The following is a 57,671-nucleotide window of genomic DNA, read 5'->3' on the forward strand; positions in this document are numbered from 1 at the left end:
CCCCCCCCCCCCCCCCCCCCCCCCCCCCCCCCCCCCCCCCCCCCCCCCCCGCGCCCGAAGGGCGCTCCCGCCGCAGGCGGCAACGAAACCCGCACCCGGCAACGAAACCCGCACAAGGCAACGCACCCGCACAAGGCAACGCACCCGCACCCAGAAACACCGCCCCCTCAAAGCAGCGGCGGCGCCGCCTCCACCCCAGCCGACTGCGCCGCCCGCTGAAGCGCACTCGCCAGCAACGCCAGATCCGTAGGCCCATTGCCCAGCTCACGCAGCGGCCGCCGCGTCGGAGGGTCACCCATGCGCGCCCAGTCCAACGGCACGACCGTAGGCCGCAGCGTCGCCGTCCGCGGGATGCGTCCCGTGACCCGGCCCGCCTGGAACGGCGTCGTGGCGTCGTCGTCCGGCCGCATCAGCCGGCCGCGGCCCGGCGCCGGGTCGCCCGTGCCGCTGCCGTCGCCCGGTGCACCGTCGGCCGAGGGCGGCGCGATCTCCAGCGCGGCGCGCAGCCCGGCCCGCTCGACGGCGGCCGTGTCGGCCGTACGGTCGGGGCGGCCGGACGCGGCCACGAGGTGCACCCCGAGCCGCTCGCCGTCGCGGGCGACGGCCTCCAGGGCCCGGACGACCGAACCCGCCGCGGGGCGGCCCGTGCTGCCCAGCGCGGGGGCGACCAGGGCGTCGAAGTCGTCGACGAGGACGACGAGCCGGGGCAGCGCCGTCTCGGCCGTGCGCGACGGACCGCCCTTCTGCGTACGGAGCTTGAGCGTGCCGCTCGGGGCCGCCTCCAGATCGCCGGTGGAGTCCGCCGGACGCCGGGGCGCGACGACCTGCGGGACGGCCGGACCGCCCGGGGAAGCCGGGGCCGCCGGCGCGGCCGCCTGCGCGTGCCACGCGGCGAAGTCGAGCCGCCCCAGCAGCTCGGCACGCCGCTTGAGCTCCGAGCTGAGCGCCTGCGCGAACTCCCGCATCCGCATGGGGTCGGCGGCCGCGAGATACGTCGACACGTGCGGCAGGTCCGTACAGAGCCGCAGGCCCTCGCCGCGCTCGGCGCCCGCGCCGTCGACCAGCACGAGCGAGAGCCGGTCGGGGCGGTCGGCGGCCGCGAGCGAGGCGGCGAGCGAGCGCAGCAGCTCGGTCTTGCCGCTGCCGGGCCCGCCCTCCACGAGCAGATGCGGCCCGTCGGCCGCCAGGTCCACCGCGAGCGGGCCGTGCGGCCCGGCGCCCAGCACGGCGACGGCGCGGCCGCCCGGCCGGGTGCCGCGGTCCGTGGCGGCCGCCCAACGGGCCGTCAGGGAGGCGGGCGTGGCCCGCGCGAGCCCCAGCTCGTCCAGCAGCCGGGCCGTGCGCGGCAGCGCGGCCACGACCCGGGACGCCTGCCCGTCCGCACCGCCCGAGTCCGCCATCCGCAGCGGCGCGAGGGCCCGCGCGAACCGCTCGGCCCACGCCGCCGAGACGGCGTCGACGGCCGCCACCACGGCGGCGCCGACCGGCTGTTCGCCCTGGCCGCCGCACGCCGCGACGGCGCCCCCGGCCGCGGTGCCCGCGTGCGCGTCCTGGTGCAGGCCGTACGGATCCGGGCGGCCGGTGTGCAGCGGCTCCACCGCGGTGCCGGGGGCCGCCCCCGGCCCGAACGCGCCCTCGCCGTACGCCCCGTCGGCCGCCGGGGCCGGTGCGCGGTGGATGACCTGCACGACCGTGGCCACGTCGCCGCTCAGCAGCGCCACCACACCGCAGTGCGGGAACGCCGGTGCCGCGGCCCGCGCCGTCGCCAGCGTGGCGGAGACGGGGGAGGCGGGCGTGGTGGCCGGGGTGTCGGCCAGACAGATGAGGTGGATGCCCGCGGCCCGGCCGCCCGTGGCCAGCCGCGAGACCGTCTCCCGGAGATCGGCCGAACCCGGGTCGCCGTCCACGATCAGCACCGTGTGCGCACCCGTGTGGCGCTCGGCGGCCGCGGCGACGGCCGCCGGGGGAGCGGCCGCCCAGTGCGGGCCCAGCGGGCCCTCGTCCAGCCGGCGCACGAGCTCGGCGACCCGGGCCACGGCCTGCTCGCGGTCGTACGCCACCAGCAGCCGGCAGTCCTGGCCGCGCACCGGCCGCAGCTGCGGCAGCCAGCTCAGCCAGGACCACTCCGCCAGCCGCTCCTCCGCCGACCGCGAGCGGTCCGCGCTGATGAGGACGAATTCCAGGGCCGCGGGCGAGTGCAGCGCCGCGAGCTGCGCGAGGACGGACCGGGCCAGCCCCGACAGCCGCCCCCGGGGCCCGGCCAGGCCGAGGGAACCGGCCTGGCGCAGCCCGACCGTCACCGGCACCGAGGTGAGCGGCGCGCTGCCGTCGGCGGTGTGCCGGTCGGCGGTGCCGAGCCGGACGGTCAGCAGGTCGGGGTGGTCCGGTCCGCGCTCCCACAGGCGCGGGCCCGGCCCGAGGACGGTCAGCAGCACGCTCGCCGGGTCGGGCCAGCGCTCGCGCAGGACGGCCGACTCCGCTCGGGCGCGCTCGGCCGCGTCCTCGGTGCCCCACTCGTCCGTGGTCAGGGGGCGGCTGACCGCGCCGCGCCCGCCGGTCAGCCGTCGGGCCCATGCGCCTATGCCGCGATTGCGGCCGCCCGCGCGCCTGCGCGCGTCGTCCGGGGCGTCCTCGTCGCTCTCCGCGTCCGCGGCCGTCACCGCCGCGCCCAGCGGGACGCCGCGGCCACCGTGGGTGACCGGGCTGCCGGGCGGGCTGTCGAAGGGGCGGGCCGCCGCGCTGTCCGTGCCGAGGACCGCCGTGCCGAGGGAGGTGGCACCCGACCTCGGGTCCGCCTGCGCCGGGCCGCCGGGCCCGCCCAGCCAGGCCCCGGCCACGGGCGCCCCCACGGGCCCGTGGGGCGGCTCGACGACGCCCACCCGCAGGTGGCCCTCGCCGTCGGGGGCGGCCGGGAGCACGCTCGGGGCGGCGTCCAGCGTGCCGTGCAGGCTCAGCACGGACTCCCCCGCGCGCAGCAGCGCGCCGGAGGGATACACGACCGGCTGTTCCCCCACGGCCTCGCCGTCCAGGGTGGTGCCGTTGGTCGACCCCAGGTCCCGCAGGGTCACGGTGCCGTCGTCGGCCAGGGTGACCGCGCAGTGCAGCCGGGAGACGTCCGGGTCGTCGAGGGGCACGTCCGCGGCGGTGGAGCGGCCGACGCTGACCTCGCCGCCGTGCAGCAGGTGGACGCCGCCCGCGTCCGGCCCGGAGACCACGTGCAGCCGGGCGGCGGCCTCCGGAGTGCCGGAGAGCGGCACGCCCGCGTGCCGCTCCGGATCGGCCGGGGCGCAGAGGGAGAGGACGGCGCCGTCGATCAGGGGTGGCTCGCCGAGCGCGCAGCGCTGGGCGTCGAGCCGCTCGGCCCCGGCGTAGACGACGACGGCGCCGCTGCCGAGATCGGAGCCGGCCGCGGCGACGGCCGCCGCGAGGCCGCTGGTCACACTGGCGAGGGCGGTGCCCGTGGGGGCGGTCACCAGGACGTCACAGGCGCGTGTGGCGTGCGTGGTGTGGCCGCTGAGCGGCCCGAGGACGGTCAGCCGGATCTGCATCGCCGTCAACGGTCCCTTCCTGCCCCTGCCGCGGCCGGGACAGCGGGCGCATCCGCCGCTTCCCCCACCGTGCACGGGCGCTTCGGCACGTACAGGTCACCACGTCGCGCGGGGCCCTGCGCTCCCTCCCCACCGCATCCGTGCTGCGAGCATCCTCGCACCTGCCACCGACAACGCGCCCGGCGAGAGCCAATTCGTGATCTTGAACGATGATCGGGCCGTGCGAAAAATGCGGATGATGACCAAGTAAGGGCCAGGCAGGCCGGGGAAGCGCTCACCGGTAGGTCATTTTTTGCCGCTTGATGACGCTCATTGGCAAGTTTTCCCACGGCCGTCGTCGTGCCGTTCGCCGCGCCTCTTTCGGGTCACCTCACACCGCCCCGCCGCCCCACGGCAACCAACTGTCCGGAACGCGCGTCTTTACCCCAAGCCCCCCGGATTTCGGCAGGCCGGTGGTCCGTACGACGGCACTACAGTGGGCGAAGGGCCGCCACGGCGCGCGACGACCACGAGGCGTCACGGGAGCGGGAGCGGCCGTCAGCAGCGTGGATCACGACAGCGGATCACGGCAATCACGACCAGGGAGCGCATGACGTGCGGCCGGTAGGCAGCAAGTACCTCCTCGAGGAGGTGCTCGGACGCGGGGCGACGGGCACCGTTTGGCGGGCCCGGCAGCGCGAGACGGCCGGTTCCGAGGCCGCCGTGGCCGGGCAGCCCGGCGAGACCGTCGCGATCAAGGTGCTGAAGGAGGAGCTGGCGAACGACGCGGACGTCGTCATGCGCTTCCTGCGCGAGCGCTCCGTCCTGCTGCGCCTGACGCACCCCAACATCGTCCGCACGCGTGACCTCGTCGTCGAGGGCGACCTCCTCGCCCTCGTGATGGACCTGGTCGACGGCCCGGACCTGCACCGCTATCTGCGCGAGAACGGTCCCTTCACCCCGGTCGCCGCCGCCCTGCTCACCGCCCAGATCGCGGACGCCCTCGCCGCCAGCCACGCCGACGGCGTCGTCCACCGCGACCTCAAGCCGGCGAACGTCCTGCTCTCCGGGGCGGACGGGCAGCTGATGCACCCGATGCTCACCGACTTCGGCATCGCGCGCCTCGCGGACTCCCCGGGCCTCACCCGCACCCACGAGTTCGTCGGCACGCCCGCCTATGTCGCGCCGGAGTCCGCCGAGGGCCGCCCGCAGACCTCCGCCGTCGACGTCTACGGCGCGGGCATCCTGCTGTACGAGCTGGTCACCGGGCGCCCCCCGTTCGCCGGGGCCACCGCGCTCGAAGTCCTCCACCAGCACCTGAGCGCCGAGCCGCGCCGCCCCACGACCGTGCCCGAGCCCCTGTGGACGGTCATCGAGCGCTGCCTGCGCAAGCGGCCCGAGGAGCGGCCCAGCGCCGAGAACCTCGCCCGCGCCCTGCGCGTCGTCGCCGCGGGCGTCGGCGTGCACGCCTCCCCGGCGCAGGCCGAGGCCGCCCTGGGCGTCGCCGCCCTGCTCGCCCCCGACCCCGAGCCCGCCCTGGTGCCCGGCAGCGGCGACGGCTCGCCGCTCGGCTCCCCGTCCGGCGATGCCGAGCCCACACAGGTGCTGCCGTCGAACGCGGGCTCCTACGACCCGAACGCGGCCACCAGCCTGCTGCCGCACACCCCCGGCGGCGCGCACGGCGCCGACCCCACCCAGGTCATGCCCGCCGGTTCCGGCCCGAACGGCGGCGCCGACCCCACCCGCGCCATGCCGCCCGTCCCGCCGCTGCCCGAGGGCGACGGCCCGCACCCCTGGCAGAGCCAGATGCGCGCCGCGCGGGACCGTAACGAGCAGACGCAGATGCGCTACCTCGACCCGAGCGAGGACCCGCTGCGCCGCCGCCCGCACCGGCAGGCGGCCCAGCCGCAGCAGCAGTACCAGCAGCCCCCGCAGCCTCCCCAGCAGCAATACGGGCAGCAGTACGCGCCCCCTCAGCAGCCGTACGCTCCCCAGCCGCAGCAGTACGCCCCTCAGCAGCCGTCCCGGCGGCAGCAGCGCCCGCAGGCGCAGCCCCAGCCACAGCCACAGCGCTATCAGGAGCCCCAGCCGCAGCGGTACGCCCCGGAGCCGCCGCCCGCGCGCCGCGAGCCCCGCCCGCCCCGGCAGCGCAGCGCGAATCCGATGCGCATCCCGGGCCTCGGCTGCCTCAAGGGCTGCCTGTTCATGATCGTGGTGCTGATCATCGGCTCCTGGCTGGTCTGGGAGTTCACACCGCTCAAGGACTGGGTCGCCGACGGCAAGAGCTTCTGGGACGCGGCCTACGGCTGGTTCCTCGACATCAAGGACTGGGTCTCCGGCCTGGGCTCCTCCTCGGGCGGCGGCAACTAGCGGCGGGCGCGGCACCACCGGTGCCGCGTCAACCGCGCGGCCGCGTCGACATGTCGACACCCAAGGGGTGTTTTAAGCCGCAGAAGTGACAGTTGGTGCGGGATCGGCGCCCCCAACCCCCTCGCGGCCGCGTAGCTTGGTCGCCAGCGCCCCCTTGTCGGACGTCGGAGGACCCGGAAAGGAACCCGAACAGCCTTGGCACGGAAGATCGGCAGCCGGTACACCGCCCACCAGGTCCTGGGGCGCGGCAGTGCGGGCACGGTGTGGCTTGGCGAGGGCCCCGAGGGCCCGGTCGCCATCAAGCTCCTGCGCGAGGACCTCGCCTCCGACCAGGAGCTCGTCGGCCGGTTCGTGCAGGAGCGCGCGGCCCTCCTCGGACTCGACCACCCGAACGTGGTGGGGGTCCGCGACCTCGTCGTCGACGGCGCCGACCTCGCGCTCGTCATGGACCTCATCCGCGGCACGGACCTGCGCACCCGCCTCGACCGCGAGCGCCGCCTCGCGCCCGAGGCGGCCGTCGCCATCGTCGCCGACGTCGCCGACGGCCTCGCGGCCGCGCACGCGGCGGGCATCGTGCACCGCGACGTGAAGCCCGAGAACGTCCTGCTGGACATGCAAGGGGCACTCGGCCCCGGCGGCGCCCACCCGGCGCTCCTCACCGACTTCGGCATCGCCCGGCTCGTGGACTCCCCGCGCCCGGCCGAGCCCACCATCCCGCGCCCCGCCGGGCCGGGCGGGCGCTCCCCGAGCCCCCGCAGCGTCATCGGCACCCCGGACTACCTCGCCCCCGAGATCATCGAGGGCCTGCCGCCGCGCGCCTCCGTCGACGTCTACGCCCTCGCCACAGTGCTCTACGAACTGCTCGCGGGCTTCACGCCCTTCGGCGGCGGCCACCCCGGCGCGGTGCTGCGGCGGCACGTGACCGAGACCGTGGCGCCGCTGCCCGGCATCCCCGACGAGCTGTGGCAGCTGATCGTCCAGTGCCTCGCCAAGGGGCCCGCGTCCCGGCTGCGCGCCTCCGAGCTCGGCGTCCGGTTGCGCGAGCTGCTGCCCGGCCTCGCCGGGATCCCGCCGCTCGACATCGACGAGCCCGAGGACGAGCCCGAGGCCGTCGCGGCCACGCTCACCGAGCGGGAGACGGCCTACGACGGCGGGTCCGCGTCCCTGGGCGTGGCCACCGCGCCCCGGCGGCGCGGCGCCGTCCCGCTGGTGCCGGGAGCCGTCGCCGACTCCAGCCGCGAGACCCACACGAGCATGCGGGTGCCCACGCCCGCGGAGCTCGCCGGCGGCGCGCACGGCACGGCGCGGGCCCCGAGGGCGGCCGGCCAGCGCCGCGCGGGCTCCGCGCGCCACCGCTCCCCGGAGGAGACCCGGCGCCGCCGCATCAAGCTGGGCGCGGCCGCGGTCGCGCTGGCCGCGGCGGCGGGCGTCGGCGGCTGGTTCGCGGTCTCCTCCCACGAGGCGAAGGACGCCCCGCCCGGAGTCCACCACCCGGACTCACCCCCGCCGGAGCCGCTGCCGTAGCGGGGCGCGCGGCTTGGGGCCGGGGGCTTGGGCTCCGGCCCTTCCCGGCTGTGTCTGTTGTGCGGCTCCGCCGCGCGGGGGGCTTCGCCCCGGACCCCGGAGCACGCTTCGCGCGTTGTCCTCAGGCGCCGGACGGGCTGAGTTTCACGGATCGTGGGTTCGTTGCCTGCGGGCCGAAGGAATGGGACTACGGTCCGCGATCCCAGCCCGTCCGGCGCTTGAGGACGCGGCCGCAGGCCGCCCCGCCGCAGGCGGCAACCGACCCGCGCCCGGGAACGGGCGTACCCGTCGGACACCCGCAGCCCGGCGCAGCCGTTAGGCTGGGTGCGTGGCAGTCGTTGATGTATCCGAAGAGCTGAAGTCCCTCTCCTCGACCATGGGGTCGATCGAGGCCGTCCTGGACCTCGACAGGATGAGGGCTGACATCGCCGTGCTCGAGGAGCAGGCGGCCGCCCCCTCCCTGTGGGACGACCCGGAGGCGGCGCAGAAGATCACCAGCAAGCTGTCGCACCTCCAGGCGGAGCTCCGCAAGACGGAGAACCTGCGCGGCCGCATCGACGACCTCGGGGTGCTCTTCGAGCTCGCCGAGGCCGAGGGCGACGCCGACGCTCTCGCCGAGGCGGAGACCGAGCTGGGCGACGTCCGCAAGGCGCTGGCCGAGATGGAGGTCCGCACGCTCCTCTCCGGTGAGTACGACTCCCGCGAGGCGCTGGTCAACATCCGCGCCGAGGCCGGCGGCGTCGACGCCTCCGACTTCGCCGAGCGCCTCCAGCGCATGTACCTCCGCTGGGCCGAGCGCCACGGCTACAAGACGGAGGTCTACGAGACGTCGTACGCGGAAGAGGCCGGCATCAAGTCGACCACCTTCGCCGTCCAGGTCCCGTACGCCTACGGCACGCTCTCCGTCGAGCAGGGCACGCACCGCCTCGTCCGCATCTCGCCCTTCGACAACCAGGGCCGCCGCCAGACGTCCTTCGCGGGTGTCGAGGTGCTGCCGGTCGTCGAGACCACCGACCACGTCGAGATCGACGAGTCCGAGCTGCGCGTCGACGTCTACCGCTCCTCCGGCCCCGGCGGCCAGGGCGTCAACACCACCGACTCCGCGGTGCGTCTGACCCACATCCCGACCGGCATCGTCGTCTCCTGCCAGAACGAGCGCTCGCAGATCCAGAACAAGGCGACCGCGATGAACGTCCTCCAGGCCAAGCTCCTCGAGCGCCGCCGCCAGGAGGAGCAGGCCAAGATGGACGCGCTCAAGGGCGACAGCGGCGGCTCCTGGGGCAACCAGATGCGGTCGTACGTCCTGCACCCGTACCAGATGGTCAAGGACCTCCGCACGGAGTTCGAGGTCGGCAACCCGACCGCCGTCCTCGACGGTGACATCGACGGCTTCCTGGAGGCCGGTATCCGCTGGCGCAAGCAGCGGGAGAAGTAGCAACAACCAGCTGCATAGGCGGACATACCCGCTTGTAACCTTCTTGACGCTGCCTCAAAAACTGGTCAGGCTGACGCGCGGCATGCGTATCACTGGGGTGCGTGTGGCGGGGGGACGAGCGGCCCGGCCGGTCCGGCCGGCTCAGCCGCTCTCGACCCCCGGATGCGCCACCGCCCCGTGCATAGCTGCTCCGATGACGATCAGCTACTGGGGGTAGCAGGTATATGACCAAGAAGACGCGGCTGCGCGTCGCGCGCATAGCCGCCGGCGCGGTTGTCGCCGCGGGTGCTTCGCTGACCGCGGCCGGCGCGGCTTCGGCCGCGGGCGTCCATGTCGCCGGAGTCGCCACGACGAGCGGTGTGCACACCGCCGTCGCCGTCGACGGCGACCCCAACGAGATCCCGCAGCCGCCGGTGGGCGGTGACACGAGCGGTACGACGACCGGCTCCACCACGGGCACGACCGGCACGACGACGGGCGGCCCGTCCTCGGGTGGTCAGACGGACGGTGGTCAGACGACGGGCACGACGACCGGTGGCCCCTCCTCGGGCGGCCAGACGGACGGTGGCCAGACGACCGGCACGACGACCGGTGGCCCCTCCTCGGGTGGTCAGACCGATGGTGGCCAGACGACCGGCACGACGACGGGCGGTCCGTCCTCGGGTGGTCAGACCGATGGTGGCCAGACGACCGGCACGACGACCGGCGGTCCCTCCACGGGCGGCCAGAGTGACGGCGGTACGACGGACGGCGGCAAGACCGCAGGCGGTCAGACCGACGGCGGCAAGACCACCGGTGGTCAGACGGACGGCGGCACCACCGACGGTGGCAAGACGACCGGTGGCCAGACCACCGGCGGTCAGACCGACGGCGGCAAGACCACCGGCGGGCAGACCACGGGCGGTCAGACGGACGGTGGCAAGACCACCGGCGGCCAGACCACCGGCGGTCAGACCGATGGCGGCAAGACCACCGGCGGTACGACCGACGGCGGCACCACCACCGGTGGTGACCACAGCGGGACCACCGGCGGCGACGGCTCCACCGGCGGTGACCACAACGCGGCGACCGGCGGTGCCACCGGTGGCGACCAGGGCGACAAGCCCGGCCGCACCTGCCCCGTGGACACCAACAGCAACTGCGGCACCAACACGGACACCGACAGCGCGGGCGCCAAGCCCGTGCAGCAGGCCAAGCCCAAGGAGCAGCTCGCCGAGACCGGCGCGGGCCAGACGACCTTCCTGGTCGTGGGCGCCGCGACGATGATCGCGGGCGGCATCGGCTTCCGGCTGCTGCCGCGCCTGATGACCCGCGCCACCGCGGCCTGACGGCCCTGGCGGAACGACCGAGGGCCCGGAGCGCGCGACAGCGCTCCGGGCCCTCGTACGTGTGCGGCGGGCGTCGCGGTGTGACCGGGTGGCTACCCGGCGAAGCTGCGTGCCACGACGGCCACCGCTATCAGCGCCACGAGCAGCGCGAGCAGCGTGGCCGGGGTCAGTCCGGCGAAGACGCCTTCCTGGTGCTGCAGCCGCTCCCTGCTGGCCCGGCACACCGGGCAGCGGCCCTCGCTGACGGGGGCCGCGCAGTTGGCGCACACCAGTCGGTCGCATGTCATGCGATCTCCTCCTCCGGTACGTCCAACGCGCGGGATGGCCGGGCGGTTCCCCCTACCACTGTGCCAGCTTCCACGCCGTTCGGCGCGGCCGGTCGGCCGTACCCGGGGGTGTGGACCCGATTGCCCCAGTTTTGTCCCCCGCGGAGCCGATGACAAACGCGCCAAGAGCGGACGCCGACTGCGCGTGCACCGATGGTTCGCGTATGGTCACGCACACCGACGGGAGCCGCGCGCGCGGTGTTCCGTGCCCCCTATCCAGGTCGACGCGTGGTGCACTCGTGATCCGATTCGACAACGTCTCCAAGTCCTACCCCAAGCAGAACCGGCCGGCGCTCCGCGATGTCTCGCTGGAGATCGAGAAGGGCGAGTTCGTCTTCCTCGTCGGCTCGTCCGGTTCCGGCAAATCCACCTTCCTGAGGCTGCTGCTGCGCGAGGAGCGCGCCACCACCGGCCAGGTCCATGTGCTGGGCAAGGACCTCGCCAGGCTCTCCAACTGGAAGGTGCCGCAGATGCGCCGCCAGCTGGGCACGGTCTTCCAGGACTTCCGCCTGCTCCCCAACAAGACGGTCAACGAGAACGTCGCCTTCGCCCTGGAGGTCATCGGCAAGCCGCGGGGCGAGATCCGCAAGGCCGTGCCCCAGGTCCTCGAGCTCGTGGGCCTCGGCGGCAAGGAGGACCGGATGCCCGGTGAGCTCTCCGGCGGTGAGCAGCAGCGCGTCGCGATCGCCCGCGCGTTCGTCAACCGCCCGCTGCTGCTGATCGCGGACGAGCCCACCGGCAACCTCGACCCGCAGACCTCGGTCGGCATCATGAAGCTGCTGGACCGGATCAACCGCACCGGCACCACGGTCATCATGGCCACCCATGACCAGCAGATCGTGGACCAGATGCGCAAGCGGGTCATCGAATTGGAACAGGGCCGTCTCGTGCGCGACCAGTCGCGCGGCGTCTACGGCTACCAGCACTGAAAGGACGCCATGCGCGCCCAGTTCGTCCTGTCGGAGATCGGCGTCGGTCTCCGCCGCAATCTCACGATGACCTTCGCGGTGATCGTCTCCGTCGCTCTGTCGCTCGCGCTCTTCGGCGGGTCTCTGCTCATGCGCGAGCAGGTCAGCACGATGAAGGGCTACTGGTACGACAAGGTCAACGTCTCGATCTTCCTCTGCAACAAGACCGACGCGGAATCCTTCCCTTCCTGTGCCAAGGGGGCGGCGACGGAGGACCAGAAGAAGGAGATCCGCACCGACCTGGGGAAGATGACGGACCTCGTCCAGAGCGTCCAGTTCGAGACGGCCGACGAGGCGTACAAGCACTACAAGGAGCAGTTCGGCAAGAGCTCCCCGATCGCGGGCTCGCTGACGCCGGACCAGATGCAGGAGTCCTTCCGCGTCAAGCTCAAGGACCCCTCGAAGTTCGAGGTCATCTCCAGCGCCTTCTCGCAACGGCCCGGCGTCCAGACCGTGCAGGACCAGAAGACGCTGCTGTCCAATCTCTTCAACCTCCTCAACGGCATGAACTTCGCGGCGCTCGGCGTGATGTTCCTGATGCTGATCGTGGCGCTGATGCTGATCGTGAACACCGTGCGGGTGTCCGCGTTCAGCCGCCGCCGGGAGACCGGCATCATGCGGCTGGTCGGCGCGTCCAGCTTCTACATCCAGATCCCGTTCATCATGGAGGCGGCCTTCGCGGGCCTGCTCGGCGCGGGTTTCGCCTGCGTCCTGCTGGTCTGCGGCCAGTACTTCCTGGTGAACAACTGGCTGGTGCACCACATCGACGTCATCCAGTTCATCGGCTGGGACGCGGTGCTGGCCAAGCTGCCGCTGGTGCTCGCCATCGGGCTGCTGATGCCCGCGCTGGCGGCCTTCGCGGCGCTGCGGAAGTACCTCAAGGTCTGAGGCGGCGGACCAGGGCGCCGTGTGGCTTCGCCAATACTTCGTTGACGGGACAACTCCCCGTACGGCGCCTTCCCGTGTCCTAGACTCACGCGCATGCCCGGCCCGTCGATGTTCTCGCCGCGGCGCCGCGGCAGACGCGGTGCCGCGCTGACGCTGGTCTTCGCGGGCGTGCTGGCGACGGGCGCCGCGGCCGGTTCCTGGGGCGCGGACGCGCAGGGCGGCCGGAAGTCGGCGGAGGCCCGCCTCGCGGCCCGTACGGCGGCGCGGCCCGCCGCGGGGCCCGTCGGCGCGGCGGCGCGGGGCGAGCGTCTCGTGGACCGGGGCGCCGTCGAGGCCGCCGCCGAACAGGCCGAGCAGGACGGCAAGTCCGGCGCCGAGGCCGCGGCCGAGGTGGTCGGCCGCAGCGGCGACCGCTGGAGCTCCGTCTACAGCGCCCGCGAGTACGAGGGTTTCGAACGCGCCCTGGACGGCGCGTATGTCGGTGTCGGCCTCTCGGCCCGGAGCACGGGCGACGGCCGGACCGAGGTCGACGGCGTCCGGCCCGGGGGGCCCGCGGACCGCGCGGGCATCCGCGCCGGTGACGAACTGCGCACGGTCGACGGTGTGCCGGCGGCGGGCCTTCCCGTCACCGAGGTGATCGCCCGGCTGCGCGGCGACAGCGCGGGTGGGCAGGGGATCGCGGGCACCGCCGTGACGATCGGTCTCCAGCGGGCCGGGTGGTCGTGGCAGCGGACCCTGCGCCGCGAGCGGCTGGTCACCGAGAGCGTCGCCGTGGACCGGCTGCCGGACGGACAGGCCGAGGGGCCCGCCGCCACCCGGATCAAGGTCGAGTCCTTCACCCGCGGAACGGGTGAGCGGATCCGCCGGGCGGCCCGCTCGGCCGCGCGCGGTGAGGGCATCCTGCTGGATCTGCGGGGCAACTCCGGCGGCCTGGTCGACGAGGCCGTGACCGCGGCCTCCGCCTTCCTCGACGGCGGCCTGGTGGCCACTTATGACGTACGGGGCGGGGAGCGCGCCCTGGAGGCCCGGCCCGGCGGCGACACCGGGGCGCCGCTCGTCGTGCTCGTCGACGGCGGCACCATGAGCGCCGGGGAGCTGCTGGCCGGGGCGCTCCAGGACCGCGGCCGGGCGGTCGTCGTGGGCACCCCGACCTTCGGCAAGGGCTCGGTGCAGCTGCCCAGCCGGCTCGCGGACGGCTCGGTCGCCGAGCTCACCGTCGGCCACTACCGCACCCCCTCCGGCCGCTCCGTCGACGGCCGCGGCATCGCGCCCGACCTGGTCGTACGGAGCGACGCCGAGCGGCGGGCCCGCACAGTATTGAGTGGCCTCAGGGGTGGGTCGTAGTGCGAGAATGGCCGCGCTATGGCTAAAGAGACGACGGGTCGCAAACTGGTCGCGCAGAACAAGAAGGCGCGGCACGACTACCACATTCTGGACACCTACGAGTGCGGCATGGTGCTGACCGGCACCGAGGTCAAGTCGCTCCGGCAGGGCCGGTCCTCGCTGGCGGACGGCTTCGTGCAGATCGACGGCGGCGAGGCGTGGCTGCACAACGTCCACATCCCCGAATACACCCAGGGCACGTGGACCAACCACAGCGCGCGCCGCAAGCGCAAGCTGCTGATGCACCGCGCCGAGATCGACAAGCTCTCCTCCAAGTCGCAGGAGACGGGCCACACGATCGTGCCGCTGGCGCTGTACTTCAAGGACGGCCGGGCCAAGGTCGAGATCGCCCTCGCCAAGGGCAAGAAGGAGTACGACAAGCGGCAGACGCTCCGCGAGAAGCAGGACACCCGCGAGTCGAACCGCGCGATCGCGGCGGCCCGCAGGCGCCAGCGGGCGTCGCAGGCGAAGCGGGTCTGACCCCAGGTCGCCCGTCAGCGGGAATACGCTGGCACCGTCGCGCGTCGGTCACGTACGATGGGCACTGCACACCCCACGGGGTGCGCACCTTGAAAAAACAACATGGGGATGATCGGTTTCGACAGCGGATGTCGAAGCAGGGGAAGCGAGCCGAGGAAGCGGCAATGATCTCGTAAACCATATGTCGCAACCAATAATCGCCAACACCAAGCGCGATTCCTTCGCCCTCGCTGCCTAAGTAGCGACTTTGCGAAGTGTCAGCCCGGGGCTGTTCCCGACCCGGATCCTGGCATCAGCTAGGGAACTAAACCTCTAGACCCGGTCACGGGGTCGAGAGGGAAATCAAACAGTGACTGAGCCCGTCGGAGACTTGTCCGTGTGATCTCCGGGGCCGAGAAAATCGCAGCGGACTGCGCTCGGAGAAGCCCTGATTCCGCACCGTTGGACGCGGGTTCGATTCCCGCCATCTCCACTCATCCCATGTGAGGCGAAGGCCCCACCGCTTCGGCGGTGGGGCCTTCGTCGTGTGTGCCGCGTGCCCCCGCAGGGCAACCAGGAAGCCGCCGCGCCCCTCTTCCTGGGTGGCGGACAAGGGGGTGCGCGGTGAAGTGGACGCATGCGGTGCTGGCCGTGGTGGGAGCCGCGGCGCTGTGGCCGGTCGCCGGCCCGGCCCAGGGCGCGGCGGCCGACGACGGCCGCGGCGGAGTACACCTGCTGCTCAACGGCGCCTTCGACAACCGCCCCGGGGGCCTCGTCGACATCGATGTCCAGGGCGTACGCGGCCGGGGCGACGTCACCGTCTCCTCGCCCGTCTTCCCGCACCGCGTCACGCTCGCCCCCTACGCGCACCGCGCCCCCGCCGCCGAGCACGGCCACCACGCGCGGCCCGCCATCGCCATGGGCGCGAAGCCCGGCAGCTATCCGCTCACCGTGCGCGCGGGCGGGCGGGTCGTCGCCCAGGACAAGGTGGAGGTCGGGCCCTCGCGCAGGCCGCGGTTCACGGTGACCGCGCCGGGCGAGGTCGTGCGGCCGGGGGAGCGGCTGTGGATGGCGTACGACGATCTGTTCCCCGGCGAGACCGGGACGGCTTTCGAGGCGCGCTCGCCCGCCTTCCCCGCGCCCGTGCGGCTCAGGCACGACCCTTCGGGCGCCGACTGGAACAACCCCCGGCTGTTCGCCGGCGGCCTCGGCCTGCCGGCCTCGGTGAAGGACGGCACCTACAAGGTGACGCTCACCGGCCCCGGCGGCCGCAAGATCGACGAGAAACCGCTGGTGATCCGCGCGGCCCGGCCCGGCGACCGCGACTACGTGGGCCGGGCGCGCGGCCCCGCGTTCTTCGGCACCACGCCCGCGTCGGGCCCCGAGCGGGCCCGTACGCACGGCCACACCGTCCCGCCCGGCGGGACCGTCAACGTGCTGTGGCGCGACGCCTCGCCCGACCCGGGCGAGGAGGAGCGGCTGACCGCCACGTCACCGGCCTTCGAGCGGCCGGTGCCGCTCAAGCGCGACGAGAGCAAGGCGGGGGACGGCGACTCCCCCCGCTACTACGGCCCCGCGCGGATCCGGCGCGGCCTGGGGGAGGGCAGCTATCCGGTGACCGTGGTCAGCCACCACGGGCGCGTACGGAAGATCGGGCAGCTGGTGGTGACGGCGGCGGCCGCGCCCTCCAAGGTGTCCGGGTCGGCCCTGGTGAGCACGGTGGTCCTCGCGGGTCTCGGCGCGCTGCTGGGGCTGACGGGTCTGGCGCTGGCCAAGTCGCGGATCAGCGGGCCCACAGCCTGAGGAGCACGGTTTCCCACGCCCGGCGCCTGCGGATAACCGACGGGACGGCGTCCGGGGTGCGGGGCGCGGCCACCACCAGCATGCTGCCGCTGACGGTGAACAGGGGGCTTCGGCAAGAGGAGTTCGGCATGCGCTCCACTCTCGCCGCCACCGCGCACCGCGGTCCAACACCTGATCAGTGGCCATTCACGCACTCCTGTTGTTAACTGCCGTGCGTGCCGCACGACATAGAGCCACGCCTCCTCCGCGCCTTCACCGCCGTCGCCGAAGAGCTGCACTTCACCCGCGCCGCCACCCGCCTCTACCTCGCCCAGCAGGCTCTGAGCCGTGACATCCGGCGGCTCGAACAACGGCTGGGCGCCGAGCTGTTCACCCGCACCACCCGGCAGGTCACGCTCACCGCCGAAGGCGCGCGCCTGCTGCCGTACGCCCGGCGGATCCTCGCCGCGCACGACGAACTCGCCGCCGCCTGGGACCGGGAGGAGCGCCCCCTGCTCGTCGACATCAGCGCCACCACCGGCACCGCGCACCGCGTGCTGGCGGCGGCCCGGGAAGCGGCGGCCGAGCACGAGCTCGTGGCCCGCTTCCACAGCGGGCTGACCGGCGCGGCCGCGGAGATCCTCGCGGGCAGGCTCGACGTCTCCTTCGGCCGGTTCGCCGGGCTGGACCCGGCGGTCCGGGCGCGCCTCGCCCACCGGCCCGTACGGTACGAGCCGATGGCCGTGCTGCTGCCGGACGGCCACCACCTCGCGGCCCGGCCCGCCGTGCGGCTCGCGGAGCTGGCCGGCGAGACCCTCTACGCGGCGGCCGGCAACCCCGCCACCGCGGAGTGGACCGACCTCGCGGAGCGGCTCTTCGCGGGCCGGGGCATCGGCATCGCCGCGCCCTTCCCGGAGATCGACGGCGACGAGGAGTTCATCCGCGTCGTCCGCAAGCGGGGCTGGTCGGTGCTGGCGAGCGCCGAGTTCCTCGACGTACCCGGCATGGTGCTGCGCCCGCTCGCCGACCCGGTGCCGCTCTCGCCCGTCTCGATGGTGTGGGCCCGCGGGCTGCGCCACCCCGGGCTGGACGCGCTGCGGACGGCGGCCGGTGCGCTGGCCGCGCGGCACGGCTGGCTCGAGCGCCCCGCCGGGAGCTGGCTGCCCGCCGCCGACGCGGCCCTGATGCGCGGCTGACCGCGCCGCCACCCGGACGATCCGGGGGTTACACCGCCACGCCCGACGGGGCACCCTGGAGGTGGCGGCACCGCGCACGGGCGGTCCCGGGACGCGGGAAGACGCGAACAGGGAAAAGGTGACAGGCGCATGGCGGCGACAGCCTCCTATGACCTGCGATTCGACGCCGGACGGCTCTGCCTGGATCTGGTGGCCACGATCGGCGGACGGTTCAGCGAGGAGCCCGTCGAGCGGCTCGGCACCCCCGAACGGCTGCGGGACTGGCTGCTCGCCGCCGGTGCCGTGCCCCCCGGTACCCCGCTCGGCGCGGTCGACGCCGGCTGGCTGGGCCGCTTCCACGCGGCCCGCGACCTGCTGCACCGCGTCGTCCACGCCGAGGTCGACGGCCGCGCCGCCGACCCCGACCTGGAGCGCGTCAACGCCCTCGCCGCCACCGCGCCGCCCGCCCTGCGGGCCGTGCGGGCCGCCGACGGCACCCTCGTCCGCACGGTCGCCGGCGCCCTCGACTGCGGGGCGCTCGTCGGGCAGATCTGCCGGGACGCCGTCGAGCTCCTCACCGACCCGGCCACCCGGGGGCAGCTGCGGCAGTGTGAGGGCGAGACCTGCTCGCTGGTCTATCTGGACACCTCGCGCGGCCGCCGCCGTCGCTGGTGCTCCAGCGAGGTCTGCGGCAACCGCGTACGGGTCGCCAGGCACCGCCGCCGTCTCCTGGGAGCCGGCCCGCAGACCTCCTGACCATTTCTTTCCGGCTTCTTCCCGGCTTCTTCCCGGCTTCTTCCCGACGAATACGGCCGCGCGCTGAACGCGGAGGCCGTTCCGTACGTACGCCGAATTCCTCCGTGAATTCCTCCCGGGCGGCTGAGTGCCACGGGCGTCCCGTACGTATTCAGGGTCGAAGGGGGCCCCACGCCCCGGAATCGTCCCGGCAGGGAGAATCCTCATGAGGAATATCGCACGCGGCGTCCGCCTCGGTGCTTTGGCGGTGTCCGGCGCGGCCGCTCTCGCGCTCACCGTGACCGCCTGCGACTCCGGCGGGTCCTCCTCCTACGGCGGGTCCGACAAGAGCGCGCCCTCGCCGAGCGGGCAGCAGCCGCAGCCCGCCCCGGCTGCGGCGACCGCGCTGGTACGGACGCAGGACGCCAGGCTCGGCGCCATCGTCACGGACGCCAAGGGCTTCACCCTCTACCGCTTCGACAAGGACAAGCCCAAGCCGTCCGTCTCCAACTGCTCCGGCAACTGCGCGACCACCTGGCCGCCCGCGGCGGCCGGCGACCAGGTCACCCTCAAGGGCATCGACAAGGCCCTCGTCTCCACCGTGACCCGCGCCGACGGCAGCAAGCAGCTGACCCTGGGCGGCTGGCCGCTCTACCGCTACGCGCCCGACACCAAGCCCGGCGACACCAAGGGCCAGGGCATCGCGGGCACCTGGTTCGCCAGTGACCCGCAGGGCAGAAAGGCGCAGGCGGGTACCGGTGGCGGCGGGGGCTACGGCTACTGATCCGCGAACCACCGTTCCGCCCTATCGACCGGGGGAAGGCCGTGCGCAAGGATGCCGTCGTGGCCGACAGGACCAGTCCGGACGAGGAATTGATGCGGGCGCTCTACGACGAGCACGCGGGCCCGCTCCTCGCCTTCGTGCTGCGTCTGGTGGGCGGCGACCGCCAGCGGGCGGAGGACGTCGTCCAGGAGACGCTGCTGCGCGCCTGGCGCAACGCCGACCGGCTGCGCGGCGCCCCCGGCTCCGTACGGCCCTGGCTGGTGACCGTCGCCCGCCGCATCGTCATCGACGGCCACCGCAGCCGCCAGGCCCGCCCCCGGGAGGTCGACCCGGCGCCGCTGGAGCAGATCCCCGCGGCCGACGAGATCGACCGGGCGCTGCGCCTGATGACCATCTCCGACGCGCTCGGCGATCTGACCGAGGCCCACCGAGAGGCGCTGATCGAGACCTATTTCAAGGGACGTACGGTGAGCGAGGCGGCCGAGGTGCTGGGCGTACCGGCCGGGACCGTGCGGTCCCGGGTCTTCTACGCCCTGCGTTCCATGAGGCTCTCGCTCGAGGAACGGGGAGTCACGGCATGAACGAGCCGGCACAGCACATGGACGTGGGCGCCTACGCCCTCGGCGTCCTGGACGAGGCGGAGGCCGCGCGCTTCGAGGAGCACCTCGCCGACTGCCCCCGGTGCGCCGCCGAGCTCGACGCCGTGCTCGGGCTGACCCCGCTTCTCGCCGATCTCAAGGAGTCCGCGCCGGACCCCGGCGCGCTCACCGCGCGCCCGCGCCCCGCGCTCCTCGACGGCCTCCTCACCAGGGTCACGGCCATCCGCCGCGCCCAGCGCACCCGCAGACTCTGCCTGGCGGCGGCCGCCGCCGTCCTGATCGGCGCGGGCCCGCTGGCCGGCTCCGCCCTCACCTCGCAGCACGCGCCGAGCCACAGCACGGTGAGCGCGGCCAAGGCGATGTACGAGGAGGGCGAGAAGATCGGCGCGGTCGACCCCGCGACCAAGGTCGACGCCTCCGTCTCGCTCCAGGAGAAACCGTGGGGCACACACGTCGCCCTGCGGCTCGCCAACGTTTCAGGCCCGCTGACCTGCGACCTCGTCGCGGTCGGCAGGAACGGCGAGCGGCAGACCGTCACCACCTGGGCCGTGCCCGCCGCAGGCTACGGCCTGCGGAGCGCCGGGGCGGACAAATGGAGCAAGGAGCCGCTCTACACCCACGGCGGCGCCGCGCTGAACCGCAAGGACATCGACCGCTTCGAGGTCCGCACGCTGGACGGGAAACTCCTGGACACCATCAAGGTCTGACCGGAAACCGTCCGAAGAGCGATGAAAACCACCATGTCATGACAGGTGCGCTCAGCACCTCTGTTCGCGTACGGTTGACGGCTGCCCTAGGCACAGCAGAAGGGGGCTTGGGTGGCCGCGCAGAACGCCACGCACGCGCAGGTGGCGACAGGACCGGCGACGGAACCCGACGGGGTCCGCGACCGCGAGATCGGTACCGAACAACAGCATCTGGACCGGGTGTACCGGCGCCTGGAGGAGAAGATCCACGAGGCCGAGTTCCTCATGGACGACGCCGCCAAGCGGGGCCAGGTCGGCACACCGGGGGCGCTCGCCGAGCGGGACGCCCAGGTGTTCCGCGCCGGAGTGCACCTCAACCGGCTCAACAGCGAGTTCGAGGACTTTCTCTTCGGCCGCATCGACCTCCTCCTCGGCAAGGACGGGAAAAAGGGGCCCGACGGCGCCTACACCTCCGTCGAGCCCGCGGACGACGCCGTGCGCGACGACCGGGCGGAGATCGCCGAGACGCTCCACATCGGCCGCATCGGCGTCCTCGACGCCGACTACTCCCCGCTCGTCATCGACTGGCGGGCGCCCGCCGCCGCGCCGTTCTACCGCGCGACGCCGGTCGCGCCCGGCCGTGTCGTACGCCGCCGGGTCATCCGCTCCAAGGGCCGCAAGGTCCTCGGCGTCGAGGACGACCTGCTGCGCCCCGAGCTGACGGCCACCCTGGACGGCGCCGCGCTGCCCGTCGTCGGCGACGGCGCCCTGATGGCCGCGCTCGGCCAGGCCCGCAGCCACACGATGCGCGACATCGTCGCCTCCATCCAGGCCGAGCAGGACATGGTCATCCGCGCGCCCGCCGCCTCGGTCACCGAGGTCGAGGGCGGGCCCGGCACCGGCAAGACCGCCGTCGCCCTGCACCGCGCCGCGTACCTCCTCTACCAGGACCGCAGGCGCTACGCGGGCGGCATCCTCGTCGTCTCGCCGACGCCGCTGCTCGTCGCCTACACCGAGGGCGTGCTGCCCTCGCTCGGCGAGGAGGGCCAGGTCGCGATCCGCGCCGTGGGCTCCCTGGTCGACGGCGCCGAGGCCGATACGTACGACGAGCCCGCCGTCGCCCGGATCAAGGGCTCCTCCCGCATGCTCAGGGTGCTGCGCAAGGCGGTGCGGGGCGCGCTGGAACCGGCATCCTCGCCACCCGCCGCGCGCCGCCGCGGCGCCCCGGCGGAGGAGGGCCAACTCTCCTTCGCCGAACCGGCGGAGAGCGCGGGCACCACCGGCGGCGCGACCTTGGCGGCCGCGCCCGACCGGCTGCGCGTCGTGGCCTTCGGCGCCCGGCTCGAGCTCGGACCCGACGAGCTCAAGCGCATCCGCAACACCGCGCTCGGCGGCACCGCGCCCATCAACCTGCTGCGCCCGCGCGCCCGCAGGCTCATCCTCGACCTCCTGTGGTCCAAGGCGGGCGGCCCCAAGCGCTACACCGACCCCGAACTCGCGGCGGAGGCCCGGCAGGCGTTCGACGAGGACGTCTCCACCGAGGACGACTTCCTCGGCTTCCTCGCCGCCTGGTGGCCCGAGCTCACCCCGCGCGGGGTGCTCGCCGCGATGGCGGACGAGCGGCGGCTGTCCCGCTGGGCGCGCCGTGAGCTCAACCCGCGCGAGGTCCGCCTGCTGGCCCGCTCGCTCAAGCGGCTCGACGACCGGGGGCGGGGCCCGCTCTCGGTCCACGACGTGGCCCTGCTGGACGAGTTGGAGACGCTGCTCGGCGTGCCCGCCCGCCCGAAGAAGCCGCGCGAGTTCGACCCGCTCGACCAGCTCACCGGGCTGGAGGAGCTCATGCCGACGCGCTCCGAGAGCCGCCGTGAGCGCGCCGAGCGGCTGGCGGAGGAGCGCCGCGACTACGCCCATGTGATCGTCGACGAGGCCCAGGACCTCACGCCCATGCAGTGGCGGATGGTGGGCCGCAGGGGCCGCACCGCGACCTGGACGGTCGTCGGCGACCCCGCGCAGTCCTCCTGGTCCGACCCGGACGAGGCCGCGGCCGCCAGGGACGAGGCGCTCGGTACCCGCCCGCGCCGCCGCTTCGAGCTCACCGTCAACTACCGCAACCCCGCCGAGATCGCCGAACTGGCCGCCAGGGTCCTGGCCCTGGCCATGCCCGGCATGCGCTCCCCGGCGGCCGTGCGGTCGACGGGCGTCGTGCCCCGCTTCGCCGTCGCGGACGGCGACCTGCCCGCGGCCGTACGCGCCGAGGTCCGCCACCTCCTCGACGACGTGGACGGCACGGTCGGCGTCGTCGTCCCGATGGCCCGCCGCGCGGAGGCCCGCGACTGGCTGGCCGGCCACGGCGACCGCGTCGTCGTCCTGGGCAGCCTGGAGGCGAAGGGCCTGGAGTACGACGCGACGGTCGTCGTCACCCCCGCCGAGATCGCGGACGAGTCCCCGGCGGGCCTGCGTGTGCTGTACGTGGCCCTGACCCGGGCGACGCAGCGCCTGACGGTCCTGTCGGGGGAGCGCGACGACCCGGACGCGGAGGGAGTGCCGGACCTGCTGCGGGATTGAGGGGCGGGGCGCGGCGGTCCGACGGTGTCCTCAAGGCGCCGGACGGGCCGCTCGTCCCCCCGGCCGCATCCGGTGTGCGGCTTCGCCGCGTGGCGGGGATGCGGGGCGCGGCCGCAGGCCGAAGGCGGAGCGCCGATGTCCGGTGGGGGCCCGGGGAGTTCGCGGCCGGAGGCCGGCCGTGGAGGCCGGGACGCGGGGGGTTCCGGGGGAGTCCGGGCGGAGGCGGCGGCAGAGCCCGGCGTTCGCCCGTGACTTCCGGGGAGCATTTGTTAGCCTGGAACACGGCACCGGCTCGATCCAAGCCCCCGGGCCCAACCTTAGTCGCTTCGAGCGACCACTTGCCGCGAGGCGAGCATGGCGGGTCGGTGCCGCCAGAGCGTTCACGACGGGCGCCCCTCAGCACGAGGGGCGCCCGTCCGCGTTCGGTGCGCCTCTCGTATGTTGGAAGCGCGATTCCGCGATCCGGGGCCGGTTACCGCGTACCGACCAGTAGGTGGGACGATCGATGCCCGCGCCCCGCGGCGCGTACCAAGCGAAAACAGGGAAAGCAGAGGAAAGCGGCCATGGCAACGGCGCCAAGCGTCTCGTACTCGATGACGGTCCGGCTGGAGGTCCCCGCGAGCGGGACCGCGGTCAGCCAGCTCACCACGGCCGTGGAGTCCTCCGGCGGCTCGGTGACCGGCCTGGACGTCACCGCCTCGGGCCACGAGAAGCTGCGGATCGACGTCACCGTCGCCGCGACCTCCACCGCCCACGCCGACGAGATCGTCGGAAAACTCCGCGGCATCGAGGGCGTCAGCGTCGGCAAGGTCTCCGACCGCACCTTCCTCATGCACCTCGGCGGCAAGATCGAGATGGCGTCCAAACACCCCATCCGCAACCGCGACGACCTCTCCATGATCTACACCCCCGGCGTCGCCCGCGTCTGCATGGCCATCGCCGAGAACCCCGACGACGCCCGCCGCCTGACCATCAAACGCAACTCCGTCGCCGTGGTCACCGACGGCTCCGCCGTCCTGGGCCTGGGCAACATCGGCCCCAAGGCCGCCCTGCCCGTCATGGAGGGCAAGGCCGCCCTCTTCAAGCGCTTCGCCGGCATCGACGCCTGGCCCCTGTGCCTGGACACCCAGGACACCGACGCCATCGTCGAGATCGTCAAGGCCATCGCCCCCGGCTTCGCCGGCATCAACCTCGAGGACATCTCCGCACCCCGCTGCTTCGAGATCGAAGCCCGCCTGCGCGAAGCCCTCGACATCCCCGTCTTCCACGACGACCAGCACGGCACCGCCATCGTCGTCCTCGCCGCCCTCACCAACGCCCTGCGCGTGGTGGAGAAGAACATCGGCGACGTCCGCGTCGTGATGTCCGGCGCCGGCGCGGCCGGCACCGCCATCCTCAAGCTGCTGACCGCCGCCGGCGTCAAGCACGCCGTGGTCGCCGACATCCACGGCGTCGTCCACGCCGGCCGCCACGACCTCGTCGCCGCCGGCCCGGAATCCGCCCTGCGCTGGATCGCCGACAACACCAACCCCGAAGGCATCACCGGCACCCTCAAGGAAGCCGTCGCCGGCGCCGACGTCTTCATCGGCGTCTCCGCCCCCAACGTCCTGACCGGCGAAGACGTCGCCGCCATGGCCGACGGCGCGATCGTCTTCGCCCTGGCCAACCCCGACCCCGAGGTCGACCCGGCCATCGCCCGCCAGAGCGCCGCCGTCGTCGCCACCGGCCGCTCCGACTTCCCCAACCAGATCAACAACGTCCTGGTCTTCCCCGGAGTCTTCCGCGGCCTCCTCGACGCCCAGTCCCGCACCGTCAACACCGAGATGATGCTCGCCGCCGCCGGCGCCCTCGCCGACGTCGTCGCCGAAGACGAACTCAACGCCAACTACATCATCCCCAGCGTCTTCAACGACAAGGTCGCCGGAGCCGTCGCCGGGGCCGTCCGGGAGGCCGCCAAGGCCGCCGGCGTGGCTGTGACGGGCACCACGACCGCCTGATGACGGCGCGTCGCGGGCCTTCGGGCCCGCGACCTGCCCATAAGGTGTCGGGCAGAAATCAGGCCGCAGAAATGCGGCTGTATCCGAGGCTGTGCCGCTTTCCGTGTGACTCTCCAGGGTGCCGGATTGGCTTTCCCGCCACTGGTGGGGGCAGGATGCGTAACCGGGCGCGAGGGTCTGGCAACAGACCCGGGTCCGGGGACTGTCCGAGGGCCCTGGCAGCATCGGCTTCGATCTCACGCCTCATTGGCAAGAAGAACACGGGAGTACAACATGAACCGCAGTGAGCTGGTGGCCGCGCTGGCCGACCGCGCCGAGGTGACCCGCAAGGACGCCGACGCCGTCCTGGCCGCGCTCGCCGAGACCGTCGGTGAGATCGTCGCCAAGGGCGACGAGAAGGTCACCATCCCCGGCTTCCTGACCTTCGAGCGCACCCACCGTGCCGCTCGCACGGCTCGCAACCCGCAGACGGGTGAGCCGATCCAGATCGCTGCCGGTTACAGCGTGAAGGTCTCCGCGGGCTCCAAGCTCAAGGAAGCCGCCAAGGGCAAGTAAGACCCCAGCGCGAAGGGCGGCCACCCCCTGGGGGGTGGCCGCCCTTTTGGCGTCTGGGCGCCCGTGCGGGCCGTACGGGCCGCCGGAGCACCCCGGACATGGAAAAGCGCCTGTACGGGCCTTGAATGGCCCATACAGACGCTTACGGCCCGTCAGGGCGGACCGCCTCCTTCACGCCTGTCGGCGCGTCAGGCTGCCGCGAGGCCGGGAGGCCGTCAGGCTTCCGCGCCGCCCGGGAGCTCGACGTTCGCGCCCAGCTCCTTCAGCTTCTCCATGAAGTTCTCGTAGCCGCGGTTGATCAGGTCGATGCCGTGGACGCGGGACGTGCCCTGGGCGGCCAGGGCCGCGATCAGGTACGAGAAGCCGCCGCGGAGGTCGGGGATGACCAGGTCGGCGCCCTGCAGCTTCGTGGGGCCGGAGACGACCGCCGAGTGCAGGAAGTTGCGCTGGCCGAAGCGGCACGCGGAGCCGCCGAGGCACTCGCGGTAGAGCTGGATGTGCGCGCCCATCTGGTTGAGCGCGGACGTGAAGCCCAGCCGGGACTCGTAGACCGTCTCGTGCACGATCGACAGCCCGGACGCCTGGGTCAGCGCCACGACCAGCGGCTGCTGCCAGTCCGTCTGGAAGCCGGGGTGCACGTCGGTCTCCAGCGCGATCGCGTTGAGCGAGCCGCCCGGGTGCCAGAAGCGGATGCCCTCGTCGTCGACCTCGAAGGCGCCACCGACCTTGCGGTAGGTGTTGAGGAAGGTCATCATCGACCGCTGCTGCGCGCCGCGGACGTAGATGTTGCCCTCGGTGGCCAGCGCCGCGGACGCCCAGGAGGCCGCCTCCAGGCGGTCCGGCAGGGCGCGGTGGTTGTAGCCGCCGAGCGAGTCCACACCGGTGATCCGGATGGTCCGGTCGGTGTCCATGGAGATGATCGCGCCCATCTTCTGCAGTACGCAGATGAGGTCCTCGATCTCCGGCTCCACGGCCGCGTTGGACAGCTCGGTGACGCCCTCCGCCAGGACGGCGGTCAGCAGCACCTGCTCGGTCGAGCCGACCGAGGGGTAGGGCAGGCGGATCTTGCAGCCGCGCAGCCGCTGCGGGGCCTCCAGGTACTGGCCGCCCTCGCGCTTCTCGATGGTCGCGCCGAACTGGCGGAGCACCTCGAAGTGGAAGTCGATCGGCCGGCCGCCGATGTCGCAGCCGCCCAGGCCCGGGATGAACGCGTGGCCCAGCCGGTGCAGCAGCGGGCCGCAGAAGAGGATCGGGATGCGCGAGGAGCCGGCGTGCGCGTCGATGTCGGCGACGTTGGCGCTCTCCACGTGGGAGGGGTCCATGATCAGTTCGCCGGGCTCGTCGCCGGGGCGGACCGTCACACCGTGCAGCTGGAGCAGGCCGCGGACCACGCGCACGTCGCGGATGTCGGGGACATTGCGCAGCCGGCTGGGTCCGCTGCCGAGCAGCGCGGCGACCATGGCCTTCGGCACGAGGTTCTTCGCGCCGCGGACACGGATCTCGCCCTCGAGAGGGGTGCCGCCGTGGACAAGCAGTACATCGTCAGGGCCGGTCATGGATCTCGCGTTCCTGGAGTTGGGCAGGGGGCAAGAAGAAAGGGTAATGCGACCGGGGGGCCCTCCTGTATGCGTAAGGGGGCTCAGGGCATGTCATGGATTGGCAACAACACGCTGCGTTAATGGAATGGTCGCTACCGGTTACGTCGCCGGGCGGCCGCGAAGCAGCCGCTTTCGCACCGGAGTCGGGCGTCCGGCCCCCGCCCCGGCCCGAAATGCGGGATCATGTGCCCATGTCCGAGGTGTCCTCGCTCACAGGACGACTGCTTGTCGCGACACCGGCGCTCGCTGACCCGAATTTCGACCGCGCGGTGGTGCTGCTGCTCGACCACGACGAGGAGGGGTCCCTCGGTGTGATCCTCAACCGCCCGACGCCCGTCGGCGTCGGCGACATCCTGGAGTCCTGGGCGGCGCTCGCCGGGGAGCCGGGCGTCGTCTTCCAGGGCGGGCCGGTCTCGCTGGACTCCGCGCTGGGCGTGGGCGTGGTGCCGGGGGAGGGCCACGGCGGCGCCCGCGGCGACGCGGCACCGGCCGGTGACGGCCCGCTCGGCTGGCGGCGGGTGCACGGCGCGATCGGCCTGGTCGACCTGGAGGCACCGCCGGAGCTCCTCGCGGCGGCCCTGGGCTCGCTGCGGATCTTCGCGGGGTACGCGGGCTGGGGCCCCGGCCAGCTGGAGGACGAGCTGGTCGAGGGCGCGTGGTACGTGGTGGAGTCCGAGCCCGGCGACGTCTCCTCGCCCGACCCCGCCCACCTCTGGCGGGCCGTCCTCCGCCGCCAGCGCAACGAACTGGCCATGGTCGCCACCTACCCCGACGACCCCAGCCTCAACTGACCGGCCGCACGAGCCCCACCAGCCGCTCCGCGAGCGGATGCGCGCCCCGCGCCGGCACCGCGAGGCGCACGGGCACGGGCGGCGCGTCCTTCAGCCGTACGAAGCGCACGCCCGGGTGTGTGTAGCGGTCGGCGGCGGAGCGCGGGGCCACCCCGACGCCGTGGTCGGCCGCCACGGACTCCACCCACTCGTCGAAGTTCCCCGCCGTGCACGCCACCTGCGGACGGTCGCTTTCCGGCCACAGCTCCGGGCGGGTGGTGCCGCTCACCGTGTTGACCACCAGCGGCAGCCCGGCCAGCTCCGCCCAGCCCAGGATGCGGCGGCGTGCCAGCGGGGACGTCCGGGCGACCGCCGCGACGCGCTCCTCGTGGAAGAGCACCCTGCTGCGTACGCCCTCCGGCTCCTCGCCCCGCAGCACCGCCACGTCCGTCTCCCCGGTGTCGAGCCCGGCCAGGGCCGCGTCCCGGCGCACGAGCCGTACGCCCGCGCCGGTGGCCGCGCGGAAGCGCTCCACCAGGCGGGCGCACTCCTCGGGGAGCAGCCAGGTGAAACCGAGCCGCAGCACGGTCCCCTCGGCGGGTGCCCGCAGCGCGTCGTCCAGGCGCGGCAGCAGCCCGGCCAGCTCCTCGTGCAGCCGCCGGCCCGCCTCCGTGGGCTCGACGCGGCGCGTGGTGCGGTCCAGCAGCCGCGCGCCGAGCGCCTCCTCCAGCGCCTGGACCGCGCGGGTCAGCGCGGGCTGCCCGATCCCCAGCCGCGCGGCCGCGTAGGTGAAGCTCCGCTCCTCGGCGACGGCGGCGAAAAAGCGCAGCTGACGGAGCTCGACACCCGTGAGATCGCTCATGCGTACGAAGCATAAATGGGCCCCTGGAAGCATTTCCGCGCGCTGTCGCCCGCTGCCTAGCCTCGCGCCATCGAGCCGCTGGAACTGGTGGAAGAGGAACGGGAGACAAGCGTGCGCAAGGTCCTGCTGCTGGCCCTGGGGTCGTTCACCCTGGGGCTGGACGCCTATGTCATGGCCGGGCTACTGCCCGCCATCGCCGACGACACGGGCACGACCATGGCCCTCGCCGGGCAGCTCGTGACCGTCTTCACCCTCGCCTACGCGGTCTCCGCGCCGCTCTTCGCGACCCTGCTCTCCGGCCGCTGGCCGCGCGCCGCGCTGATCGTCTCGCTCGCGGTCTTCACCGCCGCGAACGCCGCGACCGCGCTCGCCCCCACCTTCGCGCTGCTGCTGGCGGCCCGCGTCGTCGCCGGGGCGGGCGCGGGTCTCTACTCCGCGCTGTCCACGGCCGCCGCCTCCACGCTCGTGCCGCCGGAGCGTCGCGGGCGGGCCCTCGCGGTCGTCATGGGCGGGATGAGCACGGGCACCGTGCTGGGCGTGCCGCTCGGGGTGCTGCTCGCCGAGCACACCGGGTGGCGGGCCACGCTCTGGCTGGTCACCGCCCTGGGCGCGGTCGCGCTCACCGGTCTCGCCGCCCTGCTGCCGCCGCTGCCCGCGGCGCCCGCGGCCGCCGCCGTACGCGACCGGCTGGCCGCCCTCGCCGACCGCTCGGTCGCACCCGTGGTCGCGGTCTCCTTCCTCGCCGCCGTCGCCAGCCTCGGGCTGTACACCTATCTCGCGCCGGTGCTGGAGGTGGCGGGCGGTGTCCACGGCGTGACCCCTTACCTGTGGGCCTGGGGCGTCGGCGGGGTGCTGGGCAGCCTCGCGGCCGGGCCGCTGGTGGACCGCGGTGGCCGGATCCGGACGCTGGTCGGGGTGGTCCTGGCCGCCGTCGTCGCGGCCACGGCGCTGCTGCCCGCCCTCGCGCCCCACCCGCTCGCCGCCGGACTCGCCCTGGTGCTCTGGGGCGCGGGCGGCTGGGCGCTTCAGGTCCCGCAGCAGCACCGGCTGCTCGCGCTGAGCCCCGGCCGGGGCCCGGTCGTGCTGGCCCTGAACAACTCCGCGCTCTATCTCGGCAGCGCCGTCGGATCCGCGCTCGGCGGCCTCGCCCTCTCCTCCGGGATCCATGCCTCCGCGCTGCCGTGGGCCGCCGCCGGGATCGTCGGCGCGGGGCTGCTGCTGCACACCGTGACGGCCGTACGGGCGGGTCGCGCGACCTGCCGGGCGACTGACCTGCCCGGGGCGGACCCGAAGGAGTCGGCCCCCAGTACCCTTGGGATCCATGAGCACTCTTGAGCCCGAGCGCGGGGCAGGGACCGGCACCCTCGTAGAGCCGACGCCGCAGGTGTCGCACGGCGACGGCGACCACGAGCGCTACGCCCATTACGTCCAGAAGGACAAGATCATGGAGAGCGCGCTCTCCGGATCGCCGGTCGTCGCCCTCTGCGGCAAGGTCTGGGTCCCCGGGCGTGACCCGAAGAAGTACCCGGTCTGTCCGATGTGCAAGGAGATCTTCGAAGGCATGGGTGCCGGAGGAGACAAGGACAAGGGCGGCAAGGGCGGCGACAAGAAGTAGCCACCACCCCGACTTCCCCCGGCCCCCGGACGCGCGTCCGGGGGCCGTCCTGTTTTCAGGGCCCGGCCCCCGCATCCGATGGAGTCGTGCCTGGGGGGCTGCGCGAAGGGGCGGGGCCGGGAAAGGATCGCCTGCATGAGCGACTACGAGACGGACCTGATCCCGGCCCCGCGACGTATCAGCGCGACCGGCACCCCCCGCACCCTCGACGAGCACACCGAACTCGACGCGCGCCCCGGCACCGACCGGGTCGCGCGCTGGCTGCGCGCCACCGTCGGCCAGGCCACGGGCCTGCCCCTGCCGCCCGGCACGGGCCCCGGCCGCGTCCGGCTGGAGATCCGCCCCGGCCTCGCCGGGGAGGAGGGGCCCGAGGCATACCGCCTCACCGTCGGCACGCACGGCGTCACCGTCGAGGGCGCGAGCGAAGCGGGCGTCTTCTGGGGCGCGCAGACCCTCCGTCAGCTGCTCGGCCCGGACGCCTTCCGGCGGGCGCCCGGCACGGACCGGCCGGCCTGGGAGCTGCCCGGCGTCGTCGTCGAGGACGCCCCGCGCTTCGGGTGGCGCGGCATGCTGCTCGACGTCGCGCGGCACTTCATGCCGAAGGACGGTGTGCTGCGCTACATCGACCTGCTGGCCGCCCACAAACTCAACGTCCTCCACCTGCACCTGACGGACGACCAGGGCTGGCGGCTGGAGATCGAGGCGTTCCCCCGGCTCACCGAGGTGGGGGCCTGGCGCGCCCGCACCAAGCTCGGCCACCGCGACTCACCCCTGTGGGACGAGCGGCCGCACGGTGGCTACTACACGCAGGCGGATATCCGCGAGATCGTCGCGTACGCCGCCGAACGCCACGTCACCGTCGTGCCGGAGATAGACATCCCGGGGCACTCGCAGGCCGCCATCGCCGCATACCCCGAGCTGGGCAACACCGACGTCATCGACACCGCCTCCCTTCCGGTCTGGGACACCTGGGGTGTCAATCCCAACGTACTCGCCCCCACTGACAACACCCTCGCCTTCTACGAGCGGGTGCTCACCGAGGTCCTCGCGCTCTTCCCCTCGGCATACGTCCACCTCGGCGGCGACGAGTGCCCCAAGGACCAGTGGCGGGCCTCGCCCACCGCCCAGGCGCGCATCGCGGCGGAGGGGCTCGCGGACGAGGACGGGCTCCAGAGCTGGTTCATCCGCCACTTCGACCGCTGGCTCGCCGAGCGCGGCAGGCGGCTCGTCGGCTGGGACGAGATCCTGGAGGGCGGCCTCGCGCCGGGCGCCACCGTCTCGTCCTGGCGCGGCTACGCGGGCGGCATCGCCGCGGCGCGCGCCGGACACGACGTCATCATGTGCCCGGAGCAACAGGTCTACCTCGACCACCGGCAGGCCGGCGGTACCGAGGAGCCCGTACCGATCGGGTACGTCCGCACCCTGGAGGACGTCTACCGCTTCGAACCCGTACCCCCGGAGCTCACCGGCGCCGAGGCCGCGCGGGTCATCGGCGCGCAGGCCAATATGTGGACCGAGGTGACGGAGACCCAGCAGCGCGTCGACTACCAGGTGTTCCCCCGGCTTGCGGCCTTCGCCGAGACCGCGTGGTCGCACCTGCCCGCACCCGCCGACCGCGACCACGCGGGCTTCGAACGCCGGATGACCGGCCACTACGCCCGCCTCGACGCCCTCGGCGTCGACTACCGCCCGCCCGCCGGTCCCCGCCCCTGGCAGCGCCGTCCCGGCGTCCTCGGACGCCCGATCGAGGGCGCGCCCCCGATCGTGTGAGCCACGGCCAAGCTCCCCGCCCCCACGGCGGGTCCCTGGCACGGTGGTCCTTCCACACACGCCGTAAGCCGTACAAGGGCCCCCTAACGATGGCAATCCGCACACAGCGGCGACAGAACGGAATTCCGGACCATTCGCCGTCCCGGATACGGACCGGCGGTTCGCGGACCCTCGCGACGACGAACGCGGAAGATGTGCCAGAGTTGCCACGTCCGGGCCGACAGCACGTACCGTACGGCGGGATCAGGCGGTATCAGGCGGGAAGAGTCGGGACCACCGGGGAAGGGGCAGCTGGGTTGACCACGCACGCACCGCAGGCGGCGCACACCGTGACGTTGCCGGGCTCGCTCGACGAGGCCGTGGCGGCGCTGACCGCCATGCCCGCCGCCGTGCCCGTCGCGGGCGGTACCGATCTGATGGCGGCCGTCAACTCCGGGCTGCTGCGGCCCGCCGGGCTCGTCGGCCTGGGCCGCATCAGCGAGATCCGCGGCTGGCAGTACCAGGACGGCCACGCCCTCCTCGGCGCCGGCCTCACCCACGCCCGGATGGGGCGGCCCGACTTCGCCGCCCTCATCCCGGCGCTCGCGACCGCCGCCCGCGCCGCCGGGCCGCCCCAGATCCGCAACGCCGGGACCCTCGGCGGCAACATCGCCTCGGCCGCGCCGACCGGCGACGCGCTGCCCGTGCTCGCCGCGCTGGAGGCCAACCTGGTCATCGCGGGCCCCGGCGGCGCCCGGCGGGAGATCCCGATAGGGCATCTGCTGACCGGCTTCGACATGCTCCGGCCGGGCGAGCTCATCGGCTACGTCCGCGTGCCGCTGCTGCACGCCCCGCAGACGTTCCTCAAGGCCACCGGCCGCACCGGTCCGGGCCGCGCCGTCGCGTCCGTGGCCGTCGTCCTCGACCCCGCCCGGCGCAACGTGCGGTGCGCCGTCGGCGCCGTCGCGCCCATGCCGCTGCGCCCGTTGGACGCCGAGCGCTGGGTCGCCTCGCTCATCGACTGGGACGGCGAGCGCACGCTCGCGCCCGAAGCCTGCGCCGCCTTCGGCGACTACGTGGCCGCGGCCTGCATCCCCGACCCCGCGCCCGGCCCCGACGGCGGCGAGCCGGGGACCCTGCCGCCCGCCGCGCTGCACCTGCGTCGTACGGTGGCGACTCTGGCCCGCCGAGCTCTGGGGAGGGCACTCGCGTGAGTGACGAACAGCAGCGACACGCTCAAGTCGGCCCGCCCGGCTGGCAGCCGATCCCACGGGGCGCGGAGTACGACGCGGACGGCACCGCCTTCCTGCAGCTCCCGCCCGAACTCCTCGCCCACCCGGGCGCGGCGCTGTCCGGCAGCGGCGGCTGGGACCCCCTGGCCGCCACCGGCGCCGGCGGCTACACCCCGCCGACGGGCGAGTCCTGGCAGCAGCCGCACGCGCCCGTCCAGGCGCAGCCGCAGTGGACGGAGCAGTGGAACGCCCAGGCGTCCTACGAGCCCCCGCGCCCCGATGCCCCGGCCGACGGCGGCACCCATGGCGGCACCCACGGCGGCGCCGACCCGCACGCCACGGCCGAGTGGGCGATGCCGTTCGCCGAGCCGTCGCACGCTCCGGAAGCGCGGAGCGCTCCCCCCGCCGACCATGCCGCCCAGGGCCACTGGACGGTCCCGGCCGCAGGGGACGACCCGGTCGACGAGTCGGGCGAGTTCGTCCTGCACGGCCGCCCCGGCGGGCAGTCCGCGCAGCACGTGGACCCGCACGACCCGGCGGCCGCGTACGCCGTGCAGCAGCCGCCCGCCGCTCCCGGTGCCCACGACGCCGGGGCCGCGCCGGACGCGTACGCGATGGCGGACGGCACCCCCGCGCACCCCGCCGCCGAGCCGGGCGACGGCCTGCCCGGCCGTCCGGACGCGCAGGGCGCAGAGCAGCAGCCCGCGGCCCCGCTCGGCGCTGACATCCACACCGATCCGCGCCCCGCCGGGGACGGTCCCTCGGGCGCCTCCGGCACGTACGTCCTGAGCGACGGCACGGGCCCGCAGGGTGTCGGCCCGGGCGGTCACCCCGGCCCGCACGCCCCCGAGCAGTGGACGCCGCACGGCGGAAGCGCGCACGCCTGGCAGCAGCCCGCCGCGGCCGCGCCGGACGGTGCTGCCGCTGCGGGCGGTCCGAGCGGCCAGTGGTCGATTCCGGTTGTGCCCGACGAGCCTGCCGACGAGTCGGGGGAGTACGCCCTCAGCAGCCTTTCCGGAGGGGTGCCCGGCCCGTCCGAGGCCCCGGACCCGGCGCCCGCGACGGATTCCGTTTCGCCCTCCGGCAGTTCCTCGCAGGACGCCACCGGGGTCACCGATACGGGCGATCATCAGACCGCGGCGTGGACGCCCCCCGCGGAACACGCGGAACCGACGGCCGCCGCACAGCCGGCGCGGCCCGAGCAGCCCGCGCCGTCGGCACAGTCCGCGCCGTCGGCACAGTCCGCACAGGAGGAAGCGGCCCCGGACGAAAGCCCGGCCGGAGCTCCGGCGGAGCCCGCGGCCGACAGCGCGCCGCCCGCGGACCAGCTCCCCGAGCCCGCGCACCCGGCGGACCCGCACACCCCGCCCCCGGCGGACCCGCACACCGAGCACCCCTGCGCCTCGTACGTCCTGCGGGTCAACGGCACCGACCGCCCCGTCACCGACGCCTGGATCGGGGAGTCGCTGCTCTACGTCCTGCGGGAGCGCCTCGGCCTCGCCGGGGCCAAGGACGGCTGCTCGCAGGGCGAGTGCGGCGCCTGTTCCGTCCAGGTCGACGGGCGGCTCGTCGCCTCCTGCCTCGTCCCCGCCGCGACCGCCGCGGGCGCCGAGGTGCGTACGGTCGAGGGCCTCGCCGTCGACGGCCGGTCCTCCGACGTCCAGCGGGCGCTCGCCGAGTGCGGTGCCGTGCAGTGCGGCTTCTGCGTACCCGGCATGGCCATGACCATGCACGACCTGCTCGAAGGCAACCACGCCCCGAGCGAGCTGGAGACCCGCCAGGCCATCTGCGGCAACCTCTGCCGCTGCTCCGGCTACCGAGGCGTGCTCGACGCGGTGCGCCAGGTCATCGACGAGCGCGCGGCGACGGCCGCCGCACAGGAAGAAGCGCAGCCGGAGACGGAACAGGCACGCATCCCGCACCAGGCGGGCCCGCACGGCGGCGGCACCGGAAAGGCATCGGCATGACGGGAACGGGCGGCATGGGCCACATGGCGGGAACGGCCGGTACGGCTGAGGGCGCCGCCACCGCGACCTCCGTCGCGTCGTCCGCCCTGGCCGGCGGCCCCGACGGCCCGCCGCCGCACGGCCTCGGCGTCTCCCTGCCCGCCGCCGACGCGGACGCCAAGACCCAGGGCACCTATCCCTACGCCGCCGACCTGTGGGCCGAGGGCCTGCTGTGGGCCGCCGTCCTGCGCTCGCCGCACCCGCACGCCCGCATCCTCTCGATCGACACCGCCGAGGCCGCCCGCATGCCGGGCGTGCGCGCCGTCATCACCCACGCGGACGTCCCCGGCGACGGCGCCCACGGCCGCCGCGTCGCCGACCGCCCCGTCTTCGCCTCCGACATCGTGCGCCACCACGGCGAGCCGATCGCCGCCGTCGCCGCCGACCACCCGGACACCGCCCGGCTCGCCGCCGCCGCCATCGCCGTCGAGTACGAGCCGCTGGAGCCGGTCACCGACCCCGAGCAGGCGTTCTCCGCCGAACCGCTGCACCCCGACGGCAATCTGATCCGGCACATCCCGCTCCGCTTCGGCGACCCCGAGGCGACCGGCGAGGTCGTCGTCGAGGGCCTCTACCGCATCGGCCGCCAGGACCCCGCCCCCATCGGCGCCGAGGCCGGCCTCGCCGTGCCGCGCCCCGACGGCGGCGTCGAGATCTACACCGCCTCCACCGACCCGCACGCCGACCGCGACCTCGCCGCCGCCTGCTTCGGCCTGGAGCCCGAGCGGGTCAAGGTCGTCGTCACCGGCGTCCCCGGCGCCATGGGCGACCGCGAGGACCCGGGCATGCAACTGCCGCTCGGCCTGCTGGCCCTGCGCACCGGCCACCCCGTCAAGCTCGCGGCCACCCGCGAGGAGTCCTTCCTCAGCCACCCCCACCGCCACCCGACGCTGCTCCGCTACCGCCACCACGCGGACGCCGACGGCAAGCTGGTGAAGGTCGAGGCCCAGATCCTGCTGGACGCCGGCGCGTACGCCGACTCCTCCTCCGAGGCGCTGGCCGCCGCCGTCGCCTTCGCCTGCGGCCCGTACGTCGTCCCGCACGCCTTCGTCGAGGGCTGGGCCGTACGCACCAACAACCCCCCCTCCGGCCACGTCCGCGGCGAAGGCGCCATGCAGGTGTGTGCCGCCTACGAGGGCCAGATGGACAAGCTCGCCGCCCGCCTCGGCCTCGACCCCGCCGAGCTGCGCCTGCGCAACGTCATGGCCACCGGTGACCTGCTGCCCACCGGCCAGACGGTGACCTGCCCGGCCCCCGTGGCCGAACTCCTGCGCTCCGTACGCGACTTCCCGCTGCCCGCGCTCCCCGTGGACGACCCCGAGGAGCAGTGGCTGCTGCCCGGCGGCCCGGACGGCGCCGGCGAGCCGGGCGCGGTGCGCCGTGGCGTCGGCTACGGCCTCGGCATGGTCCACATGCTCGGCGCGGAGGGCACCGACGAGGTCTCCACCGCCACCGTCAAGGTCACCGGCTCCGTCGCCACCGTCATCTGCGCCGCCGTCGAGACCGGCCAAGGCTTCGCCACCCTCGCCCGCCAGATCGTCCAGGAGATCCTCGGTCTCGACGAGGTCCACGTCGCCCCCGTCGACACCGACCAGCCCCCCTCCGGCCCCGGCGCGCACAGCCGCCACACCTGGGTCTCCGGCGGCGCGGTCGAGCGGGCCGCCCGGATGGTGCGCACCCAGCTCCTCCAGCCGCTGGCCCACCAGTTCGGCATGTCCACCGAGCTGCTGACCATCGCCGACGGCAAGATCACCTCGTACGACGGGGTGCTCAGCACCACGGTCGCCGAGGCCCTCGACGGCAAGGAGCTGTGGGCCACCGCCCAGTGCCGCCCCCACCCCACCGAGCCCCTGGACGACACCGGTCAGGGCGACGCCTTCGTCGGCATCGCCTTCTGCGCCGTACGCGCCGTCGTCGACGTCGACATCGAACTCGGCTCCGTGCGCGTGGTGGAGATGGCCGTCGCGCAGGACGTCGGCCGCGTGCTCAACCCCCGGCAGGCCCGTGCCCGCATCGAGGCGGGCATCACCCAGGGCGTCGGCGCGGCCCTCACCGAGAACCTCCGCACCACCGGCGGCCTCGTCCGCCGCCCCGACCTCACGGGTTACTCCCTGCCGACATCGCTGGACACCCCCGACATCCGCATCGTCAAGCTCGTCGAGGAACGCGACGTCGTCGCCCCCTTCGGCGCCAAGGCGATCAGCGCGGTGCCCGTCGTCACCTCCCCCGCGGCCGTGGCCGCCGCCGTGCGCGCGGCGACCGGACGCCCCGTCAACCGCCTCCCGATCCGCCCGCAGGCGGCGGTGGGTGCGGGAGCGGTCTGAGTAGGCGTACTCATGCGGGTGTCACTGCCCGACAGTAATGTGTAGCCGGAAGTTACATGTGCCGTCGGGTGGTGGGGAGAGAGCAGTGAGGCGCGCGTGAGCCAGGATCCGTCGGGCGGCCTCGCCGCCGAGCTGTCCTCCCTCAGGACGTTCAAGGGGCGCGTGGACGAACTCCTCACCACCTTGGGCGACTCCGAGGCCGCGCCGGAGCGCGTCGCCGATGTCCGGCTGACCGGCGCCCACTTGGGCACCGGCTTCAACGCCGCCCACGCGCTCTACGGTGCCTACCACGACGTCCACCAGCAGCTGGAGTCGCTCGCCAAGCTGCTCTCCGACCAGATCGAGTTCCTGAGCATGGCCGTGCACGGCGCGGGCACGGCGTACGCCGACACCGACGAGGACCAGCGCGCCCGCATGTGGGAGATCCAGAACCGGGTCAAGCAGCAGTACGACCCGGCCCGGGATCCGTACGCGGCGCACCCCGCCGCGCCCCCCGCGGCGCCCCCCACGACTTCCTCCGGCGGCAAGGGGAGGTTCTGACCGTGACCGAGCCCGGCCTACCCCTCAACTCACCCCTGATCAAGCCCTCCCCGGCCAACTCGCCCCTGGCCAACCCCGCGGACCCGCGCCGCCAGTTCCCCTCGCCCTTCGCCACGTACGACTTCACCTCGATCCCGCACGAGCAGCTCCTCGCGATGATCGAGCCCGCGGACGCCGGAAAGGTCACCGCCCTCGCCGACAAGCTGAAGTCCGTCTCCACCGCCATCAACAAACTCGGCGAGGACCTCAAGGGCTACCTCGACCGCGTCGCCTGGGAGGGCGAGGGCGGCCAGTCCTTCCGCGACTGGGGCTCCCGCATGTCCAACGCGACGCTCCGCCTGGGCCATTACGCGGAGAACGCCGGCACGTGGATGGACCACGCCGCGGCGACGCTCGCTCAGGTGCACAGCCAGATGCCGAAGTATTCGGCGGCGTCGAAGGCGACGGTGGACGCCTACCTCAAGGCGCAGCCGCCGAACGCGCGATACATCCAGAAGCCGCTCTTCGACGCTCCGGCCGTCGGCGCGGGTCCTTCCCAGAACCAGGCGTACGAGGCGCAGCAGCGGTTGCATGACGACCATATGCGCGCGGCTGAGCTGATGAAGAAATTGGCGGAGTCCTATAACGCGTCGGGGGTGCAGTTGCTTAGGGCGGAGCGGCCTAATTTTCCGCCGGCGCAGGATTGGATGATGCCGAAGCAGACGGCGCCCGTGCGCGAATTCGAGCGACTTGGGCTCGCCGGCTCGGGAGGTGCCCAGGACCAGGCGGGAGAGCGGGCTGCGGGCGGCCTGTCGATGTCTCCTGCTACGTCGGCTTCCCGGGGGCTCGGTGACGGTGCCGTGCCGCTGCAGCCGAGTGCCCTTGGGGTCGGGCGGGTGGTCCCGCGTCTTCCTGACCATCCTGTCAGGACCGAGATCGACGGCACGCTGCCGTCGCCGACGATTCCGACAGCGCCGTCCAGAGGTGTGCCGGGCAGCTCGCCCAGCGGTGGGTCGGCAGATGGCGTGGTTCCGCCTCCCCACCTTCTTGCGCCGCCGCTGCCGCACCCTGAACCACGCCCCGTCGTGCCGCAGATCGGCACTCGCTTCCCTGCGCCTCGTCCGGCAACGCCCAGCGGGCCGGGAGCACTGGGCACGCGACCCGTTCCACCCGCGCCGCGTGCCTCCGATCCCGGTGTTGTCGGTGGCCGCCCGCTGCCTGCTCCTTCGGGGCGTCCTGTGGAGCCGACCCCGCGCGCCACGGTCATCGGGACCGAACCCGGTCGGGGTATGGGCCGCCCGACGGGGTCCTACGGTCCTGGTGCTGTCGGGAGTATCGGCCGTACGAGCCCTGGGGCATCCGCAAGCGGGGCCTTCACGCAAGGTGGAACCGGTCTGCCCCGTGGTGGTGCTTCCGGCATGGCTCCCATGCACGGGGCGCCCGGCGCGGCTCCTCAACGGCGGCGTGGAAGCCAGCGTCCCGACTATCTCGTCGAGGACGAGGAGACCTGGCGTCGGGGAGAGCGCCGTGTGGTTCCGCCAGTCATCGAGTGACCTCAGTTTCAAGGGGAATTGCATGTGGGTCATGGAGAGCCGAAGGCGCACCATGCGGCGAGCGGCGAGTTGGGCACTCGGCTGCCTGCTCGTAGGTGTGGCGGCTGTGCCCGCCCAGGCCGAGTCCGTTCGTGCGCAGCAGTGGCATCTCGACGCCATGCACGCTGACGAGATGTGGAAAGTGAGCACCGGCAAGGGTGTCACTGTCGCGCTGATCGACACCGGCGTGGACGACTCACTGCCTGATCTCCAGGGGCAGGTGCTCGACGGCAAGGACTTCTCGAACCAGGCGGGAGGGGCCCATACCGATGCGTTCAACCATGGCACTCAAATGGCTGCCTTGATTGCAGGAACGGGCAAGCGACCGGGGGGAAACGGAGTCTTCGGGCTTGCCCCCGGAGTCAAAATCCTGCCGTTGCGGATCGCCGATGGATCCGAGGCCAAGAATGAGGCTGAGGCCAGCCAGAACTACACGGCGACTTTGAGTGCGGCTATCCGGTATGCAGCCGACAGTGAAGCAAAGATCCTCAGCATCTCCATGGCCGGTGCAGCGGACGGAGCGCAGGTCGGGGAAGCTGTGCAGTACGCATCGCGTAAAGGAAAGCTGATCTTTGCTGGTGTGGGCAACAACGGCGCCAAGGGCAACGAGGTGTTCTACCCTGCGGCAGCTCCAGGTGTCATCGGCATGGCAGCCGTCGACCGGAACGGCCAAGTGACCAAGGAATCCGAGCATGGCCCCCAGGTCGACCTTGCGGCTCCCGGCGATGAAATCGTCACGGCATGCGTAGGTGGCACCCAGCTCTGCAAGGGGCACGGCACCAGCGACGCCACCGCCCTGGCCTCCGCCTCCGCAGCCCTCATCTGGTCCGTCCACCCCACCTGGACCGCCAACCAGATCACCCGCGTCCTCATCAACACCGCCGGTGGTCCCGAAAGCGGCGAGAAGCGCACGGACTTGATCGGCTACGGCACCGTCCGCCCCCGCATCGCCCTCAAGGACCCGGGCGACCCCGGACCGGCCGACGTGAATCCGCTCGACGGGCCGGAATCCAAGTCCGCGGCGGGAGAAGCGCAGAAGCCGGCGGCCGCCTCCAAGGATGACGACGGCCCGAACACCACGTGGATCGCCTGGGGAATCGGCGCAGCCATCCTGCTGGGCGCGGCTGTCACGGCCCCGATCCTGATCGCCCGCCGCCGCGGGATCTGAATAAACTCTTCGCCTTCGACTGTCCGTCCCACGGGGGGAGCCCTCACGATGTCCGATGCCCGAATACGCCTGGCCTCCGCCGGAGGCGACACCGGCACGCACAAGGCGAGCCAGAAGCCTTGGACCACCGCGGCGGGTGTCGCGGGCGAACTGCACGAGGACATGAAGTCCGCTCTGACGGATCTCGAGCACGCCCACGACGGAATCAAGTCGGGAACGGCGGGCTTCGTGAGTGCGGGGGCATTGGCCGGAATACTCGGCGGCTGGGGCGACCGGCTCGGGGCCGTACGCGATGCGTGCCATCGACTCGATGGCGACTTGAAAACGGCGGGGCGGCTGCTCGGCGAGAACGACGTCAAGGTGCAGGAGACGTTCGACGCTACCAAGTCGAAGATCGACGCCTACAGTCAGCCGAAGCAGGGGCGCTGATCCCCGATGGTCACGATCGATGAACTGGCCAAGCTGGACAGATCGAAGTTCACCAAGGCCGCGGAGGCGTGGTCCAAAGTGAGCAACCGGGCCAGCGTGGCGAAGGGCCGGGCGGAAAGCGAGATGCTGGCCACGTTGGACAGTACGCAGAAGGGCGATGCCGCGAGGAAGGCGCTCGAATGCCTCGTCCAGCTGAACAAGAACTACCAGTACATCCACGCCGAGTGCGGCCTCATACGGACTGCCCTGACCGGCCTCGCCGAAGAGCTGGAAGGCCCGCAGAACAAGCTGAAGCAGGCCCTCAAGGATGCCGAGGGGCTCAAGTTCACGGTCAACGCGGACGGCTCGGTCAAATACCCGGCGTCGGAGGCGACGAAGGTCCCGTTCGTCCAGCAGCCGGCGCGCGCTGGGAACGTGCCGTTGATCGGCAAGCCGGATCCCAACCAGGCGAAGGCGCAGGAGATAGCAGACCGCATCGCAACGGCGCTTCGGGATGCGACGGAGATAGACGAGCGCTACGCCAAGGCACTCCGGAAGCTCAACACGAACGGCAAGCTCGACCAGACCGACTGGGCCGATGTCGCCCGGGACATGAAGGACGTCCGTGCGGCGGCGGGCAAGCACTTCTCGGAGGACATGATCCCCAAGGGGAAGTCACCGAAGGAGAACGCCGAGTGGTGGGCGAAGCGCACGCAGGCGGAGAAGGACGAGGCCGTAGCTCTCTTTCCTGCCAGCATCGGCGCTCTTGACGGCCTGCCTGCTGTTGTTCGAGACGATGCCAACCGAATCGTGTTGGATGAAACACGCGCAGACATCGATCGGCAGCTCAAGGAGCTCGCAGAGAACGAGCCGAAGAAGCGGGAACAGAAGTTCAACAACATTACTGGTCTACCCATTCAGGGTGAAGAGCAGACGACCTATTCATGGAAGGAATGGGATAAGAAGAGGAAGGCGCTTGAGGGGAAGTTGGACGGCATCAAGCAGATCGAGAAGAGATTCGATGCCACAGGGAAAGACGGACTTCCGAAGGCTTACCTCCTCGGTTTTAATATCGAGGGGAAAGGCCGTGCAATAATCGCGAATGGAAACCCGGATACGGCTGAGCATACTGCGGTTTACGTGCCGGGGACGACATCTCGGCTGAATAATTCTCAAGGCGATATCAACAAGATGACCACGTTGTGGAGGAGGGGCAACGCCATGCCGGGGAATCCGTCCGTGTCAACCATCACTTGGATCGGGTACGATGCTCCGCAGAGCGCGTTGCCGACTCAAAACGGTGACCTCGTGCCCGAGGCTGTCTTTACATCATATGCCGATAAGGCGGCTCCGGCTCTGGGTAAATTTCTTGACGGTACCAGAGTCGCTCAAGGCGGGCCGCACGCGAGCCATCTCACTGTAATAGGTCACAGTTATGGCACCACCGTAGTCGGCGATACTTCTAAAAAGGTAGGTCTTGGGGCGGACGACATCATATCGGTGGCGAGTCCGGGTATGTTGGTGGGCTACGCCGACGAACTCGACGCGCCGAAAGGTCACGTTTGGTCGGAGGCTGCCTCGACAGCCAGGGATCAGGTTCCGTTGGGCGGATATCTCGTGGGCCTCGGAGGTGACAGCAAGGCAACGCCGTGGCTTTCGACGCTTCCCTTCGGTGCTGTGCTCAGCCAAAACGTTCCTTCCGACAGAGATTTCGGTGCCAATATCATGCGGACGGACTCCGACGGACATGGTGGCTACTGGAAGGGTGTCGACTCGATCAGCGTGCACAACCAGGCAGCTGTGGTAACCGGAAATTACGGTTCGGTGAAGCGTGATTAATGCCAAGGGGATGGGGGTGGGGAATTGTCGGAGGCTGGCTGTCCTGCTGGCAATGGGAATCGGGATTTCGGGGTGTAGCGGTATGGGGAAGTCTGATGGTGTTGATTACACTCCTCAGGCTCGAGAGATTGAAACCGTGCGGAACGAAGCGAAAGATCTCTCCAGTCAAATTCTTGATGCTATCGGCTTGAAGGGGCGGGTGACGGGCCAAGGGCCAGGAGTTTCGCGATGTGAAGACGATCCCAAGCACCTCTACAAAATTCATCACCCGTGGTCTCTTTGGGGCGTTCCAGAAAAAGATATGGAGCGATCCATGGAGCAGCTCAAGGAGGAGTTGCCCAAGAGGGGGTGGAAGGTGGTGAGTTACGGGCACGACAAGAGTCTGGCCAAGAATCTTGAGCTGACCGCCGATTCGAGCAAATATAAGTTTTCGGTTGATGTCACATTCATGGACAAGAGGAGGTCGGCTGCTTACGATGCTCCAACTGCGGGCAAGGAGTCCGGCATCATGGTCGACCTTGTGTCCGCGTGCTTCCGGGTTCCGGAGGGAAAGACTGTGGACGAATACTGATCCGGGTGTCCCTGCGTGCACCTCGGAGTATCCGCCACCCCGCTCACCTCACATGGAGATCCCCCTCACCACACCCCAAGCCGCCATGAGCAGCAACATCGCTCCCATCCAAGCGATCAGCCCTGCTCCCCGGCGCGAGCAAATCCCCCACGTGCCGAGGATGGCGGCGGTCGGGGCGGTGAGCATGGGGATGGCGACGACGGCCTGCTGGACGGCCAGGGAGCAGATGGGCTGGGTATCGCCCTCGTTGCAGCCGTCGCTCGCCATGACCGTGATGGGGAGCACGCAGAAGGTGAACGCCGCGAACAGCCAGAGGACAGCCCCTCCGAGGAACTTGGTGGCTGCGCTCGTCGGCTGCGGCGGCGGCTCCATCTCAGGCATCGACATCATGCCCCCGACGCTAAGCGCGCCCCCAACCCCGCACATCCGTACGCCTACCTGAGTATCCCCACAACCCCCCCACCCCGCCCACTCCATGGCAATCTGGACCCCATGGACGAACAGTCATGGCGCCCCCACGCCCTGCCCGGCGAGCCGTATCACACCACCGATACCTGTAGCGGGTGCGGATCGGTCGTCCAGGGGATTCACGGGCGGTGGACGTGTCCCAACTGCGGGGCGTGCAGTCCTTATCAGGAGCCGCCCGAGGGGTGGGCCACGGAGATCACGGCGGCGGAGCTGGTCACCAATACCGTGGGGTACGACGACGTAGAGGCCGTGGCGGGAATCGAACCCGCGTAACTCGCTTTGCAGGCGAGCCCCTCAACCACTCGGGCACACGGCCGTGTTGTTCCGGCTCTTCGAGCGTAAGCAGGGCGGGGGAGGGGGAGCAATGGGCGCCGGGCGGATGACACATCGTGTTCATGCTGGGCGTGGTGAGAGGAATTCCTCCACGAGGGGGCGGAACAGCTCCGGTTCGTCCACCCAGGGGTAGTGGCCGACCTCGTGCAGAGGGCGCAGCGCCGCCGAGGGGAAAGAGGAGGCGACGAGTTCGCCCGCGCGCATGCCTGTGATCGCGTCGCGGTCACCGGTGATGACCAGCACCGGGCAGCGCACGTCGCCCAGGCCGTGGAGCAGGGCGAGGCGGGCAGGTTCGTCGACGCCCTGCCAGAAGCCGGCGCGGGGGACCGGGTTCAGCTGGTCTCCTTCCGTGGCGGCGTGCGCGCGCTGGGGGGCGTCCCAGCGGCCGTAGCCCATGGGGGCCGCGCGCCGCAGCAGGTCACGGACCTCGCCCAGGTCGCTGGTCGTGGGGAGCGTGTGCACGGCGACGTACGCGTCCGTCCACCAGTCCTCCGTGGCGCGGGCCTCGAAGATCTGCTCGGCGTCGTCGGGCAGCTCGCCCTGGAGGCGCGAGCCGGGGGTGACGAGGACCAGGCGGCTGAGCCGGTCGGCGTGGGCCGCCGCGTACGCCTGGGCCGTCGCGCACCCGGCGTCGTGGGCGAGGAGGGCGAAGCGCTCCAGGCCGAGGTGGCGGCGGAGCGCCTCCAGGTCCTCCGCGAGGGCGGGGAAGGCGTAGCCGCCCGGGTCGGGGGAGGGCGGCGAGGCGCCCGTGCCACGGCTGTCGGGGATCACGAGGGTATGGCGCGCGTCGAGCCCGCCGAGGTCACCGAGATAGGCGGCGTCCCGGCCCGGCCCGCCGGCGAGGCAGACGACGGTCTCGCCGCCACCGCCGTCCCGGGCCTGAAGGACGCGGTATGCCAGCTCAGTCGAGTCGTACGAGGTGTAGTGCCGCACGTGTCCACCTTGCCCCAATAGTCCGTCGATCCAGAAGTGACTCCCCGCTCACTCCCCTGCTCCCCCAAATTCCGCTTATGATTCCGGTGTGTTCGACACCCGGCACATCAGAACGTTCCACGCGGTGGTCACGGCCGGGTCGTACTCCGCGGCCGCTCGCGCGCTCGGCTACACCCAGCCCGCGATCACGCAGCAGATCAAGGCACTGGAGCGCGCGGTGGGCAGCCCGCTCTTCGTGCGCGCGGGCCGCAGGATGCGGCTGACCGAGGCCGGTGAGGCGCTCACCCGGCACGCGGAGACGATCCTCGACAGCCTGACGGCCGCGCAGCAGCAGATGAGCTCGCTGACCCGGCTGCGCGCCGGGCGGGTGCGGGTCTGCGCGTTCCCCAGCGCGAGCGCCACCCTGATACCGGAGGCGCTGGCCCGGCTCGCCGCCGACCATCCGGGCGTGCGGGTCGAGCTGCTGGAGGGGGAGCCGCCGGAGTCGATCCGCCGCCTCGTGCGCGGCGAGTGCGACATCACGCTCGCCTTCACCTATCCCGGCCTCCACGAGCAGGTGCCGGAGGAGGTGGTGGAGCTGCGGCTGATGGAGGATCAGCTGACGGTGCTGATGCCCACCGGGCACCCGCTCGCCCGCCGCCGCGCCGTCAAGCTCGCGGACCTGGCGGAGGAGCGCTGGATCGCCGGCTGCCTGCGCTGCCGCACCAACTTCCTGCACGAGTGCGCCGAGCTGGGCTTCGCCCCCGACATCGCCTTCACCACCGACGACAACCTCGTGGTGCAGTCGCTGGTCGCCGAGGGGCTGGGCGTCGCCATGATGCCGGGGCTGGTGCTGTCCTTCCTCCGCCACGACAAGATCACCGGCCGGGCGCTGGACCCGGCCTCGCGCCGCCAGGTCTCGGCGTACGTGCTCCGCGAGCACCTGCGCGTCCCGGCCACGGCGCTCGTGCTGGACGAGCTGAAGGCGGTCGCGGCACGCAGGATCGGCTGCTGATCCCGGCGGGCCGCCTCAAGCGATGCGGCGGGACGTTTCACGCGATGTGGCGGGGGCGGCTCGCGCGACGCGGCGGGGACGTTTCAAGCGAGGTATAAGCGGGAGTGAGGCTCCCGTCAACAAACTGTCGTTGGACCGATGGATCACGCCGTCCGACGCTGCACGTATGACCACATCCACCGCAGCCCCGACGACCGCGCGCATCGACCAGCTCGTCGACGACGTACGCGAGGCCGTAGGCCGCGGCCTGCCGCCCGACACGACGGCATATCTCGTCGGCGAGCGGCTCGCGGCCCACCTCGGCTCTCCCGACCTGCTCACCCCGGAGCAGCGCGAGGGCGACCCCGAACGCTACCGGCAGCACCTCCTGCACGCCGAGCACGACGGCAGCTTCTCGATCGTCGCGCTCGTCTGGCTGCCCGGCCAGGAGACGTGCGTGCACGACCATGTGTCCTGGTGCGTCACGGGAGTTCACGAGGGGACGGAGAGCGAGCGCCGCTACCGCCTCGTCCCCGACGGCACCACCGCCCGCCTCGTCGCGACCGAGGACGTGGTCAACGCCCAGGGCGACGTCTGCGGCTTCGCGCCGCCGGGCGACATCCACCGGGTGCGCAACGCCTGTTCGTCCACCGCCATCTCGATCCACGTCTACGGTGCCGACGTCTCCCGCCTGGGCAGCAGCGTCCGCCGCGTCTACGACCTGCCGGCCGACGAACTCTGATGGCCCTGGACTCTCCCCGTACGAAGGCGGGCACGCGACCGGGTGGTCCGCCCGCCACCCCGCCGAGGAGCAAGCTCCCGGGCGCGGACAGGCTCCCGGGCAAGGACAAGCTGCCCGGGCTGGCCATGGCCGCCGCCGGTGTCGCGGTGGCCTGGGCCGTCCACCGGCTCGTACCCGCGGTTCCCATGCTCACCGCGGCCGTCGTGCTCGGCATCGCCGCCGCGCACCTCCCCGGCGTACGGGCCCGGGTGCGCGGCGCGGCCCGGCCGGGGCTGACGCTGGCGGGCAAGCGGCTGATGCGCGTCGGCGTCGTGCTGCTCGGCCTCAAGCTGAGCGTCGGCGACGTGCTCGGGCTCGGCTGGGCCACCGTCGCGATGGTGGTCGCCGTCGTGGCGGCCACGTTCTTCGGGACGCTGTGGCTCGGGCGGCGGCTGGGGCTGCGCGGCGACCAGCCGCTGCTGATCGCCACCGGCTATTCCATCTGCGGCGCCTCCGCGATCGGCGCCGTCAGCGAGGTGTCGGGCAGCGACGAGGAGGACGTGGCGACCTCCGTCGCGCTGGTGACCCTGTGCGGCACGCTCGCCATCGCCGTGCTCCCGCTGCTCCACCACCCGCTCGGCCTGGACGACGCGCAGTTCGGGCGCTGGGTCGGCGCGGGGGTGCACGACGTCGGGCAGGTCGTGGCCACCGCGCAGACCGCGGGGCCCGAGGCGCTCACCGACGCCGTCCTCGTCAAGCTGATGCGGGTGGCCCTGCTCGCGCCGCTGGTCGCGGCGGTGGCCGTGGCCATGCGGCGCCGCCGGGCGCACGACCCGCGGGCGGGCACCGGCAAGCGGCCCGCGCTGGTGCCCCTCTTCGTCCTCGGCTTCCTGGCCATGGTCGGCGTGCGCACCACCGGCCTGCTGCCGGGCGGGGCGCTCGACCTCGCGCAGCACGCGCAGGAACTGCTGCTCGCCGCCGCCCTGTTCGGCCTCGGCAGCGCGGTGCACCTGCCCACGCTGGTGCGCACCGGCGGCCGGGTCGCGGCGCTGGGCCTGTGCTCGTGGGTGGTGATCGCGGGGGCGGCGTACGGGGGAGTGCTGCTCACCACGTAGGAACCGTTCGCGGGAAGGCGGGGCCCGGCGATACAGCCGGGCCCCGCCTCGTGCGTTTCGGAGGTGACCTATGAGCCGTAGAGCTCGGTCATCTCGGTGATCTTGTCGTCCGGGCCCACCGCGACGTCGTAGTAGTTCTGCCCGGCGCAGTATTCGTCGCTCTTCTGCTTCGACTGCCCGCTGTCGTACTGCTTGTGGCCGGGGTCCGCGCACTCCTTGACGTGGCCGATCCCGGAGAGCGTCGTGCCGGAGTTGGTCGCCGGGCGGGCCTCGGGGCCGTTCTTGCCGATGACGGTCACCTTGCCCTGCGGGTCGAAGGAGTAGGTCTTCGCCGGGCCCTCGGCGCGGTAGAAGGCGCCCTCGTCCATCTCGGTGTTGCAGGACACCTTGGCGTCCTGCGCGATGACATTGGCCATCGCGCCCTCGACGTGGTCGACCCGGATGAGCTTGTGGCCCTTGGGCAGCGGTCCGCAGGGGTCCTTGGACTTGCCGCCGCCCGCCGGCTTGGCGGAAGCGCTTCCCGCCGGGGAGGCGGACGAGGACGGAGCGGAGGACGCCTTGCCCCCGTCGTCCGGCCCGCAGGCGGTCAGGGTGAGCGCGCCGGAGACGAGCAGCGCGGCGGCGAGTACGTGCCGAATGGAAATGGTGTTCCCCCATGTGCTGCGCCCGGCCACCGTGGCCGGGCGTGAAGATGCGGTCCGCCCGCCGGGCGCGCGGCGCCACGGCGGTGACCTGGCCGGATTCTATCTGCATGTACATGACGAGACTGCGCGCTTCCCGCCATGGTCGTCCGGCGTCCAAACTAGGACCGAAGGACGAGAGGATCTGGTTCCCGCGACAGGTGTCATTTCCTGTTTCACTTCTTACGCTGAGGAAATGACCGCAGCCGAACCCGCCGATGCCCTGACCGCGGCCGAATCCATACCCACCGGACCCCTCTCCGCCGAAGCCGCCGAAGCCGCCGAAGCTTCCCGAGCCACCGAGGTCGCTGAAGCCCCCCGAGCCACCGAAGCCCTCCGGGCCCCCGAAGTCACCGGCCCCGCACCGGACCCGGCCCAGGGCGTCCTCGGGCGCTCCTACCGGGCGCTGACCTTCGGCATCATCTCCGTCGTCTCCCTCATCGCCTTCGAGGCGAGCGCGGTCAACACCGCGATGCCCGTCGCGGCGCGGGCCCTCGACGGCGTCGGGCTCTACGCCTTCTCCTTCTCCGCGTTCTTCACCGCGAGCCTGTTCGCGATGACGCTGTCGGGGGAGTGGTGCGACCGCGCGGGCCCGCTGGCACCCCTCTTCACGGGGATCGCGGCCTTCGGCACCGGGCTCGTCGTCGCGGGCTCGGCGCAGCGGATGTGGATGTTCGTGGCGGGCCGCGGCATCCAGGGCATCGGCGGCGGCCTGGTCCTCGTCGCGCTCTACGTCGTGGTGGGCCGCGCCTACCCCGAGCGGCTGCGGCCCTCGATCGTCGCCGCGTTCTCCGCCGCCTGGGTCGTGCCCGTGATCGTCGGCCCGCTGGTGGCGGGCACGGTGACCGAACACATCGGCTGGCGCTGGGTGTTCCTCTCCATCCCCGTGCTGATCCTGCTGCCGCTCGCCGTGATGCTGCCCGCCCTGCGGGCGCTCCCCGCCGCCGAGCGCGCCGCGGCCATGGACCGCCGCCGCATCCTGCTGGCCCTCGCCGTCGCGGCGGGCGCGGGCCTCCTCCAGTACGCCGGGCAGGACCTGCGCTGGGTGGCGCTCGTCCCCGCCGCCGCCGGGCTCGGCATGCTCGCCCCCGCCGTCCTGCGGCTGCTGCCGCGCGGCACCCTCCGCGCGGCCCGCGGGCTGCCGTCCGTCGTCCTGCTGCGCGGCATCGCCGCGGGCGCCTTCCTCGGCACGGAGAGCTTCATCCCGCTGATGCTGGTGACCGAGCGCGGCATGTCCGCCACCACGGCCGGGCTCTCCCTCACCGGCGGCGGCCTGACCTGGGCCCTCGGCTCGTACACCCAGAGCCGCCCGCGCCTGGAAGCCCACCGCGAGCGCCTGATGACGCTCGGCATGCTGCTCGTCGCCGCCGCCGTCGCGCTGGCGTCGACCGCGCTGATCGACGGCGTGCCCGCGTGGATCGTCGCCGCCTCGTGGATCGTCGGCGGCTACGGCATGGGCCTGACGATCTCCGGCGGCAGCGTGCTGCTGCTCAAGCTCTCCCGGCCCGGCGAGGAGGGGGCCGACGCGGCCTCCCTCCAGATCTCCGACGCCCTCGGCAACATCACCCTCGTCGGCGTCGGCGGCGTCCTCTTCGCCGCCCTGGGCGGCGGCGCCGGCGGTGACACGGCCGCGCCGCACGCCGCCTTCGTCGTGGTCTTCCTCACCATGGCGGCGGCCGCGCTCGTCGGCGCGTACGTGACGACGCGGCTGCGGCCCCGGACCCAGGCGCTCGGCGGGAAGCGGCCGTGAGGTGCCGCCGTTCCCCCGCGGCGCCGCCGTGGCCGGTCGCGCCCCACGCGGGGACCGCTCAGAGGCACAGGCCCTCCGGGGCGCCGCCGGGCCGCGGCGGACCCCACCTGGCCCGCCCGGCCGTCCGGTCCCACGTGACCTGGGGGTTCGCTCCCACGGCCCCGTCCGTCGCCCGGCGGGCGGATTGTGAGCTCGGTCCCACCGCCGGGTGAGGGCGGGCCGTCCCTCCCGGGTTCCGCCGCGGACGCGGGTAGGCTGACGCGGTTGCCGATCGCCGAGCCAGCCGACGGAGACCGTGACTACCACCACCGCCGCCAATCACCACCTCTCGCCCGCCTTCCCTGGCCGGGCCCCTTGGGGTACCGCGAACAAGCTGCGCGCCTGGCAGGAGGGCGCGATGGGGAAGTATGTACAGGAACAGCCCCGCGACTTCCTCGCCGTCGCGACCCCGGGCGCCGGGAAGACCACCTTCGCGCTCACCCTCGCCTCCTGGCTGCTGCACCACCACGTGGTGCAGCAGGTGACCGTCGTCGCCCCCACGGAGCACCTCAAGAAGCAGTGGGCGGAGGCCGCCGCCCGCATAGGCATCAAGCTCGACCCCGAATACAGCGCGGGCCCCCTCGGCCGCGAGTACCACGGCGTCGCCGTGACCTACGCCGGTGTGGGCGTGCGGCCCATGCTCCACCGCAACCGCTGCGAGCAGCGCAAGACCCTCGTCATCCTCGACGAGATCCACCACGCCGGTGACTCCAAGTCCTGGGGCGAGGCGTGCATGGAGGCGTTCGAGCCCGCGACCCGGCGGCTCGCGCTGACCGGCACGCCCTTCCGCTCGGACACCAACCCCATCCCCTTCGTCACCTACGAAGAGGGCAACGACGGCATCCGCCGCTCCGCCGCCGACTACACCTACGGCTACGGCAACGCCCTCGCCGACGGCGTCGTCCGGCCGGTCATCTTCCTCTCCTACAGCGGCAACATGCGCTGGCGGACCAAGGCGGGCGACGAGCTGGAGGCGCGCCTCGGCGAGCCCATGACCAAGGACGCCGTCTCCCAGGCGTGGCGCACGGCCCTGGACCCGCGCGGCGACTGGATGCCGAACGTGCTGCGCGCAGCCGACCGCCGCCTCAGCGAGGTCCGCAAGGCCATACCGGACGCCGGCGCCCTCGTCATCGCCTCCGACCAGGAGTCGGCCCGCGCCTACGCCAAGCTCATCCGCGAGATCACCGGCGAGGGCGCCACGCTCGTGCTCTCCGACGACAGCGGCGCCTCCCAGCGCATCGACGACTTCGCGCACTCCGACGCCCGCTGGATGGTCGCCGTCCGCATGGTGTCCGAGGGCGTGGACGTGCCGCGCCTCGCGGTCGGCGTCTACGCGACGACGATCTCCACCCCGCTGTTCTTCGCCCAGGCCGTCGGGCGCTTCGTGCGCTCCCGGCGGCGCGGCGAGACCGCGTCCGTCTTCGTGCCGACCATCCCCACGCTGCTGACCTTCGCCAACGAGATGGAGGTCGAGCGCGACCACGTCCTCGACAAGCCGAAGAAGGACGGCGAGGAGGACCCGTACGCCGAGGAGGACAAGCTCCTCGCCGAGGCCGAACGCCAGCAGGACGAGGACACCGGCGAGGACGACCAGCTGTCCTTCGAGGCGCTGGAGTCCGACGCGGTCTTCGACCGGGTGCTCTACGACGGCGCCGAGTTCGGCATGCAGGCGCACGCGGGCAGCGAGGAGGAGCAGGACTACCTCGGCATCCCCGGCCTGCTCGAACCCGACCAGGTGCAGATGCTGCTCCAGAAGCGGCAGGCGCGGCAGATCGCGCACAGCCGCAAGAAGCCGGACGCCGAGGTGGACCTCCTCGAACTCCCCGCCGAGCGGCGCCCGGTGGTCACCCACAAGGAGCTCCTCGAACTCCGCAAGCAGCTCAACTCCCTCGTCGGCGCCTACGTCCACCAGAGCGGCAAGCCGCACGGCGTGATCCACACCGAACTCCGCCGCGTCTGCGGCGGCCCCCCGAGCGCGGAAGCGACGGCGGGCCAGCTCAACGAACGCATCCGCAAGGTGCGGGAGTGGGCTACGCGGATGCAGTAGGCGGACGCGGGAGCCGGGATGTGCCGCAGGTCGTCGATGACCTGCGGCACAGCTGTTTTGGGCCCGCACCCGTCCGCATAGTGGGATCCGGCCCCCGGTATTCGTGAATCCGCCCCACGCTGCCCGGATGTTGGGCAGACTCTTCCGCTGAGCGGACCGGCGGCGCTACCGTGCCGGTCACGCACACGCCCCGTGGCAGCGCCGCCGCGGAGCGCAGCCGGTGCCTTGAGAAAAGCGGCCGGCGGCCTCTCCTCGCGCGCTGCCGGACGGGACCGGTGGCGCATCCCACCGCGATGACGGGCCGCCACTCATCGGAGGAGGGGCGTCGTGACCGCGGAAACCTCGCAGACGCTCGACAGAGGACTGCGTGTCCTGAAACTGCTCGCCGACACCGATCACGGTCTGACCGTCACCGAGCTCTCCACCAAGCTCGGCGTCAACCGCACGGTGGTCTATCGACTGCTCGCCACACTGGAACAGCACGCACTCGTGCGCCGCGACATCGGCGGCCGCGCACGGGTCGGCCTGGGGGTGCTGCGGCTCGGCCGCCAGGTCCATCCGCTGGTACGGGAGGCGGCCCTGCCCGCCCTGCGGTCACTGGCCGAGGACATCGGTGCCACGGCCCACCTGACCCTGGTCGACGGCACCGAGGCCCTGGCCGTGGCCGTCGTCGAACCGACGTGGACGGACTACCACGTGGCCTACCGCGCCGGCTTCCGCCACCCCCTGGACCGCGGGGCCGCGGGCCGCGCCATACTCGCCGCGCGCCGCGGCGAGGCGGACAACCCCGGCTACGCCCTGACGCACGGCGAACTGGAGGCGGGGGCCAGCGGGGCCGCGGCCCCGCTGCTCGGCGTCCTCGGCATCGAGGGGAGCGTCGGTGTGGTGATGCTCGCCGACTCGGTCCCGGACCGCGTGGGCCCACGGGTGATGGAGGCGGCGAAGGAGGTGGCGGACGCGCTTCGCTGACGCGGCGGCGGGTTGTCCGGGTGCGGGTCCGTATCCGGCCGTGGGTCCATCGCGTCCGCGCCCGGTTCCTCAGACGCTGGACGGGCTTGATCACTGCCCGGAACGGGCGGAAGCGCGCCCCCGCCGGGCCGTGTCCGAGCCTGCCCGGCACCTGAGCCCGATTCGCGGGCGGAGCCCACCACACCCGCACCGCTGCGCCGCCGGACGGCGAGCCGCGCACGGCAGGTAGATTCGATCGCATGCTTGCTCCGACCAGCACCCGCGCGCGCCTGGCGATCTGCGCCGCCCCCTTCGTCGCCCTGCTCGCCGTCGCCGCGTTCGTCCCCCTGCCCTTCGCCATCGCGCAGCCGGGGTCGACCGTGAACGTGCTCGGGTCGGACGAGGGCAAGCCGGTGATCACCCTCAGCGGTGCCGACAGCCGGCGGACCACCGGGCAGCTGCGGATGACCACGATCCAGGCCACCGGACCGCGCGTCGAGGTGAGCCTGAGCGAGGTGATCAGCGGCTGGTTCCGTACGGACCGCGCGGTCATGCCGCACGACGCCGTCTACCCCGTCGGCGACACCGACAAGGAGGTCGAGGCGCACAACACCGCCGAGATGAAGAAGTCGCAGGACTCCGCCTCCGAGGCAGCCCTGCGCTATCTCCACAAGTCCCCCGGCCAGGTGAAGGTCGGGCTCAGTCTCGCCGACGTCGGCGGACCCAGCGCCGGCCTGCTCTTCACCCTCGGGATCATCGACAAGCTGGACGGCGACGGCCGCGGTGGCGACCTCACCGGCGGCCGGACGATCGCCGGCACCGGCACGATCGAGCCGGACGGCACGGTGGGCGCGGTCGGCGGCGTCCCCCTGAAGACGCAGGCCGCGAAGCGGGACGGGGCGACGGTCTTCCTCGTGCCGCAGGGCGAGTGCTCGGACGCCCAGGCCAACCTCCCCAAGGGCCTGCGGCTGGTGCCGGTCGAGAAGCTCGCCGACGCGGTGACGTCCCTGAAGGACCTGGCCTCGGGCCGGGAGGACAAGGTGCCCACCTGCTGAAGGGGGCCGCCCTCACCCCTCGCGGATGAAGCCCTGCTCCACCAGCCAGTCCTTCGCCACGTCGTGCGGGTCCTCGCCCTCCACGTCGACCCGCGCGTTGAGCTCCCGCGCCACGTCGTTCGTCAGCTTCGCCGTGATCGGGTCGAGCACCTCCCGGATCGCCGGATACTTCCGCATCGCCGCGCTGTTGATCTCCGGCGCGGCGTTGTAGTTGGGGAAGAAGCCCTTGTCGTCCCGCGTGACGACGAGGTTCATCGCCTTGATCCGGCCGTCCGTCGTGAAGACCTCGCCGAACGTGCAGGAGCCGCCGCCGGAGACCTGGGTGTAGATGATCCCGCCGTCCATCTTCTGGATCCGGGAGGCGGGGATGTTCATGCCGTACGTCTTCGCCATCCCCGGCAGCCCGTCGTTGCGCGCCGCGAACTCGCTCTCCACACACAGCGACACCGCCGCCGGGTCGCGCTTCGACAGCCGGGCCACGTCGGAGAGGGTCCGCGTGCCGTACCGCTTCTCGTTCGCCTGGTTCAGCGCCAGCGCGTAGGTGTTGTTCAGGGCGGCCGGGGCGAGCCAGGTCAGGCCGTTCTTCGCGTCGGCGTCCACGACCGCCTGCCACTGCGCGCGCGGGTCGGCGATCGGGGTGTCATGGCCGAGGTAGGTGATCCAGGCGGTGCCGGTGTACTCGTACATCCCGTCCGCTCCACCGGACTTGACCGCCTCGCGGGCGCCGATCGAGCCCTGGATGTTGGTGCGGTCGAGCACCTTCGCGCCCGCCGCCTTGAAGGCGAGCCCCATGATCTGGCCGAGGACGATGTTCTCGCTGAAGTTCTTCGACGCCACGGTCAGGTCGGCGCCCTTGAGCGGCAGGCCCTGGCCGATCGAGCCCGGCCGGACGTCGTCGACCATCGGCGAGCCGCTGGTCAGCCCGCAGCCGCCGAGCGCGAGGGGCAGCAGGAGCGCGCCTCCGAGTGCCGCCGCCGCACGGCCCGTACGCCGCCTTGTCGCTCTCACCTCAGCCTCCCGCTTCCAGGCCGCGCGGCCGCAGCAGGATCTCGGCCAGCGACGCCAGCCAGTCCACGAGCAGCGCCAGCGCCACGGTCAGCACGGACCCCAGGACCAGCACCGGCATCCGCTGGTTGGTGATGCCGGACGCGATCAGGTCGCCGAGCCCGCCGCCCCCGCCGAAGTAGGCGAGCGTCGCCGTGCCCACGTTGAGCACGAGCGCGGTGCGCACACCGGCGAGGATCAGCGGTACGGCCAGCGGGAGTTCGACCCTGCCCAGCACCCCGAGGGCGGACATCCCGATCCCGCGCGCGGCCTCCACCAGGGTCGGGTCGATGGCCCGCAGGCCCGCCATGGTGTTGGAGAGGACGGGCAGCACGGCGTAGATGACGATGCCGACGAGCGCGGCGCGCATCCCGATGCCCATCCAGATCACCAGCAGCGCCAGCAGGCCGATCGCGGGCGTGGCCTGGCCGATGTTGGCGACGGCCATCACGACGGGCGCGGCGCGGCGCACCCGGCGGCGGGTCAGCAGGATGCCGAGCGGGATCGCGATGATCAGGACGAAGAACGTCGAGACGACGGTGAGCACGATGTGCTGGCGCAGCCGCAGCCAGACGTTGCCGTCCCCGATCGAGTTCTGGGCGATGGCGTCGAGGGTCGCGCCCCGGAACCAGAGCCAGGTGGCGAACAGGACGGCGAAGATGATCACCGGAAGGACGGTCAGCTTCGGCCAGGTGAGGCGGCGCGCGGGGGAGGCGGGCTCCTCGGCGGGCGGGTGGTGGAGACCGGGGTCGTCGAGCCCGCCGAGATCGTGCCGGCCACGATCCCGGTAGGCGCTTCCGTGCGCGTCGGGCTGCGGCCGGCCCTCACCCCAGGTCATGGCTCCCACCTTCGGCCGGGCCGGCGAGTTCCCCACCACCACCGCTGCGCGGCGGTGTCCTCAAGCGCCGGACGGGCTGGGTGTGGCTGGTGTGGTCGTGATCCTGCGCGCGGTCGCATGCGACGGCCCGCACATCCAGCCCGCGGGGGCACCTCCCAGCGGTAGCCGGGGGAGGACGCGGCCCGCACTCGGGCACCCGGAGACCACACCACGCCCTCCCGCCTCACGCCGTCTCCCCAGGCTCGCCCGGTGCCCCGCCTTCTTGCTCCTGGCGGGTCTGCTGCGCGCGCTGTTCCTCCAGGCGGTGCTGGTGTTCCACCGCGTCCAGGCGGTCCGCCTCCAGGAGTTCGTGCACCGACTTCATGAGGGTCTCCATGTCCACCACCCCCTCGTACTCCCCGCGCCGCCCGGTCACCGCCACCCGCCCGGCGTTGTCGATGAGGACCGCCTCCAGCGCGTCGCGCAGTGTCGCGTCGCGGGTGACCGTGTCGTGCACCAGCGTCCCGGCGCGTGCGAGGGAGCCCTTGGCGCGCATCAGGTCGCCGCGGCGCAGCCACTTGTAGGGGCGGCGGTGCCGGTCGAGGAGGAGCACCTCGTTGGCCGTGCCGGTGCGCAGCTGGTCGAAGATGGACTGCAAGGGGTCGTCGATCGTCGCGGTGGGGAAGGCGACCACGCCCACGTCCCGCACGCGCGTGAGGTTGAGCCGTTTGAGCGCCGCGCCGGCGCCGACGAAGCCGGAGACGAAGTCGTCGGCGGGGTTGGTGAGGATGGCCTCCGGGGTGTCGAACTGGGCGATGTGCGACCGCTCGCGGAGCACCGCGATCCGGTCGCCGAGCTTGATGGCCTCGTCGAAGTCGTGGGTGACGAAGACGATCGTCTTGTGCAGCTCGTGCTGGAGCCGGATCAGCTCGTCCTGGAGGTGGTCGCGGGTGATCGGGTCGACTGCGCCGAAGGGTTCGTCCATCAGGAGGACGGGCGGGTCGGCGGCCAGCGCGCGGGCGACGCCGACGCGCTGCTGCTGCCCGCCGGAGAGCTGGCGTGGATAGCGGCCGCGGAACTCGCCGGGGTCCAGCCCGACCAGGTCGAGCATCTCCTCCACCCGGGCGCTGATCCGCGCCTTCGGCCAGCCGGTCATCCTCGGTACGAGCGCGATGTTCTGGGCGACGGTCATGTGCGGGAACAGGCCGGACGACTGGATGGCATAGCCGATCTTGCGGCGCAGCCTGACCGGGTCCATGTCGGTGACGTCCTCGTCGTCGATCCGGATCCGGCCGGACGTCGGCTCGATCAGCCGGTTGATCATCTTCATGGTGGTGGTCTTGCCGCAGCCGGAGGGGCCCACGAAGACCACCAGTTCACCGGCCTTGATCTCCATGTTGACGCAGTCG

47 protein-coding genes, 1 tRNA gene and 1 other RNA gene (1 of these 49 running past the window's edge) are annotated in these 57,671 nt (G+C 72.7%); 38 read left to right on the forward strand and 11 right to left on the reverse strand.

The genetic code is table 11. The features are described from left to right. Nucleotides 1-167 precede the first annotated feature (167 nt). The gene (locus ACZ4A5_RS23745) at nucleotides 168-3,548 is read right to left on the reverse strand and encodes an FtsK/SpoIIIE domain-containing protein (protein ID WP_467587825.1); all 3,381 of its coding nucleotides are present in this window, start codon (nucleotides 3,546-3,548) and stop codon (nucleotides 168-170) included. Nucleotides 3,549-4,142: 594 nt separating this feature from the next. Between ACZ4A5_RS23745 and ACZ4A5_RS23750 the strand changes: the two genes are divergently transcribed. The 4 genes from ACZ4A5_RS23750 to ACZ4A5_RS23765 all read left to right on the forward strand — a co-directional run bounded on the left by ACZ4A5_RS23750 (nucleotide 4,143) and on the right by ACZ4A5_RS23765 (nucleotide 10,184). After that, nucleotides 4,143-5,897: a serine/threonine-protein kinase gene (locus ACZ4A5_RS23750; RefSeq protein ID WP_467587662.1), complete on the forward strand. Its 1,755-nt coding sequence runs from the start codon at nucleotides 4,143-4,145 to the stop codon at nucleotides 5,895-5,897. Between the two features lie 195 nt (nucleotides 5,898-6,092). After that, complete coding sequence (locus ACZ4A5_RS23755; protein WP_467587665.1) at nucleotides 6,093-7,421, forward strand: serine/threonine-protein kinase; 1,329 nt, start codon at nucleotides 6,093-6,095, stop codon at nucleotides 7,419-7,421. A gap of 328 nt (nucleotides 7,422-7,749) precedes the next feature. Beyond that, nucleotides 7,750-8,856, forward strand: a complete 1,107-nt coding sequence (gene prfB / locus ACZ4A5_RS23760; protein ID WP_366005068.1) for a peptide chain release factor 2 — start codon at nucleotides 7,750-7,752, stop codon at nucleotides 8,854-8,856. A 224-nt stretch (nucleotides 8,857-9,080) separates the two neighbouring features. Further along, the gene (locus ACZ4A5_RS23765; protein WP_467587668.1) at nucleotides 9,081-10,184 is read left to right on the forward strand and encodes a hypothetical protein; all 1,104 of its coding nucleotides are present in this window, start codon (nucleotides 9,081-9,083) and stop codon (nucleotides 10,182-10,184) included. A 92-nt stretch (nucleotides 10,185-10,276) separates the two neighbouring features. Here ACZ4A5_RS23765 and ACZ4A5_RS23770 read toward each other — a convergent pair whose 3' ends face one another. Continuing rightward, nucleotides 10,277-10,471 carry a hypothetical protein gene (locus tag ACZ4A5_RS23770; protein ID WP_467587671.1) on the reverse strand — a complete coding sequence of 65 codons (195 nt, stop codon included), beginning with the start codon at nucleotides 10,469-10,471 and terminating at the stop codon, nucleotides 10,277-10,279. A 278-nt stretch (nucleotides 10,472-10,749) separates the two neighbouring features. Between ACZ4A5_RS23770 and ftsE the strand changes: the two genes are divergently transcribed. The 14 genes from ftsE to ACZ4A5_RS23840 all read left to right on the forward strand — a co-directional run bounded on the left by ftsE (nucleotide 10,750) and on the right by ACZ4A5_RS23840 (nucleotide 25,086). Next, the gene (gene ftsE, locus ACZ4A5_RS23775) at nucleotides 10,750-11,439 is read left to right on the forward strand and encodes a cell division ATP-binding protein FtsE (RefSeq protein WP_361531257.1); all 690 of its coding nucleotides are present in this window, start codon (nucleotides 10,750-10,752) and stop codon (nucleotides 11,437-11,439) included. A 9-nt stretch (nucleotides 11,440-11,448) separates the two neighbouring features. After that, nucleotides 11,449-12,366, forward strand: coding sequence for a permease-like cell division protein FtsX (gene ftsX, locus ACZ4A5_RS23780; RefSeq protein ID WP_366005065.1), 918 nt, complete (start codon nucleotides 11,449-11,451; stop codon nucleotides 12,364-12,366). A gap of 93 nt (nucleotides 12,367-12,459) precedes the next feature. Then, a complete protein-coding gene (locus tag ACZ4A5_RS23785) occupies nucleotides 12,460-13,710 on the forward strand; it encodes a S41 family peptidase (protein WP_467587675.1) in 1,251 nt (416 codons plus the stop codon). A gap of 18 nt (nucleotides 13,711-13,728) precedes the next feature. Beyond that, nucleotides 13,729-14,229 (forward strand): SsrA-binding protein SmpB, encoded by a 501-nt coding sequence (gene smpB, locus ACZ4A5_RS23790; RefSeq protein ID WP_467587678.1) that lies wholly within the window; start codon nucleotides 13,729-13,731, stop codon nucleotides 14,227-14,229. Between the two features lie 104 nt (nucleotides 14,230-14,333). Next, nucleotides 14,334-14,704: a transfer-messenger RNA gene (gene ssrA / locus ACZ4A5_RS23795) on the forward strand. Between the two features lie 128 nt (nucleotides 14,705-14,832). Then, nucleotides 14,833-16,011 (forward strand): hypothetical protein, encoded by a 1,179-nt coding sequence (locus ACZ4A5_RS23800; protein WP_467587682.1) that lies wholly within the window; start codon nucleotides 14,833-14,835, stop codon nucleotides 16,009-16,011. Nucleotides 16,012-16,226: 215 nt separating this feature from the next. Further along, on the forward strand, nucleotides 16,227-17,186 hold the full coding sequence (locus tag ACZ4A5_RS23805; RefSeq protein ID WP_467587686.1) for a LysR family transcriptional regulator: 960 nt from the start codon (nucleotides 16,227-16,229) through the stop codon (nucleotides 17,184-17,186). A 129-nt stretch (nucleotides 17,187-17,315) separates the two neighbouring features. Further along, nucleotides 17,316-17,921 (forward strand): CGNR zinc finger domain-containing protein, encoded by a 606-nt coding sequence (locus tag ACZ4A5_RS23810; RefSeq protein WP_467587689.1) that lies wholly within the window; start codon nucleotides 17,316-17,318, stop codon nucleotides 17,919-17,921. Nucleotides 17,922-18,126: 205 nt separating this feature from the next. Further along, nucleotides 18,127-18,684 (forward strand): hypothetical protein, encoded by a 558-nt coding sequence (locus ACZ4A5_RS23815; protein ID WP_467587692.1) that lies wholly within the window; start codon nucleotides 18,127-18,129, stop codon nucleotides 18,682-18,684. Between the two features lie 41 nt (nucleotides 18,685-18,725). Continuing rightward, on the forward strand, nucleotides 18,726-19,265 hold the full coding sequence (locus ACZ4A5_RS23820) for a sigma-70 family RNA polymerase sigma factor (protein WP_398874543.1): 540 nt from the start codon (nucleotides 18,726-18,728) through the stop codon (nucleotides 19,263-19,265). Next, nucleotides 19,262-19,990, forward strand: coding sequence for a zf-HC2 domain-containing protein (locus tag ACZ4A5_RS23825; protein ID WP_467587697.1), 729 nt, complete (start codon nucleotides 19,262-19,264; stop codon nucleotides 19,988-19,990). Before ACZ4A5_RS23820 ends, ACZ4A5_RS23825 begins: the two co-directional genes overlap by 4 nt. A 111-nt stretch (nucleotides 19,991-20,101) precedes the next feature. Continuing rightward, the gene (locus tag ACZ4A5_RS23830; protein WP_467587701.1) at nucleotides 20,102-22,534 is read left to right on the forward strand and encodes a HelD family protein; all 2,433 of its coding nucleotides are present in this window, start codon (nucleotides 20,102-20,104) and stop codon (nucleotides 22,532-22,534) included. Between the two features lie 563 nt (nucleotides 22,535-23,097). Beyond that, nucleotides 23,098-24,531, forward strand: coding sequence for an NAD-dependent malic enzyme (locus tag ACZ4A5_RS23835; protein WP_467587705.1), 1,434 nt, complete (start codon nucleotides 23,098-23,100; stop codon nucleotides 24,529-24,531). A 273-nt stretch (nucleotides 24,532-24,804) separates the two neighbouring features. Next, nucleotides 24,805-25,086 (forward strand): HU family DNA-binding protein, encoded by a 282-nt coding sequence (locus ACZ4A5_RS23840; protein WP_071961969.1) that lies wholly within the window; start codon nucleotides 24,805-24,807, stop codon nucleotides 25,084-25,086. A gap of 215 nt (nucleotides 25,087-25,301) precedes the next feature. Here ACZ4A5_RS23840 and murA read toward each other — a convergent pair whose 3' ends face one another. Next, nucleotides 25,302-26,642: a UDP-N-acetylglucosamine 1-carboxyvinyltransferase gene (gene murA / locus ACZ4A5_RS23845; protein ID WP_398868303.1), complete on the reverse strand. Its 1,341-nt coding sequence runs from the start codon at nucleotides 26,640-26,642 to the stop codon at nucleotides 25,302-25,304. A gap of 233 nt (nucleotides 26,643-26,875) precedes the next feature. On the opposite strand from murA, the gene ACZ4A5_RS23850 reads away from it, so the two are divergent. Continuing rightward, nucleotides 26,876-27,475, forward strand: coding sequence for a YqgE/AlgH family protein (locus ACZ4A5_RS23850; protein ID WP_467587710.1), 600 nt, complete (start codon nucleotides 26,876-26,878; stop codon nucleotides 27,473-27,475). Here ACZ4A5_RS23850 and ACZ4A5_RS23855 read toward each other — a convergent pair. Next, nucleotides 27,468-28,316: a LysR family transcriptional regulator gene (locus ACZ4A5_RS23855; protein WP_467587712.1), complete on the reverse strand. Its 849-nt coding sequence runs from the start codon at nucleotides 28,314-28,316 to the stop codon at nucleotides 27,468-27,470. The genes ACZ4A5_RS23850 and ACZ4A5_RS23855 overlap by 8 nt on opposite strands. Nucleotides 28,317-28,427: 111 nt before the next feature. Between ACZ4A5_RS23855 and ACZ4A5_RS23860 the strand changes: the two genes are divergently transcribed. The 12 genes from ACZ4A5_RS23860 (at nucleotide 28,428) to ACZ4A5_RS23915 (ending at nucleotide 43,339) form a co-directional block, all read left to right on the forward strand. Then, nucleotides 28,428-29,651 (forward strand): MFS transporter, encoded by a 1,224-nt coding sequence (locus tag ACZ4A5_RS23860; protein WP_467587715.1) that lies wholly within the window; start codon nucleotides 28,428-28,430, stop codon nucleotides 29,649-29,651. Continuing rightward, the gene (locus ACZ4A5_RS23865) at nucleotides 29,638-29,931 is read left to right on the forward strand and encodes a DUF3039 domain-containing protein (RefSeq protein WP_116212048.1); all 294 of its coding nucleotides are present in this window, start codon (nucleotides 29,638-29,640) and stop codon (nucleotides 29,929-29,931) included. The genes ACZ4A5_RS23860 and ACZ4A5_RS23865 overlap by 14 nt, the downstream gene beginning before the upstream one ends. A 135-nt stretch (nucleotides 29,932-30,066) precedes the next feature. Continuing rightward, entirely contained in the window at nucleotides 30,067-31,701 is a 1,635-nt protein-coding gene (locus ACZ4A5_RS23870) for a beta-N-acetylhexosaminidase (RefSeq protein WP_467587719.1), read from the forward strand. Between the two features lie 296 nt (nucleotides 31,702-31,997). Then, nucleotides 31,998-32,894, forward strand: a complete 897-nt coding sequence (locus tag ACZ4A5_RS23875) for an FAD binding domain-containing protein (protein ID WP_398868308.1) — start codon at nucleotides 31,998-32,000, stop codon at nucleotides 32,892-32,894. Continuing rightward, nucleotides 32,891-34,879 (forward strand): 2Fe-2S iron-sulfur cluster-binding protein, encoded by a 1,989-nt coding sequence (locus tag ACZ4A5_RS23880; RefSeq protein WP_467587724.1) that lies wholly within the window; start codon nucleotides 32,891-32,893, stop codon nucleotides 34,877-34,879. Before ACZ4A5_RS23875 ends, ACZ4A5_RS23880 begins: the two co-directional genes overlap by 4 nt. 23 nt (nucleotides 34,880-34,902) lie before the next feature. Beyond that, on the forward strand, nucleotides 34,903-37,242 hold the full coding sequence (locus ACZ4A5_RS23885; RefSeq protein WP_467587827.1) for a xanthine dehydrogenase family protein molybdopterin-binding subunit: 2,340 nt from the start codon (nucleotides 34,903-34,905) through the stop codon (nucleotides 37,240-37,242). Between the two features lie 96 nt (nucleotides 37,243-37,338). Next, a complete protein-coding gene (locus ACZ4A5_RS23890; protein WP_467587727.1) occupies nucleotides 37,339-37,782 on the forward strand; it encodes a hypothetical protein in 444 nt (147 codons plus the stop codon). A 2-nt stretch (nucleotides 37,783-37,784) separates the two neighbouring features. Further along, nucleotides 37,785-39,314 (forward strand): WXG100 family type VII secretion target, encoded by a 1,530-nt coding sequence (locus ACZ4A5_RS23895; RefSeq protein WP_467587729.1) that lies wholly within the window; start codon nucleotides 37,785-37,787, stop codon nucleotides 39,312-39,314. 106 nt (nucleotides 39,315-39,420) lie between these two features. Then, on the forward strand, nucleotides 39,421-40,521 hold the full coding sequence (gene mycP / locus ACZ4A5_RS23900) for a type VII secretion-associated serine protease mycosin (RefSeq protein WP_467587731.1): 1,101 nt from the start codon (nucleotides 39,421-39,423) through the stop codon (nucleotides 40,519-40,521). A 48-nt stretch (nucleotides 40,522-40,569) separates the two neighbouring features. Further along, nucleotides 40,570-40,950 (forward strand): hypothetical protein, encoded by a 381-nt coding sequence (locus tag ACZ4A5_RS23905; RefSeq protein ID WP_467587733.1) that lies wholly within the window; start codon nucleotides 40,570-40,572, stop codon nucleotides 40,948-40,950. Nucleotides 40,951-40,956: 6 nt separating this feature from the next. After that, the gene (locus tag ACZ4A5_RS23910; protein ID WP_467587735.1) at nucleotides 40,957-42,768 is read left to right on the forward strand and encodes an alpha/beta hydrolase; all 1,812 of its coding nucleotides are present in this window, start codon (nucleotides 40,957-40,959) and stop codon (nucleotides 42,766-42,768) included. Then, the gene (locus ACZ4A5_RS23915) at nucleotides 42,761-43,339 is read left to right on the forward strand and encodes a hypothetical protein (protein WP_467587738.1); all 579 of its coding nucleotides are present in this window, start codon (nucleotides 42,761-42,763) and stop codon (nucleotides 43,337-43,339) included. Before ACZ4A5_RS23910 ends, ACZ4A5_RS23915 begins: the two co-directional genes overlap by 8 nt. A 48-nt stretch (nucleotides 43,340-43,387) precedes the next feature. On the opposite strand, the gene ACZ4A5_RS23920 is transcribed toward ACZ4A5_RS23915, so the two are convergent. From ACZ4A5_RS23920 to ACZ4A5_RS23930, 3 genes are all read right to left on the reverse strand, one after another. Further along, nucleotides 43,388-43,729, reverse strand: coding sequence for a hypothetical protein (locus tag ACZ4A5_RS23920; RefSeq protein WP_467587741.1), 342 nt, complete (start codon nucleotides 43,727-43,729; stop codon nucleotides 43,388-43,390). A 322-nt stretch (nucleotides 43,730-44,051) separates the two neighbouring features. Further along, nucleotides 44,052-44,123: transfer RNA gene (locus ACZ4A5_RS23925), tRNA-Cys, on the reverse strand. Between the two features lie 77 nt (nucleotides 44,124-44,200). Further along, entirely contained in the window at nucleotides 44,201-45,073 is an 873-nt protein-coding gene (locus ACZ4A5_RS23930; RefSeq protein ID WP_467587744.1) for an alpha/beta fold hydrolase, read from the reverse strand. Between the two features lie 88 nt (nucleotides 45,074-45,161). Between ACZ4A5_RS23930 and ACZ4A5_RS23935 the strand changes: the two genes are divergently transcribed. The 3 genes from ACZ4A5_RS23935 (at nucleotide 45,162) to ACZ4A5_RS23945 (ending at nucleotide 47,882) form a co-directional block, all read left to right on the forward strand. Then, on the forward strand, nucleotides 45,162-46,067 hold the full coding sequence (locus ACZ4A5_RS23935) for a LysR family transcriptional regulator (protein WP_467587747.1): 906 nt from the start codon (nucleotides 45,162-45,164) through the stop codon (nucleotides 46,065-46,067). A 166-nt stretch (nucleotides 46,068-46,233) separates the two neighbouring features. Beyond that, nucleotides 46,234-46,788 (forward strand): cysteine dioxygenase family protein, encoded by a 555-nt coding sequence (locus ACZ4A5_RS23940; RefSeq protein ID WP_467587750.1) that lies wholly within the window; start codon nucleotides 46,234-46,236, stop codon nucleotides 46,786-46,788. Then, entirely contained in the window at nucleotides 46,788-47,882 is a 1,095-nt protein-coding gene (locus tag ACZ4A5_RS23945) for a YeiH family protein (RefSeq protein ID WP_467587753.1), read from the forward strand. Before ACZ4A5_RS23940 ends, ACZ4A5_RS23945 begins: the two co-directional genes overlap by 1 nt. Before the next feature lie 68 nt (nucleotides 47,883-47,950). Here ACZ4A5_RS23945 and ACZ4A5_RS23950 read toward each other — a convergent pair whose 3' ends face one another. Continuing rightward, entirely contained in the window at nucleotides 47,951-48,556 is a 606-nt protein-coding gene (locus ACZ4A5_RS23950) for a hypothetical protein (RefSeq protein ID WP_467587756.1), read from the reverse strand. A gap of 202 nt (nucleotides 48,557-48,758) precedes the next feature. Here ACZ4A5_RS23950 and ACZ4A5_RS23955 point away from each other — a divergent pair, with 202 nt between their 5' ends. From ACZ4A5_RS23955 to ACZ4A5_RS23970, 4 genes are all read left to right on the forward strand, one after another. After that, nucleotides 48,759-50,312 carry an MFS transporter gene (locus ACZ4A5_RS23955; RefSeq protein WP_467587761.1) on the forward strand — a complete coding sequence of 518 codons (1,554 nt, stop codon included), beginning with the start codon at nucleotides 48,759-48,761 and terminating at the stop codon, nucleotides 50,310-50,312. Between the two features lie 295 nt (nucleotides 50,313-50,607). Beyond that, on the forward strand, nucleotides 50,608-52,398 hold the full coding sequence (locus ACZ4A5_RS23960) for a DEAD/DEAH box helicase (RefSeq protein WP_467587764.1): 1,791 nt from the start codon (nucleotides 50,608-50,610) through the stop codon (nucleotides 52,396-52,398). Nucleotides 52,399-52,725: 327 nt separating this feature from the next. Continuing rightward, entirely contained in the window at nucleotides 52,726-53,367 is a 642-nt protein-coding gene (locus tag ACZ4A5_RS23965; protein WP_361535753.1) for an IclR family transcriptional regulator, read from the forward strand. A 239-nt stretch (nucleotides 53,368-53,606) separates the two neighbouring features. Beyond that, nucleotides 53,607-54,401: a YlbL family protein gene (locus ACZ4A5_RS23970; protein WP_467587769.1), complete on the forward strand. Its 795-nt coding sequence runs from the start codon at nucleotides 53,607-53,609 to the stop codon at nucleotides 54,399-54,401. 12 nt (nucleotides 54,402-54,413) lie between these two features. Here the strand turns inward: ACZ4A5_RS23970 and ACZ4A5_RS23975 are convergent, their stop codons facing one another. From ACZ4A5_RS23975 to ACZ4A5_RS23985, 3 genes are all read right to left on the reverse strand, one after another. Continuing rightward, the gene (locus ACZ4A5_RS23975) at nucleotides 54,414-55,409 is read right to left on the reverse strand and encodes a glycine betaine ABC transporter substrate-binding protein (RefSeq protein ID WP_467587773.1); all 996 of its coding nucleotides are present in this window, start codon (nucleotides 55,407-55,409) and stop codon (nucleotides 54,414-54,416) included. Between the two features lies 1 nt (nucleotide 55,410). Next, a complete protein-coding gene (locus tag ACZ4A5_RS23980) occupies nucleotides 55,411-56,283 on the reverse strand; it encodes an ABC transporter permease (RefSeq protein WP_467587777.1) in 873 nt (290 codons plus the stop codon). Nucleotides 56,284-56,506: 223 nt separating this feature from the next. Next, nucleotides 56,507-57,671 carry the 3' portion of an ABC transporter ATP-binding protein gene (locus ACZ4A5_RS23985; RefSeq protein ID WP_467587780.1) on the reverse strand. The gene runs 95 nt beyond the window's last position, so 1,165 of the gene's 1,260 nt are visible here — the last part of the coding sequence; its start codon lies off the right edge, out of view; the stop codon is at nucleotides 56,507-56,509.

It is taken from the genome of Streptomyces sp. NPDC025618 (assembly GCF_055558795.1).

Bases quoted from the DNA above. Each gene is read 5' to 3' on its own strand.
- ACZ4A5_RS23745 (WP_467587825.1), bottom strand. From the start codon at position 3,548: ATGCAGATCCGGCTGACCGTCCTCGGGCCGCTCAGCGGCCACACCACG.
- ACZ4A5_RS23765 (WP_467587668.1), top strand. From the start codon at position 9,081: ATGACCAAGAAGACGCGGCTGCGCGTCGCGCGCATAGCCGCCGGCGCG.
- ACZ4A5_RS23770 (WP_467587671.1), bottom strand. From the start codon at position 10,471: ATGACATGCGACCGACTGGTGTGCGCCAACTGCGCGGCCCCCGTCAGC.
- ftsX (WP_366005065.1), top strand. From the start codon at position 11,449: ATGCGCGCCCAGTTCGTCCTGTCGGAGATCGGCGTCGGTCTCCGCCGC.
- ACZ4A5_RS23785 (WP_467587675.1), top strand. From the start codon at position 12,460: ATGCCCGGCCCGTCGATGTTCTCGCCGCGGCGCCGCGGCAGACGCGGT.
- smpB (WP_467587678.1), top strand. From the start codon at position 13,729: ATGGCTAAAGAGACGACGGGTCGCAAACTGGTCGCGCAGAACAAGAAG.
- ACZ4A5_RS23810 (WP_467587689.1), top strand. From the start codon at position 17,316: ATGGCGGCGACAGCCTCCTATGACCTGCGATTCGACGCCGGACGGCTC.
- ACZ4A5_RS23815 (WP_467587692.1), top strand. From the start codon at position 18,127: ATGAGGAATATCGCACGCGGCGTCCGCCTCGGTGCTTTGGCGGTGTCC.
- ACZ4A5_RS23825 (WP_467587697.1), top strand. From the start codon at position 19,262: ATGAACGAGCCGGCACAGCACATGGACGTGGGCGCCTACGCCCTCGGC.
- ACZ4A5_RS23835 (WP_467587705.1), top strand. From the start codon at position 23,098: ATGGCAACGGCGCCAAGCGTCTCGTACTCGATGACGGTCCGGCTGGAG.
- ACZ4A5_RS23840 (WP_071961969.1), top strand. From the start codon at position 24,805: ATGAACCGCAGTGAGCTGGTGGCCGCGCTGGCCGACCGCGCCGAGGTG.
- murA (WP_398868303.1), bottom strand. From the start codon at position 26,642: ATGACCGGCCCTGACGATGTACTGCTTGTCCACGGCGGCACCCCTCTC.
- ACZ4A5_RS23850 (WP_467587710.1), top strand. From the start codon at position 26,876: ATGTCCGAGGTGTCCTCGCTCACAGGACGACTGCTTGTCGCGACACCG.
- ACZ4A5_RS23855 (WP_467587712.1), bottom strand. From the start codon at position 28,316: ATGAGCGATCTCACGGGTGTCGAGCTCCGTCAGCTGCGCTTTTTCGCC.
- ACZ4A5_RS23865 (WP_116212048.1), top strand. From the start codon at position 29,638: ATGAGCACTCTTGAGCCCGAGCGCGGGGCAGGGACCGGCACCCTCGTA.
- ACZ4A5_RS23870 (WP_467587719.1), top strand. From the start codon at position 30,067: ATGAGCGACTACGAGACGGACCTGATCCCGGCCCCGCGACGTATCAGC.
- ACZ4A5_RS23885 (WP_467587827.1), top strand. From the start codon at position 34,903: ATGGCGGGAACGGCCGGTACGGCTGAGGGCGCCGCCACCGCGACCTCC.
- ACZ4A5_RS23905 (WP_467587733.1), top strand. From the start codon at position 40,570: ATGTCCGATGCCCGAATACGCCTGGCCTCCGCCGGAGGCGACACCGGC.
- ACZ4A5_RS23910 (WP_467587735.1), top strand. From the start codon at position 40,957: ATGGTCACGATCGATGAACTGGCCAAGCTGGACAGATCGAAGTTCACC.
- ACZ4A5_RS23920 (WP_467587741.1), bottom strand. From the start codon at position 43,729: ATGATGTCGATGCCTGAGATGGAGCCGCCGCCGCAGCCGACGAGCGCA.
- ACZ4A5_RS23940 (WP_467587750.1), top strand. From the start codon at position 46,234: ATGACCACATCCACCGCAGCCCCGACGACCGCGCGCATCGACCAGCTC.
- ACZ4A5_RS23945 (WP_467587753.1), top strand. From the start codon at position 46,788: ATGGCCCTGGACTCTCCCCGTACGAAGGCGGGCACGCGACCGGGTGGT.
- ACZ4A5_RS23955 (WP_467587761.1), top strand. From the start codon at position 48,759: ATGACCGCAGCCGAACCCGCCGATGCCCTGACCGCGGCCGAATCCATA.
- ACZ4A5_RS23970 (WP_467587769.1), top strand. From the start codon at position 53,607: ATGCTTGCTCCGACCAGCACCCGCGCGCGCCTGGCGATCTGCGCCGCC.
- ACZ4A5_RS23980 (WP_467587777.1), bottom strand. From the start codon at position 56,283: ATGACCTGGGGTGAGGGCCGGCCGCAGCCCGACGCGCACGGAAGCGCC.